General features: G+C 70.3%; 56 protein-coding genes and 2 tRNA genes (2 of these 58 cut by a window edge). 22 read left to right on the top strand and 36 right to left on the bottom strand.

What is annotated here, in order from left to right; translation table 11 throughout:
• Both ACZ6TB_RS38430 and ACZ6TB_RS38425 read left to right on the top strand, forming a co-directional pair.
• Positions 1 to 3266, top strand: the 3' portion of a protein-coding gene (locus tag ACZ6TB_RS38430) for a hypothetical protein (protein WP_465563332.1). It extends 370 nt beyond the left edge of the window; 3266 of the gene's 3636 nt are visible here — the last part of the coding sequence; its start codon lies off the left edge, out of view; its stop codon occupies positions 3264 to 3266.
• Between the two features lie 57 nt (positions 3267 to 3323).
• Positions 3324 to 5135 carry an NHL domain-containing thioredoxin family protein gene (locus ACZ6TB_RS38425; protein WP_465563329.1) on the top strand — a complete coding sequence of 604 codons (1812 nt, stop codon included), beginning with the start codon at positions 3324 to 3326 and terminating at the stop codon, positions 5133 to 5135.
• 95 nt (positions 5136 to 5230) lie between these two features.
• Here the strand turns inward: ACZ6TB_RS38425 and ACZ6TB_RS38420 are convergent, their stop codons facing one another.
• From ACZ6TB_RS38420 to ACZ6TB_RS38410, 3 genes are read right to left on the bottom strand one after another with little or no spacing between them, the layout of a single operon-like run.
• A complete protein-coding gene (locus ACZ6TB_RS38420) occupies positions 5231 to 6007 on the bottom strand; it encodes a LamB/YcsF family protein (RefSeq protein ID WP_465563397.1) in 777 nt (258 codons plus the stop codon).
• Positions 6003 to 6845, bottom strand: coding sequence for a 5-oxoprolinase subunit C family protein (locus tag ACZ6TB_RS38415; protein WP_465563326.1), 843 nt, complete (start codon positions 6843 to 6845; stop codon positions 6003 to 6005). The genes ACZ6TB_RS38420 and ACZ6TB_RS38415 overlap by 5 nt, the downstream gene beginning before the upstream one ends.
• Complete coding sequence (locus ACZ6TB_RS38410; RefSeq protein WP_465563394.1) at positions 6842 to 7447, bottom strand: 5-oxoprolinase subunit B family protein; 606 nt, start codon at positions 7445 to 7447, stop codon at positions 6842 to 6844. Before ACZ6TB_RS38410 ends, ACZ6TB_RS38415 begins: the two co-directional genes overlap by 4 nt.
• A gap of 79 nt (positions 7448 to 7526) precedes the next feature.
• Between ACZ6TB_RS38410 and trhA the strand changes: the two genes are divergently transcribed.
• The gene (trhA, locus tag ACZ6TB_RS38405) at positions 7527 to 8204 is read left to right on the top strand and encodes a PAQR family membrane homeostasis protein TrhA (protein ID WP_465563324.1); all 678 of its coding nucleotides are present in this window, start codon (positions 7527 to 7529) and stop codon (positions 8202 to 8204) included.
• Here trhA and ACZ6TB_RS38400 read toward each other — a convergent pair.
• Positions 8195 to 8566 (bottom strand): winged helix-turn-helix transcriptional regulator, encoded by a 372-nt coding sequence (locus tag ACZ6TB_RS38400; RefSeq protein WP_465563321.1) that lies wholly within the window; start codon positions 8564 to 8566, stop codon positions 8195 to 8197. The two genes, trhA and ACZ6TB_RS38400, sit on opposite strands and share 10 nt — an antisense overlap.
• A gap of 110 nt (positions 8567 to 8676) precedes the next feature.
• On the opposite strand from ACZ6TB_RS38400, the gene ACZ6TB_RS38395 reads away from it, so the two are divergent.
• Complete coding sequence (locus ACZ6TB_RS38395; protein ID WP_465563319.1) at positions 8677 to 9513, top strand: SDR family oxidoreductase; 837 nt, start codon at positions 8677 to 8679, stop codon at positions 9511 to 9513.
• A 75-nt stretch (positions 9514 to 9588) separates the two neighbouring features.
• Here the strand turns inward: ACZ6TB_RS38395 and ACZ6TB_RS38390 are convergent, their stop codons facing one another.
• Positions 9589 to 9873, bottom strand: a complete 285-nt coding sequence (locus ACZ6TB_RS38390) for a DUF6458 family protein (RefSeq protein WP_465563316.1) — start codon at positions 9871 to 9873, stop codon at positions 9589 to 9591.
• A gap of 89 nt (positions 9874 to 9962) precedes the next feature.
• Between ACZ6TB_RS38390 and ACZ6TB_RS38385 the strand changes: the two genes are divergently transcribed.
• On the top strand, positions 9963 to 10481 hold the full coding sequence (locus ACZ6TB_RS38385; protein ID WP_465563313.1) for a SixA phosphatase family protein: 519 nt from the start codon (positions 9963 to 9965) through the stop codon (positions 10479 to 10481).
• Between the two features lie 69 nt (positions 10482 to 10550).
• Here ACZ6TB_RS38385 and ACZ6TB_RS38380 read toward each other — a convergent pair whose 3' ends face one another.
• A complete protein-coding gene (locus ACZ6TB_RS38380; RefSeq protein WP_465563311.1) occupies positions 10551 to 12407 on the bottom strand; it encodes an acyl-CoA dehydrogenase in 1857 nt (618 codons plus the stop codon).
• Positions 12408 to 12672: 265 nt separating this feature from the next.
• Here ACZ6TB_RS38380 and ACZ6TB_RS38375 point away from each other — a divergent pair, with 265 nt between their 5' ends.
• Positions 12673 to 12885 (top strand): hypothetical protein, encoded by a 213-nt coding sequence (locus ACZ6TB_RS38375; protein WP_465563309.1) that lies wholly within the window; start codon positions 12673 to 12675, stop codon positions 12883 to 12885.
• On the opposite strand, the gene ACZ6TB_RS38370 is transcribed toward ACZ6TB_RS38375, so the two are convergent.
• A complete protein-coding gene (locus ACZ6TB_RS38370) occupies positions 12882 to 14009 on the bottom strand; it encodes a PP2C family protein-serine/threonine phosphatase (protein WP_465563307.1) in 1128 nt (375 codons plus the stop codon). The genes ACZ6TB_RS38375 and ACZ6TB_RS38370 overlap by 4 nt on opposite strands.
• A 112-nt stretch (positions 14010 to 14121) precedes the next feature.
• Here ACZ6TB_RS38370 and ACZ6TB_RS38365 point away from each other — a divergent pair, with 112 nt between their 5' ends.
• A complete protein-coding gene (locus ACZ6TB_RS38365) occupies positions 14122 to 14664 on the top strand; it encodes a phosphoribosyltransferase (RefSeq protein ID WP_465563304.1) in 543 nt (180 codons plus the stop codon).
• Here ACZ6TB_RS38365 and ACZ6TB_RS38360 read toward each other — a convergent pair.
• The gene (locus tag ACZ6TB_RS38360) at positions 14653 to 14928 is read right to left on the bottom strand and encodes a YciI family protein (protein WP_465563301.1); all 276 of its coding nucleotides are present in this window, start codon (positions 14926 to 14928) and stop codon (positions 14653 to 14655) included. The genes ACZ6TB_RS38365 and ACZ6TB_RS38360 overlap by 12 nt on opposite strands.
• A 71-nt stretch (positions 14929 to 14999) precedes the next feature.
• Between ACZ6TB_RS38360 and ACZ6TB_RS38355 the strand changes: the two genes are divergently transcribed.
• Both ACZ6TB_RS38355 and ACZ6TB_RS38350 read left to right on the top strand, forming a co-directional pair.
• Entirely contained in the window at positions 15000 to 15863 is an 864-nt protein-coding gene (locus ACZ6TB_RS38355; RefSeq protein ID WP_465563298.1) for a TIGR03620 family F420-dependent LLM class oxidoreductase, read from the top strand.
• Between the two features lie 225 nt (positions 15864 to 16088).
• Positions 16089 to 16568, top strand: a complete 480-nt coding sequence (locus ACZ6TB_RS38350) for a YcxB family protein (protein WP_465563296.1) — start codon at positions 16089 to 16091, stop codon at positions 16566 to 16568.
• 137 nt (positions 16569 to 16705) lie between these two features.
• Here ACZ6TB_RS38350 and ACZ6TB_RS38345 read toward each other — a convergent pair whose 3' ends face one another.
• Entirely contained in the window at positions 16706 to 17350 is a 645-nt protein-coding gene (locus ACZ6TB_RS38345) for a class I SAM-dependent DNA methyltransferase (protein WP_465563293.1), read from the bottom strand.
• Between the two features lie 66 nt (positions 17351 to 17416).
• Positions 17417 to 17995: a dCTP deaminase gene (gene dcd / locus ACZ6TB_RS38340; RefSeq protein WP_465563290.1), complete on the bottom strand. Its 579-nt coding sequence runs from the start codon at positions 17993 to 17995 to the stop codon at positions 17417 to 17419.
• A 75-nt stretch (positions 17996 to 18070) separates the two neighbouring features.
• On the opposite strand from dcd, the gene ACZ6TB_RS38335 reads away from it, so the two are divergent.
• Together ACZ6TB_RS38335 and ACZ6TB_RS38330 are read left to right on the top strand one after the other, a co-directional pair.
• Positions 18071 to 18571 carry a pyridoxamine 5'-phosphate oxidase family protein gene (locus ACZ6TB_RS38335; protein WP_465563287.1) on the top strand — a complete coding sequence of 167 codons (501 nt, stop codon included), beginning with the start codon at positions 18071 to 18073 and terminating at the stop codon, positions 18569 to 18571.
• A 51-nt stretch (positions 18572 to 18622) separates the two neighbouring features.
• Positions 18623 to 18693: transfer RNA gene (locus ACZ6TB_RS38330), tRNA-Gly, on the top strand.
• 539 nt (positions 18694 to 19232) lie between these two features.
• On the opposite strand, the gene ACZ6TB_RS38325 is transcribed toward ACZ6TB_RS38330, so the two are convergent.
• The 11 genes from ACZ6TB_RS38325 to ACZ6TB_RS38275 form a co-directional block, all read right to left on the bottom strand.
• A complete protein-coding gene (locus ACZ6TB_RS38325; RefSeq protein WP_465563284.1) occupies positions 19233 to 20111 on the bottom strand; it encodes a class I SAM-dependent methyltransferase in 879 nt (292 codons plus the stop codon).
• A gap of 75 nt (positions 20112 to 20186) precedes the next feature.
• On the bottom strand, positions 20187 to 20984 hold the full coding sequence (locus ACZ6TB_RS38320) for an ABC transporter ATP-binding protein (protein WP_465563281.1): 798 nt from the start codon (positions 20982 to 20984) through the stop codon (positions 20187 to 20189).
• A gap of 9 nt (positions 20985 to 20993) precedes the next feature.
• The gene (locus ACZ6TB_RS38315; protein WP_465563278.1) at positions 20994 to 21773 is read right to left on the bottom strand and encodes an ABC transporter permease; all 780 of its coding nucleotides are present in this window, start codon (positions 21771 to 21773) and stop codon (positions 20994 to 20996) included.
• The gene (locus tag ACZ6TB_RS38310; protein ID WP_465563275.1) at positions 21770 to 22576 is read right to left on the bottom strand and encodes an ABC transporter permease; all 807 of its coding nucleotides are present in this window, start codon (positions 22574 to 22576) and stop codon (positions 21770 to 21772) included. Before ACZ6TB_RS38310 ends, ACZ6TB_RS38315 begins: the two co-directional genes overlap by 4 nt.
• Positions 22573 to 23541, bottom strand: coding sequence for an ABC transporter substrate-binding protein (locus ACZ6TB_RS38305; protein WP_465563272.1), 969 nt, complete (start codon positions 23539 to 23541; stop codon positions 22573 to 22575). Before ACZ6TB_RS38305 ends, ACZ6TB_RS38310 begins: the two co-directional genes overlap by 4 nt.
• 301 nt (positions 23542 to 23842) lie before the next feature.
• Complete coding sequence (locus ACZ6TB_RS38300; protein ID WP_465563270.1) at positions 23843 to 24625, bottom strand: NAD(P)-dependent oxidoreductase; 783 nt, start codon at positions 24623 to 24625, stop codon at positions 23843 to 23845.
• Entirely contained in the window at positions 24622 to 25272 is a 651-nt protein-coding gene (locus ACZ6TB_RS38295; protein WP_465563267.1) for a GntR family transcriptional regulator, read from the bottom strand. The genes ACZ6TB_RS38300 and ACZ6TB_RS38295 overlap by 4 nt, the downstream gene beginning before the upstream one ends.
• Entirely contained in the window at positions 25259 to 26260 is a 1002-nt protein-coding gene (locus tag ACZ6TB_RS38290; RefSeq protein ID WP_465563264.1) for an amidohydrolase family protein, read from the bottom strand. The genes ACZ6TB_RS38295 and ACZ6TB_RS38290 overlap by 14 nt, the downstream gene beginning before the upstream one ends.
• On the bottom strand, positions 26257 to 27219 hold the full coding sequence (locus ACZ6TB_RS38285) for a VOC family protein (protein WP_465563262.1): 963 nt from the start codon (positions 27217 to 27219) through the stop codon (positions 26257 to 26259). Before ACZ6TB_RS38285 ends, ACZ6TB_RS38290 begins: the two co-directional genes overlap by 4 nt.
• Before the next feature lie 9 nt (positions 27220 to 27228).
• Complete coding sequence (locus ACZ6TB_RS38280) at positions 27229 to 28296, bottom strand: 4-oxalomesaconate tautomerase (protein WP_465563260.1); 1068 nt, start codon at positions 28294 to 28296, stop codon at positions 27229 to 27231.
• Positions 28289 to 28990, bottom strand: coding sequence for a 4-carboxy-4-hydroxy-2-oxoadipate aldolase/oxaloacetate decarboxylase (locus ACZ6TB_RS38275; protein WP_465563258.1), 702 nt, complete (start codon positions 28988 to 28990; stop codon positions 28289 to 28291). The genes ACZ6TB_RS38280 and ACZ6TB_RS38275 overlap by 8 nt, the downstream gene beginning before the upstream one ends.
• A 210-nt stretch (positions 28991 to 29200) precedes the next feature.
• On the opposite strand from ACZ6TB_RS38275, the gene ACZ6TB_RS38270 reads away from it, so the two are divergent.
• Positions 29201 to 30037, top strand: coding sequence for a LamG domain-containing protein (locus ACZ6TB_RS38270; RefSeq protein ID WP_465563255.1), 837 nt, complete (start codon positions 29201 to 29203; stop codon positions 30035 to 30037).
• A gap of 159 nt (positions 30038 to 30196) precedes the next feature.
• On the opposite strand, the gene ACZ6TB_RS38265 is transcribed toward ACZ6TB_RS38270, so the two are convergent.
• On the bottom strand, positions 30197 to 31066 hold the full coding sequence (locus ACZ6TB_RS38265; protein ID WP_465563253.1) for a hypothetical protein: 870 nt from the start codon (positions 31064 to 31066) through the stop codon (positions 30197 to 30199).
• 131 nt (positions 31067 to 31197) lie between these two features.
• On the opposite strand from ACZ6TB_RS38265, the gene ACZ6TB_RS38260 reads away from it, so the two are divergent.
• Positions 31198 to 31323, top strand: coding sequence for a hypothetical protein (locus ACZ6TB_RS38260; protein WP_465563251.1), 126 nt, complete (start codon positions 31198 to 31200; stop codon positions 31321 to 31323).
• A gap of 4 nt (positions 31324 to 31327) precedes the next feature.
• Here the strand turns inward: ACZ6TB_RS38260 and ACZ6TB_RS38255 are convergent, their stop codons facing one another.
• Complete coding sequence (locus ACZ6TB_RS38255) at positions 31328 to 32365, bottom strand: hemolysin family protein (protein WP_465563248.1); 1038 nt, start codon at positions 32363 to 32365, stop codon at positions 31328 to 31330.
• Positions 32358 to 33695 carry a hemolysin family protein gene (locus ACZ6TB_RS38250; RefSeq protein ID WP_465563388.1) on the bottom strand — a complete coding sequence of 446 codons (1338 nt, stop codon included), beginning with the start codon at positions 33693 to 33695 and terminating at the stop codon, positions 32358 to 32360. The genes ACZ6TB_RS38255 and ACZ6TB_RS38250 overlap by 8 nt, the downstream gene beginning before the upstream one ends.
• Before the next feature lie 107 nt (positions 33696 to 33802).
• On the opposite strand from ACZ6TB_RS38250, the gene ACZ6TB_RS38245 reads away from it, so the two are divergent.
• Positions 33803 to 34468: a GOLPH3/VPS74 family protein gene (locus ACZ6TB_RS38245; RefSeq protein WP_465563247.1), complete on the top strand. Its 666-nt coding sequence runs from the start codon at positions 33803 to 33805 to the stop codon at positions 34466 to 34468.
• Here ACZ6TB_RS38245 and ACZ6TB_RS38240 read toward each other — a convergent pair.
• On the bottom strand, positions 34465 to 36594 hold the full coding sequence (locus ACZ6TB_RS38240; protein ID WP_465563244.1) for a (Fe-S)-binding protein: 2130 nt from the start codon (positions 36592 to 36594) through the stop codon (positions 34465 to 34467). The two genes, ACZ6TB_RS38245 and ACZ6TB_RS38240, sit on opposite strands and share 4 nt — an antisense overlap.
• Positions 36595 to 36765: 171 nt before the next feature.
• Entirely contained in the window at positions 36766 to 37029 is a 264-nt protein-coding gene (locus ACZ6TB_RS38235) for a cell division protein CrgA (protein ID WP_465563241.1), read from the bottom strand.
• A gap of 220 nt (positions 37030 to 37249) precedes the next feature.
• Between ACZ6TB_RS38235 and ACZ6TB_RS38230 the strand changes: the two genes are divergently transcribed.
• The 4 genes from ACZ6TB_RS38230 (at position 37250) to ACZ6TB_RS38215 (ending at position 41773) form a co-directional block, all read left to right on the top strand.
• On the top strand, positions 37250 to 38059 hold the full coding sequence (locus tag ACZ6TB_RS38230) for a DUF881 domain-containing protein (RefSeq protein WP_465563238.1): 810 nt from the start codon (positions 37250 to 37252) through the stop codon (positions 38057 to 38059).
• 671 nt (positions 38060 to 38730) lie between these two features.
• Positions 38731 to 40773 (top strand): class E sortase, encoded by a 2043-nt coding sequence (locus tag ACZ6TB_RS38225; RefSeq protein ID WP_465563235.1) that lies wholly within the window; start codon positions 38731 to 38733, stop codon positions 40771 to 40773.
• Between the two features lie 3 nt (positions 40774 to 40776).
• A complete protein-coding gene (locus ACZ6TB_RS38220; RefSeq protein ID WP_465563232.1) occupies positions 40777 to 41121 on the top strand; it encodes a hypothetical protein in 345 nt (114 codons plus the stop codon).
• A gap of 1 nt (position 41122) precedes the next feature.
• Positions 41123 to 41773, top strand: a complete 651-nt coding sequence (locus tag ACZ6TB_RS38215; RefSeq protein WP_465563385.1) for an aminodeoxychorismate/anthranilate synthase component II — start codon at positions 41123 to 41125, stop codon at positions 41771 to 41773.
• Positions 41774 to 41777: 4 nt separating this feature from the next.
• Here the strand turns inward: ACZ6TB_RS38215 and pknB are convergent, their stop codons facing one another.
• The 7 genes from pknB to ACZ6TB_RS38180 form a co-directional block, all read right to left on the bottom strand.
• Complete coding sequence (gene pknB / locus ACZ6TB_RS38210) at positions 41778 to 43604, bottom strand: Stk1 family PASTA domain-containing Ser/Thr kinase (RefSeq protein ID WP_465563229.1); 1827 nt, start codon at positions 43602 to 43604, stop codon at positions 41778 to 41780.
• A complete protein-coding gene (locus ACZ6TB_RS38205) occupies positions 43601 to 44971 on the bottom strand; it encodes a serine/threonine-protein kinase (protein WP_465563226.1) in 1371 nt (456 codons plus the stop codon). The genes pknB and ACZ6TB_RS38205 overlap by 4 nt, the downstream gene beginning before the upstream one ends.
• Positions 44972 to 46465 carry a peptidoglycan D,D-transpeptidase FtsI family protein gene (locus ACZ6TB_RS38200; protein WP_465563224.1) on the bottom strand — a complete coding sequence of 498 codons (1494 nt, stop codon included), beginning with the start codon at positions 46463 to 46465 and terminating at the stop codon, positions 44972 to 44974.
• The gene (locus ACZ6TB_RS38195) at positions 46462 to 47922 is read right to left on the bottom strand and encodes an FtsW/RodA/SpoVE family cell cycle protein (protein ID WP_465563222.1); all 1461 of its coding nucleotides are present in this window, start codon (positions 47920 to 47922) and stop codon (positions 46462 to 46464) included. The genes ACZ6TB_RS38200 and ACZ6TB_RS38195 overlap by 4 nt, the downstream gene beginning before the upstream one ends.
• A 76-nt stretch (positions 47923 to 47998) precedes the next feature.
• Positions 47999 to 49378, bottom strand: a complete 1380-nt coding sequence (locus ACZ6TB_RS38190) for a PP2C family protein-serine/threonine phosphatase (RefSeq protein WP_465563219.1) — start codon at positions 49376 to 49378, stop codon at positions 47999 to 48001.
• Positions 49375 to 49857: an FHA domain-containing protein FhaB/FipA gene (locus tag ACZ6TB_RS38185; protein ID WP_465563216.1), complete on the bottom strand. Its 483-nt coding sequence runs from the start codon at positions 49855 to 49857 to the stop codon at positions 49375 to 49377. The genes ACZ6TB_RS38190 and ACZ6TB_RS38185 overlap by 4 nt, the downstream gene beginning before the upstream one ends.
• Positions 49858 to 49862: 5 nt before the next feature.
• The gene (locus ACZ6TB_RS38180; RefSeq protein ID WP_465563382.1) at positions 49863 to 50657 is read right to left on the bottom strand and encodes an FhaA domain-containing protein; all 795 of its coding nucleotides are present in this window, start codon (positions 50655 to 50657) and stop codon (positions 49863 to 49865) included.
• A gap of 191 nt (positions 50658 to 50848) precedes the next feature.
• Here ACZ6TB_RS38180 and ACZ6TB_RS38175 point away from each other — a divergent pair.
• The 3 genes from ACZ6TB_RS38175 (at position 50849) to ACZ6TB_RS38165 (ending at position 52832) form a co-directional block, all read left to right on the top strand.
• Positions 50849 to 50931, top strand: a tRNA-Leu gene (locus ACZ6TB_RS38175).
• Between the two features lie 386 nt (positions 50932 to 51317).
• Positions 51318 to 52142 (top strand): WecB/TagA/CpsF family glycosyltransferase, encoded by an 825-nt coding sequence (locus ACZ6TB_RS38170; RefSeq protein ID WP_465563214.1) that lies wholly within the window; start codon positions 51318 to 51320, stop codon positions 52140 to 52142.
• Positions 52143 to 52235: 93 nt separating this feature from the next.
• Complete coding sequence (locus tag ACZ6TB_RS38165) at positions 52236 to 52832, top strand: hypothetical protein (RefSeq protein ID WP_465563212.1); 597 nt, start codon at positions 52236 to 52238, stop codon at positions 52830 to 52832.
• Positions 52833 to 52841: 9 nt separating this feature from the next.
• Here ACZ6TB_RS38165 and ACZ6TB_RS38160 read toward each other — a convergent pair whose 3' ends face one another.
• The 3 genes from ACZ6TB_RS38160 to ACZ6TB_RS38150 all read right to left on the bottom strand — a co-directional run bounded on the left by ACZ6TB_RS38160 (position 52842) and on the right by ACZ6TB_RS38150 (position 54511).
• Positions 52842 to 53291, bottom strand: a complete 450-nt coding sequence (locus ACZ6TB_RS38160) for a hypothetical protein (RefSeq protein ID WP_465563210.1) — start codon at positions 53289 to 53291, stop codon at positions 52842 to 52844.
• A gap of 150 nt (positions 53292 to 53441) precedes the next feature.
• A complete protein-coding gene (locus ACZ6TB_RS38155; protein WP_465563208.1) occupies positions 53442 to 53666 on the bottom strand; it encodes a DUF397 domain-containing protein in 225 nt (74 codons plus the stop codon).
• Complete coding sequence (locus ACZ6TB_RS38150) at positions 53630 to 54511, bottom strand: helix-turn-helix domain-containing protein (RefSeq protein ID WP_465563205.1); 882 nt, start codon at positions 54509 to 54511, stop codon at positions 53630 to 53632. The genes ACZ6TB_RS38155 and ACZ6TB_RS38150 overlap by 37 nt, the downstream gene beginning before the upstream one ends.
• Before the next feature lie 387 nt (positions 54512 to 54898).
• Here ACZ6TB_RS38150 and ACZ6TB_RS38145 point away from each other — a divergent pair, with 387 nt between their 5' ends.
• Positions 54899 to 55126: the 5' portion of a hypothetical protein gene (locus tag ACZ6TB_RS38145; RefSeq protein ID WP_465563203.1), read on the top strand. 69 nt of this gene lie beyond the right edge of the window; 228 of the gene's 297 nt are visible here — the first part of the coding sequence; its start codon is at positions 54899 to 54901; its stop codon lies beyond the right edge, outside the window.

Genomic DNA, 55126 nt, shown 5'->3' with positions numbered 1-55126 from the left:
ATGGGTCGGTCACCCCCGGCACGGCCGCTTCGCCGTACGGCTCGGTCTCGCCGACGCCGGCGTCGTCGTTCCCGCCACCCCCCGCGTCCTCGTTCCCGCCGCCGCCCGCCGCGGGCTCGGCGCCGTTCGTGCCGGCCTCCGGCAACGCCCCCGAGCCGCCGCGCTCGGCGTGGGCGCCGCAGCAGGCCTCCGCACCCACCGACAGCCCACTGCCGCAGCGCACCCCGGCCTCGGTCGACCCCGGCACGATCGGCGAGTTCGACGGTTTCGCGGCCGGCACTCCCGGCCGAGGCACCGTCGCCGAGCAGCCCGAGGTCGACCCGGCCACCGGCCGCCCGCCCGGCGTCTCCGTCTTCGGCGCCCAGCGCGTCCGCGTCCCCGGCGCCACCCTCACCGACCTGCCCGACGGCCCGCCGCCGACCCGTTCCGGCGACAGCGGCGGCTTCCCGCCGCTCCCGCCCGCCGCCGCGGATGAGGCCAACCGCTCCGAAGCCGGCCGCTCCGAGGCCAGTCGCTCCGAAGCCGGCCGCTCCGAGGGCAGCGGCTTCCCGCTGCGCGGCGGCGGCAACACCGCCTTCCCGACCCGCCGGGGCGAGAGCGGCGGCTTCCCGCTGCGCGGCGCCTCGACCATCCCGCCGGCGCCGCACCTCGGCGAGCCGACGTCGGACCAGCCGGCCGCCCAGCCGCCGGCCCCCGTCACCGACCTGCCGATCCGCAGCCAGCAGGCGCCCTTCGGCACGCCGCCCGGCGCCTCGTTCAACGCTTTCGGCTCGGGCCCAGCCGGCGGCGAGCAGTCCGACCCGTTCGGCCGCCGCCCCGCCGCCGCCGATGAGGCCGGTGGCCAGCCCGACTCCTTCGGCCGCCGCCCCGCCGCCGATGCGGCCGGTGGTCAGCCCGACTCCTTCGGCCGCCGCCCCGCCGGGGAACCGGCCGATGGTCAGGCCGACCCCTTCGGCCGCCGACCCGCCCCGGAATCGGCCGAACCCTTCGGCCGCCGACCCAGCGCGGAAGCGGGCGACTCGTTCGGCCGCCGCTCCGCCGAGCCGACCGGCGGCGAGCAGTCCGACCCGTTCGGCCGGCGCCCCGCCGCCGAGCCGGCCGGTGGTCTGCCCGACCCCTTCGGCCGTCCTTCGGGCGATCAGCCGGTCTTCGGGTCGGCCCGCCCGGGTTCGCCGGCCGTGGGCGGTTCCGCGTCCGTGTCCGGCTCCGGCCCCGCGCCGTCGTCCTTCGAGTCGGCGCGGCCGGTCTCGTCGGGCACCTACGGCTCGGCCAAGCCTTCGTCTCCCGCCGCGTCCCATGGCGAGAGCGAGCCTTCTCCGTTCGGCGACCGCCCCTTCGGTGAGCGTCCCGACGGGGCTTCCCCGTTCGGCGAGCGCCCGGAGTCGGCGCCCCCGTTCGGCGAGCGCCCCGAGTCGCCGTCGCGCTTCGGCGAGCCGGCCTCCGCGCCGCTCGGCGAGCGGCCCGGTGCGGCTTCCGCGCCGTTCGGTGAGCGGCCCGGTGCGGCTTCCGCGCCGTTCGGTGAGCGGCCAGGTGCGGCTTCCGCGCCGTTCGGTGAGCGATCCGACTCTTCGCCGTTCGGTGAGCGACCCGGCTCTACGCCGTTCGGCCAGCGGCCCGGTTCGGCGGCCGCGGCCTTCGGTGACCGGTCCGCGTCGCCCTTCGGTGGCGGCGACTCCGACCGGCCGGATGACCACGCGCCCTACCGGCGTCCCGAGCCGCCCTCCCCCGACACCGACCGCGGCGGCTACCCCCAGCGGGTGCCCGGCGCTGCCCTCGGTGCGGTCGGCGGTACTCCTTCCGTCTCCGGCGGCGCTCCTTCGGTTTCCGGCGGTGCTCCGTCCGTGTCCGGCGGCGCTCCCGCCCTGCCGGAGAGCCGCTCGGTCCCGGCACCGCGCGACTCGGCCGAAAGCTCGCCCGCCGTCGGCTCGGCCCGCCCGGTGACCGCGAGCGCCTCGGTGCCCACGGCCAGCCGCGCCGGCGTCGACCCGGCCGAGATCCCGCCCCCGGTCGCCGCGCCGCAGGCCAAGGTCTACGGCCGTCCCGCCGCCCCGGTCGACCCCGAGGCCGACGAGCCCGCCGCCGACCCCACTCCGGAGGCGAACGACGACTTCGGGTCCCCGGCCTTCACCCTGCGCCCCGGCGCCGGCGACGAGTTCGGCGCATCCGAGGTAGCCCCGCAGTCCCCGGCCCGCGCCACCGCCCGCGCCTCGGCGAGCGCCCGCGTGGCCCCGCCCACCCCGCCGGCCCCCGACCAGCCTCGCAGCGGCGCGCCCTTCGGCAGCGGCCCCGACCAGGCATCGCCCTTCGGCGCCCCGCCCGAGCAGAAGTCTCCGTTCGGCCCGCCGCCCGGCCAGCCGTCGTCGTTCGGCCCGCCGCCCGGCCAGCCGTCGTCGTTCGGCCCGCCGCCCGGCCAGGCTCCGTCGTTCGGGCCGCCGCCCGGCCAGCCGTCGCCGTTCGGGCCGCCGCCCGGTGAGGCTCCGTCCTTCGGTGAGGCTCCGCCGTTCGGTGAGCCTCCGTCCTTCGGCCCGCCGCCCGGCCAGCCTTCGCCGTTCGGCGCCCCGCCCGAGCCGGCCGGCCCGTTCGGCCCCCGCCCCGAGCAGCAGTCGGGCCCGTTCGGCCCGCGCCCGGAGGGGTTCGGCGGCGACCAGCCCCGCAACCTGCCGTCGTTCGCCGACCTGACCACCCCGTCGCCCAACGGCAACGGTCCGGGCACCGGCTACGCGCCCGAGCAGTACAGCGAGCACACCACCGACATCGCCGGGCGGGACAACAGCAACCCGTACGCCCCGCAGTTCCCGCCGCCGCCGAACGGCCCCATGCCGGAGTTCGGCAACGTGGCGAACCGGGCCACGGTGACCCCGCCCAGCCCGGAAGACACCACGAACTGGCCGAGCCCCGGCGGTGAGGGCCGCTTCGACCAGTTCAAGCCCGACGGCACGCCGGCCAAACCGGAGACGCCGCACGTGCGGATGCTTCCGATCCTGGTCGCCGTCGTCATCGGCGCGGTGCTGCTGCTCGGCGTCGTGTTCGGCATCGTCTATCTGGTGGCGGGCGGCAAGAACGAGGGCTTCAGCGCGACCACCGGCGAGTGCGTGAAGCGCGACGGTACGGCCGCGGTGCAGGCCAAGTGCTCGGACGCGCAGTCGTTCCAGATCACGTCGATCGTGGACGACAAGTCGAAATGCACCGACCCCCAGCAGCCGTACGTGATCAACCCGACCGGCGACGGCAAGAACCAGGTCCTCTGCCTCAAGCCCAACAGCTGATGTCATCCTGACCACCTTCGTGCCGGACCGGCCCGCCCGGTGCGGCACGATGGTGCGATGACTGCGCGCGTGCGGGCGCCCGAGCTTCGGGGCCGAGGCTGGCTGAACACCGGTGGCAAGGATCTGACCCTCGCCGACGTCCGCGGCAAGATCGTGCTGCTGGACTTCTGGACGTTCTGCTGCATCAACTGCCTGCACGTCATCGACGAGCTGCGCCCGCTCGAGGAGAAGTACGGCGACGCCCTCGTGGTGATCGGCGTGCACTCGCCGAAGTTCGAGCACGAGCGCGACCCGGTGGCGCTGGCCGCCGCGGTCGAGCGCTACGGCGTGCACCACCCGGTGGTCGACGACCGCGACATGCACCTCTGGCAGCAGTACGCGGCCAAGGCGTGGCCGACGCTCGCGGTGATCGACCCGACCGGCTATCTGGTCGCCTCGATGGCCGGCGAGGGCCACGCCGAGGGCCTGTCCCGCCTGATCGACGAGCTGATCGTCAAGCACACCGCCGACGGCACGCTGCACCGCGGCGACGGCCCGTACGTGCCACCGGCCGAGCCCCACACGCTGCTCCGGTTCCCCGGCAAGGCGGTCGAGCTGCCGAACGGCAACCTGCTGGTCTCCGACTCCGCCCGGCACTCGATCGCCGAGCTGACCGCCGACGGCGAGACGCTGGTCCGCCGCTACGGCAGCGGCGAGCGGGGCGAGCCGTTCAACGAGCCGCAGGGCCTCCTACTCCTGCCCGGGGCGGTCGCCGAGCGGGTCGGCTACGAGGTGCTGGTCGCCGACACCGTCGATCACCAGCTGCGCGGCCTGAACCTGACAACCGGCGACGTCAGCCTGGTCGCGGGATCGGGCCGCCCGTGGCGTACGGCAATCGAAGGATCGAAGCCCGCCCTGACCGCCGACCTCTCCTCGCCGTGGGACCTGGCCTGGTTCGACGGCAAGGTCATCGTCGCGATGGCCGGCATCCACGAGCTGTGGTGGTTCGACCCGGCCGAGGGCACCGTCGGCGTCTACGCCGGCACCACGGTCGAGTCCCTGCGCGACGGCCCGATCCCCGACGTCTGGATGGCCCAGCCGTCCGGCCTGTCCGTCGGCGGCGACCGCCTGTGGATCGCCGACAGCGAGACGTCCGCCCTGCGCTACATCGAGGCCGGCGTCATGCACACCGCGGTCGGCCAGGGCCTGTTCGATTTCGGGCACGTCGACGGCCCGGCCAATCAGGCGCTGCTCCAGCACCCGCTCGGCGTGGCCGCCCTGCCCGACGGCTCGGTCCTGGTAGCCGACACCTACAACGGCGCCGTCCGCCGCTACGACCCGGTGGCGGACGAGATGTCCACAGTCGACGCGGGCCTGGCCGAGCCGAGCGACATCATCGTCACGAGCGCGGGCAACGTGATCGTGGTCGAGTCCGCCGCCCACCGCCTGACCCACCTGGCCCCCGGCGTGGTCAAGACCGTCGCGGGCGAGCGCCGCAAGACCGAGCGCCCGCCGTCCCCCGTCGCCGCCGGCCCCCTGACCCTGGACGTGATCTTCACGCCCGCCCCCGGCCAGAAGCTCGACACCCAGTTCGGCCCGTCCACCCGCCTCGAGGTCTCGGCCTCCCCGCCGGAGCTCCTGCTGGAGGGCGCCGGCGTCACGACGGACCTGTCCCGCCCGCTGGTGATCAACCCGGAGGTCCGCACGGGCATCCTGCAGGTCGTGGCCCAGGCGGCGACGTGTGATGTGGACGTCGAGTTCGCCGCCTGCCATTTGACTCGCCAGGACTGGGGCGTGCCGATCGTGGTGACCGAGGGCGGCCCGACCCGCCTGCCGCTGATCTTGCGTGGCATGGACGACGCTCAGCCGGCCGAGGCTCAGCCGGCCTGACGAGCGAGGACCGCGGTCGAAGGCCGCGGTCGAAAGCCGAGGTCGAAGGCCCGCCCCCACCCGATCAGTGGGTGGGGGTGGACTTTACGGCCCCCCTACGACAATTTCGGCGGACTATCCACAGGCCGGAACGGCGCGACCACCCGCCCCGCCCCCATCAACCCCTCCCGCACCCGGAAAGCCAACTCCACGGCCCCCGGCGTATCCCCGTGGACGCAGATCGACTCCACCCGGCAGGCCACATCCGCACCCTCCGACGTGGCGACGACCCCGGAGACGGCCATCCGGACGGCCCGCGCCACGACGTCCTCCGGCTCATGCACCAGCGCGCCCGGCGACGACCTCGGCACGAGCGTCCCGTCCACCCGATAGCCCCGGTCGGCGAACCCCTCACCCACGACCGTCAACCCCGCCGACGACGCCAACCGGGCCAGCATCGACCCCGGCTGGCACAACACCGGCAGCCCCGGGTCATAGGCGACCACCGCGTCCACCACCGCCGACGCCTGGCCTTCGTCCACGGCCGCCGTGTTGTAGAGCGCCCCGTGCGGCTTCACATACGACACCCGGCCGCCGGCAACTCGGCAGAACGCCTCCAACGCTCCCATTTGGTACAACACATCGTCACGGAGCTCATAACGCTCATACTCGATGCGGCGCCTACCAAATCCGGCTAAATCGCGATAGGCGACTTGTGCGCCCACGGCCACACCGCGTGCGATCGCGGACGCGCAGATGCGGTGCATGGTGGCGGGGTCACCGGCGTGGAAGCCGCAGGCCACGTTCGCCGAAGTCACGATCTCGAGCAGGGCCTCGTCATCACCGAGGGTCCAGCGGCCGAACCCCTCGCCGAGGTCCGCGTTCAGGTCAATCGACGGCACGGAACCGCACCGTACTCCCCGGCCGCGCCTGCGCGAGCGGCGTCACGTCCTCGACCACGCCGATCACCGGGTAACCGCCGGTCGTCGGGTGGTCGGCCAGGAAGATCAGCGGCTGCCCGTCCGCCGGCACCTGCACGGCGCCGAGCACCACCCCTTCCGGGGGCAGTTCGCCCGGCTGGGTGCGGGTCAGGGCGCTGCCGGCCAGCCGGCATCCGACGCGATTGCTCAAGGGCGAGATGGCGTACGCGTGGGAGAACAGCCCTTCTGCCTCAAACCACTCGTCCCGGGGACCCAGCCGCACTCCCAGCACCAACTCGCCCGCCGGCTCGATGCGCGTATCGGTAAGCAGAGCAAAGGGCTCGGCGGCGATGTCCCGGGGACCGAGCGACAGCGTCATCCCGTCGACCAGCTTCGGCGGCCCCAGCCCGGAGAGCGTGTCCGTCGAGCGACTCCCCAGCACCGGCTCGACGTCGATTCCGCCGGCCACCGCGACGTACGACCGCACCCCGCGCCGGGCCCGCCCGACGTCCAGCACCGCACCGGCGGGCACCGGCACGACCGACGACGAGGCGACCGGCGAACGGTCGACCCGCACCTCGGCCTCGGCCCCGGTCACCGCCACCAGCGCCGCCGTCTCGAACCGCAGCGCGCAGCCCATCAGCGTCGTCTCCAGGCCGGCCGCGGACGGATCGTTGCCGACCAGCGCGTTGGCCCGGCCCAGCGCCGCGCTGTCCAGCGCCCCCGACCGGGGCACCCCGAGGTGGGCGTAGCCGGGGCGGCCGAGGTCCTGGACGGTCGTCAACGGCCCGGCGCGCAGCACCGTGATCACGACGCCACCAGCCGGACCCGGGCGCCCGGTGTCAACAACGCCGGCGGCTCACGGCGTACGTCGAAAAGCTCTTGATCGGTATGACCCACCAGGCGCCACCCGCCGGGCGAGGCCGACGGATAAATTCCGACATACGGGCCGGCCAGGCCGATCGCGCCGGCCGGCACTCGCGGGCGAGGGGACGGAAGCCGGGGTACGGCCCACTCCGCCGGCAGACCGCGCAGATAGGAGAAACCCGGAGCGAAGCCGCAGAAGGCGACGGCAAGATCCAGCGACAGGAGCCGCGTGATCGCCTCGGGAACTGGGACATTCCACTGCGAAGCGACATCCGAAAGGTCCGGCCCGTCGAATGTGGCTGGAATCTCGATGAGCGGCCCGGGGTCGCCGAAGTCGGCCACCGGTTCCGGAAGGCGGGACAGATAGGACCCGATCGAGGGATCCACGCCATCGAGCAGCACCGTTCGAGCGCCGGGCACGATGTCGGCCACGCGCAGCTCACCGGCCTCGCGCCGCCGCCAGAGGTCGGCACGCCAGGCTTCCACCTGTTCGGCATCGCGACATTCGATGAGCAGCGCGCTGCTACCGGCAGGCCTTAACCTCATGAACATCATCTTGCCGGACGCATCCGGGTGAGCGGCTTCACTACTGGCCAGTAACCTACGGTGCCGTAACCTGGGAGGCGTGACGACCACCGCACCGTTCCGGATGAAACCGGCCGATCTCGGCAAACCACGCCTGCGCGGCCGCCTACACCAGTACGCCTTCTTCGTCGCCCTCGTCGGCGGCGTCGTGCTCTGCTCGATCGCGCTCAGCCGTCCGGGGATCGCCCCGTTCCTGAGCTGCCTGATCTACAGCACGACCGTCTGCGGCCTGTTCGGGATCAGCGCCCTCTACCACCGCCGGGTGTGGAGCGAGCGCGGCTACCAGATCATGCGCCGCATGGATCACTCGATGATCTTCATCTTCATCGCCGGCACCTACACGCCGTTCTGCGTGGAGCTGCTCTCGCCCGGCAAGGCGACGCTGATGCTGAGCCTGATCTGGGGCGGTGCGCTCGGCGGCGTGGCGCTCAAGGTGATCTGGCCGCATCTGCCGCGCTGGGCCGGCGCGCCGCTCTACGTGGCGCTGGGCTGGGCCGCCATCGCGATCCTGCCCGACGTGCTGCACGTCGGCGGCGTGGCCTGCCTGGTGCTGCTGGTCGTCGGCGGCGTGATCTACACGGTGGGCGCGGTCTTCTACGCGCTGCGCCGGCCGAACCCGTGGCCGAACATCTTCGGGCACCACGAGTTCTTCCACGCTTGCACGCTGGTGGCGGCGATCTGCCACCACATAGCCGTGTATTTCGCCCTTTACGCCTGAGCCTGCGCCTGCACCGCGTCGTACGTCGAGCGGGCGGCCTGCACGTCCTCGATGTGCGTCTCCGCCCACTTCTCCAGGCCCTCGACCAGCCCGTAGAGGCTGCGCCCGAGGTCCGTCAACGCATAGTCGACGCGGGGCGGGACGACCGGATACACCGTACGGCTGATGAGCCCGTCCCGCTCGAGCCCGCGCAACGTCTGCGTGAGCATCTTCGGGCTGACCCCCTGGATGCGCTTGGCGAGCTCGGTGTACCGATGCGGCCCGTCGACGAGCATCACCACGATCAGGACACTCCACGTGTCGCCGATCCGGTCGAGGATCTGCCGGCTCGGGCAGTCCTTGGCGTAGGCACTGACTTCCACCTGCTAACTATCTCTCAGGTGAGTACTGCACTTCAAGGTGCCCACTATCGATTGGGAAGTGATCTCTGACCTGCGAAGTTACGCTGTCTACAACCGTGAAGGAGACAGCTATGACCATCGTCGTCACCGGCGCCACCGGGCACCTCGGCCGCCTCGCCATCGAGTCCCTGCTGGCCAAGGGCATCCCGGCGAGCGAGATCGTGGGCATCGGCCGCCAGCTCGACAAGATCGCCGACCTCGGGATCACCACGAAGAAGGTCGACTACGACGACGTCGACGCGCTCACCGACGCGTTCGCCGGCGCCGACAAGGTCCTGTTCATCTCGGGCAGCGAGGTCGGCAAGCGCATCCCGCAGCACACCAACATCGTCGCCGCGGCCAAGAAGGCGGGCGTCGGCCAGATCATCTACACCAGCGCGCCCAAGGCCGACACCAGCGACATGCAGCTGGCCGGCGAGCACCTGGCCACCGAGCGGATGATCGCCGAGTCCGGCCTGCCGCACGTGATCCTGCGCAACGGCTGGTACATCGAGAACTACAACGTCGAGCAGGCGCTCGCGCACGGGCTGTTCGGCGCCGCGGGTGACGGCAAGATCGCCGGCGCCACCCGGGCCGACCTTGCCGAGGCCGCGGCGTCCGCGGTGGCCGGCGACGGTCACGCCGGCAAGGTGTACGAGCTGGGCGGCGAGCCGTTCACGATGGCCGAGCTGGCCGCCGAGATCTCCCGGCAGTCCGGCCAGCCGGTCACCTACACCGACCTCACCCCGGAGAAGTACGCCGAGCTGCTGGTCGGCGTCGGGCTGCCGGCCGCGTTCGCCGAGGTGCTGGCCGATTCGGACCGGGCCGCGTCCGAGGGTGCGCTCTACGTGCCGCGCACCGACCTCGAGGCGCTGCTCGGCCGCCCGGTGACTCCGTTGGCGACCGCGATCGAGTCCGCCCTCAAATGAGAAAGCGCGACGCCGACCCGTCCGCCTAGGGGGGTGGCGGCAGGTCGGCGTCGCGAGCTTGGAGCGACTGCGAAATCAGTAGCCGGGCGGCGGGGGCGGCGGCGAGTCCTCGCGCCGCGTCTCCCGGTACTCGGCCGCGTAGCCGGCGCCCGGGCCGGCCACCGGGGTCTGGGTCTGCCGGGTCACCACGGTGCGGCGCCGGCTGTTCCAGTACCAGAGCGTGATGATGAGGCCGACCAGGCCGGCGGCCATCAGAATCCAGCCGATGACGTTGATGTCGATTCCACTGATGCTCGCGTTGACGGCGAACGCCAGAATCGCCCCCACCGCCAGCAGGAAGATGCTTCCGCCGATGCCCATCGTCGGGCCTCCTTGATCTTCACCGGGGTCAATGCGTCGTTCCGGGGTTTACCCACGCGATCGAATCCTCAATCAGGCAAGCTGTTCCCATGACCGCACGGACGCTCGTACTCCTCCGGCACGCCAAGGCCGAGACCCCCGGCGCCGACCCCGATTTCGACCGCCGGCTGACCACGCGGGGCGAGACCGACGCGGATGCGGCCGGCGCCTGGCTGGCCGACGAGCGCATCCATCCCGACCTGGTGCTGTGCTCGCCCGCGGCGCGTACCCGGCAGACCTGGCAGGGCGTTTCGATCGCGCTCGCGCAGGCCCAGCCGGGCCTGGTGTCACCCGAGGTGCGTTACGAGAAGGGTTTGTACGCGGGCGGCCGCACCGAGGTGTTCGACCTGCTCCGCGCGGTGCCCGACACGGTGCGAACGATCCTCGTGGTCGGCCACAACCCCACCATGTCCGAAGTGTCCATCCTGCTCATCCCGAACGACCAGTGGGACGGGCAGGAGGTCGAGCTGCGCACCTCCGGGCTGGCCGTCCACCGTGCCGAGAGCTCGTGGTCGCAGACCGAGCCCGGCTCGATGCGCCTCGTCGAGAGGCACACGAGCCGGGGCTGACGCTGGTCATGGAAATGCCGAAGGCCGGCGGACGCCATTGTCCGGCCGGCCTTCGTCGTCTCGGGACTTCTAGAAAACGTCCTCGGACAGGTCCATCAGGTCGAGGGTCGTGTTCTCGATGATGCGGCGGTCGGACCCCACCCGCGGGAGCACCTCGCGGGCGAAGAACCGGGCGGCCGCGATCTTGCCCTCGTAGAAGTTCTTGTCGGTCTCGGAGACCTCGCCGCCGAGCGCCTTGAGCGCGACCTCGGCCTGCCGCAGCAGCAGCCAGGAGAGCACGACGTCGCCGATGGCGAGCAGGATGCGGCGGGAGCTGAGGCCCACCTTGTAGAGCTCGCGGGTGTCGCCACCCTGCACCGCGGCCAGCCAGCCCATCGCCGTGCCGAGGATCTGCTGGAGCTCGCCGAGCGCCTTGCCCAGCGCCAGCCGCTCCTCCTTGAGCCGCCCGTTGCCGGCCTCGCTCTCGACGAAGCCCTGCATCTCGGTGGCCAGCGTGGCGAGCGCGCGGCCCTGGTCCTTGACGATCTTGCGGAAGATCAGGTCGAGGCTCTGGATCGCGGTCGTGCCCTCGTACAGGGTGTCGATCTTCGCGTCCCGCACGTACTGCTCGAGCGGGTAGTCCTGGAGGAATCCGGAGCCGCCGAACGTCTGCAAGGACTCATGACCCAGCAGCTCGTACGCGCGTTCCGAGCCCACGCCCTTGACCAGCGGCAGGAGCAGGTCGTTGACCTTGCTCGCCGCCTTGGCCGCCTTCTCGTCGCCGGCCGCCGTCGCGATCGCGACCTTGTCCTGCCAGGTGGCGGTGTAGATGACCAGGGCGCGCAGGGCCTCGGCGTACGACTTCTGGAGCATCAGCGAACGGCGTACGTCCGGGTGGTGCGTGATCGTGACGCGCGGCGCGGCCTTGTCGTTGTTCTGCACCAGGTCGGCGCCCTGGACGCGGTTCTTGGCGTACTCGAGGGCGTTGAGGTAACCCGTCGACAGGGTCGCGATCGCCTTCGTGCCGACCATCATGCGCGCGTACTCAATGATCATGAACATCTGCCGGATGCCCTCGTGCACCTCGCCCAGCAGCCAGCCCTGGGCCGGGGTGCCGTGCTCGCCGAAGGTCATCTCGCAGGTGTTGGAGGCTTTGATGCCCATCTTGTGCTCGACGTTGGTGGCGTAGACGCCGTTGCGCTCGCCGAGCTCGCCGGTCTCGGCGTCGAAGTGGAACTTCGGCACGATGAACAGCGACAGGCCCTTGGTGCCGGGCCCACCCACGCCCTCGACGCCGGCCGGGCGGGCCAGCACGTAGTGGATGATGTTGTCGGACAGGTCGTGCTCGCCCGAGGTGATGAACCGCTTTACGCCCTCGATGTGCCACGAGCCGTCGGGCTGCGGGATCGCTCGGGTGCGGCCGGCGCCGACGTCCGAACCCGCGTCGGGCTCGGTGAGCACCATGGTCGAGCCCCACTGCTTCTCGACGAACAGCTTGGCCCACTTCTGCTGCTCGGGCGTGCCCTCCCGCTGCACCACGGAGGCGAACGACGGTCCGGACGAATACATCCAGACCGGGGCGTTGGCGCCGAGCACGTTCTCGGCGAGGGCCCACCAGAGGGCCCGCGGCGCCAGCGTGCCGCCCAGCTCGCTCGGTAGATCGAGACGCCAGAACTCGGAGGCCATCCAGGTCTCGAACGACTTCTTGAACGACTCCGGCAGCGGCGCCGTGTAGGTGGCCGGGTCGAAGACCGGCGGGTTGCGGTCGGCGTCGGTGTAGCTGGCCGCCAGATCCTCGGTGGCGAGGCGATTGATCTCGGAGAGGACATCGCGCGCGGTTTCCGCGTCGATCTCGTCGTACGGCGCCTGGCCGAACGCACTGTCAGCCCCGAAGACCTCGAACAGATTGAACTGGAGGTCCCGAAGGTTGCTCTTGTAGTGAGTCATGAGGTGCTGGCCCCGCTTCCGAACGACGCGAGTGAAACGCGAGTTACCCGTCAGTAACTCCCACTGTATTACCCATCGGTAGGAGCCGACAAGCGGCAAGGGGTTCTGTGACCAACCGGCGGTTCGAACATCAAGGACCGCCGATCAGGTGGACGGCGGGACAGCCGTTCGGCCAATAAGTGATGACGGCCGTCGTAGCGACGTATCGAGGTGTCTCGCGGCTCGTTGCTCCGAATAGAGACTCGCCTAAACGCAAGGAGTCGCCATGTTCGCCACGATCAAGAGCCTGATTCCTGAGCCTCGCCAGGCGGACCAGCCACGTCACTACGTCGGGCGGCACCGCCGCGCCGATCCGGTGCCGGCCGTGCCGGTCTCCCCGGCCGCGCCGGTATCCGCTCCCGCTCCCGCGCCCGTTCCCGCCCCGGCTCCCGTTCCCACCCCGGCCCCGGCGCCGACGGCGGAGACCGCGGCCGCCTAACTGCCGGCGGCCCCGACTTCCCAGCTCGGCATCGGGACGGTCGGGCCGTCACCCGGTCCCGCGTACTCCAGCAGGACCAGCGCGATGTCGTCCTCGAGCCGGCCGTGCACCCAATCGACCAGTGCCGTCTCCAGCGACGCCAGTCCGTCGCCCACCGTGCCGTGGCCGAGTAGCCGCCACGCCCGGTCCGCGGTCGGGAAGAACTCCCCGTCCCGGCGCGCCTCGCCCAGCCCGTCGGTGAACAGCAGCAGCCGGTCGCCCGGCTCGAGCCGCTCGACCCGCGCCTTGACCTCGGGCATGAAGCCCAGCGGCGGCGCCGGCGCCTGCGGCTCCAGCGGAATCACCTGGCCGCGCCGCAGCAGCAGCGGCGCCGGATGTCCACAGTTGACGATCGTCAGGGTGCCGCCGCGCTCCTCGACCAGGGCCGCGGTCACGAAATCCTCATCGCCGACGCTGCGGGCCACGGCCCGGTCCAGGTCGGCCGCCACCGCCTTGAGGTCGGCCCGCTCGTACGCCACATGCCGGTAGGAGCCGAGCACGATGCTGGCCAGCCGGACGGCGTCGAGGCCCTTGCCCCGCACGTCACCGATGATGATCCGGACCCCGTACGGCGTATCCAGAGCTTCGTAGAGGTCTCCGCCGATGTCCGCCGCCGCGGTCGCCGAGATGTACCGGCCGGCCACCGCCAGCGCGCCGACCTGCGGGCCGATCGGCCGCAGCACCGCCTGCTGAGCCACCGCCGCCAGCCGCTGGAGCTGGACGATCCGGTCGGCCTGCCGCTGCCGGATGGTGGCCACGGTCGCTGCGATGCCGGTGGCCAGGATGATGCCGACGATGTTGATGAGGCCGGACATGCCCTGCGTGGTGTCGACGCCCACGAAGACCGAGCCGACGATCGTGGCGAGCACGCCGACCACCAGCACGGTCTGCCAGACGGCGAAGACGGCGGCGAGGAACGGGACGGCCGCGAGCAGGCCCACGAACCGGGCGTGCGGCCCGTCCGCGAGCTCCACCGCGGACACGACCGCGAGCAGCACGAGGGCCGCGCCGAGGCCGGCGCGGGATCCTGGGCTCAGCGGGCGACGGCCCGGCGGCAGAGTAGGCATGGTTACGCCGAACAGCATGCCCGATCAGGGCGAGTCACTGCATCAACTTGACCTGTAGTTCGACTCGGTTCTAACCACCTGTTTCACCGGCCTCGGTCGGTCGGCCCGGTAATGGTGACAGGATGTCCGCGTGTCAGTCGATCTTCGTGATCTCCTCCGCGCCCGATTCCGGTGGACCGATCCCGGCGATGACACCGGCTACGTGGTCAGCAACCGCTCCGGCTGGTGGCGTGATCCGCTGATCGTTTCCGGTCTCGGAGACGCGCTCGCCGATCTGTTTCGCTCGTCGTCCCCCACCGTCGTCGTCTCCCCCGAGGTGACCGGCTTCCTGGTCGGGCCCCTGGTGGCGCGCTCGCTGGGCGCCGGCTTCGTGGAGGCCTACCGGGCCGGGGTGCGCCGCCCGATCGCCGAGCCGATGAGCTGGGTGACCGTGCCTACCGATCATCGAGGCGAAGAGCAGCATCTGGGCGTACGGGATGGCCTGATCGCCCCCGACGACCGGGTGCTCGTGGTCGACGACTGGGCCGCGACCGGCGCCCAGGCCGGCGCGTTGCGCACGCTCGTCGGCGACGCCTACGTGGGCACCGCCGTGATCGTGAACGAGTGCCCGCCCCCGGTCAGCGCGGCGCTGAACATTCGCGGACTGCTGACCGGGGACGATTTAGCTCTTTGAATAGCTCTTGAGCACGCCCACGGTCGGCGACCAGCCGATCGCCGTGTATTCGGCGACACCGTTCAGCACGTACGGGTCGCGGGCCAGCACCTCGAACGCGCGCTCCTCGTCCGGCACGTCGAGCAGAACAAGCCCGCCGACCGCCGGGTTCTGCCGGCCGGCCGCCACCACGACGCCCTGCCCGACAAGACCCTCCAAAAAGGCCAGATGCTCGTCGCGAACCTTGGCGACCTCATCGAGCGACACCAGATACTTCGAGATCATCACGTACACGGTGACGTTCCTCTCCCAGCGCCTCGCGGCGGTGACTCGGCCACGATCGTACGATCCAAGACGTGGACGATTTCGGGCGCTACGGAATCTGGATCTCCAGCCGGCACTGGCCGGCCGAGCGAAACTCGGTGGCCGCGGCCGCCGCGGAGCTGGAATCGCTGGGCTTCGGCTCGATCTGGCTGGGTGGCAGCCCACCGGACGATCTCCTGCTCCCCGAGGCCCTGCTGGCGGCCACGTCGCGCCTGGTGGTCGGCACCAGCATCGTCGACATCTGGCGCAGCGACGGCCCTCGCCTGGCGGCCAGTGCCGCCCGCATCCGGGGCCAGTTCCCCGGCCGCTTCTACCTGGGCGTCGGCTCGGGTCACGCCCCCACCGCCGAGGCCCTGGGCCAGCTGTACGTCAAGCCCCTGAGCCGCCTGCGAGAGTTCCTCACCGAGAAGCTCCACGACGTGCCGCAGGACGAGCGCATGATCGCCGCCCTGGGCCCGAAGACCCTGGCCGCCGCCCGCGACCTGACCGCCGGCGCCCTGCCCTACCTGATGCCGCCGCAGCACACGGCCTCGGCCCGCGAGATCCTGGGCTCCGACCGCCTCCTGATCCCCGAGCAGAAGGTCTTCCTGGGCACCGACCCCGACGAGGCCCACCGGGTCGCTCGCCGCATGGCCAAGACCTACCTGGCCCTCCCCAACTACACGAACGCGCTGCGCGGTTTCGGCTTCACGGACGACGACCTGTCCGGCGAGGGCAGCACCCGTTTCCTGGACGAGGCCGTAATTTGGGGCGACGACGAGGCCATCGCCAACGGCATCAACGCCCACCTGACCGCCGGCGCCGACCACGTGGCCGTCCAGGTCCTCCCCGCCGACCCGTCAGACCACCTACCTCTCCCCGAGTGGCGCCGCCTAGCCAAGATCCTCCTCACCTGACCGCGCCCCACTCAGCACCGCGCCACTCACCTGACCGCGCCCCACCCACCTGACCGCGCCCACTCAGCACCGCGCCCCACTCACCTGACCGCGCCCACTCAGCCGACCGCGCCCCACTCAGCCGACCGCACCCCGACCGGAGGCCTCCTTCCCGCCGTCACGCCAGCCCGCCCTCCGCCAACCGGCCCATACCCGGGCAAGGCCGAGAAAAGTTACATTTTGGTAGTGCTTCTTCAGTTCACCGCCCCCGTCGACGGCCGGCTTGTAGCGTCAGCCGTCCGCCGCGGCCTCCGCCCCCTCCTGCTGACCGCGCGCGGCCTCGGCTGGGCCGCGATCGCACTGGCTCTCGTGCTGGAGACCGTCACCGACGGCGGCCCCTACCTGACGCTGCTCCTCACGGGCGCGCTAATCGCCGTAGGCATCCCGATGTTCCTGATGAACACCGGCACCCGCGAGGCCCTGCCCGACGCCGGCCTGGCAACCTACGAGATCACCGACGGCGGCGTGGCCAGCTCGGGAGCAGCAACCCGCCACGCCTACGCCTGGAACGCCTTCCGCTCGGTCGAGGAGGCCCCCGGCCAGCTGATCTTCAGCCGCAGCCGAACCCGCTTCTTCCCAGTGCCGACCGCCGGCCTGAGCCGAGCCCAGATCGACCAGGTCCTGGGCACCGCCGCCGGCCACGGCCTCCGCATCCGCCGCGCTTAAGCCCACCGGTCCGCGCCCGCCAGCCCGCCCGCGCCCACCGACCCCGCCAGCCCGCCAGCCCGCCCGCGCCCACCGACCCCGCCAGCCCGCCAGCCCGCCCGCGCCCACCGACCCCGCCAGCCCGCCAGCCCGCGCCTTCACCCCAGCGCGGCCCCAGGTTTCACTCCCAGGACGTAGGCCTGCGCCTGTTTCTCGTAGTCCTCCGGCGCCCGCACCAGCCGCATCCGCTCGGCAAAACCCGCCTCCCGAAGCAAATCGACCACGGACTCGACCGGATGCTCGTACACATCAAGGTCGATCTCGTGGCCATACCCGCTGGTCAGCACTCTCTTCCGATCGCCGGCCTTGAACGCCAGCAGCACATGGCCGCCCGGCCGCAACACCCGGAAGAACTCGGCGAACACCACCGGCAACAGCGGCCGCGGCGTGTGAACCAGCGAATACCAGCTGACGAGGCCACCGAGACCGCCGTCGGCCAGGTCGAGCTCGAGCATCGAACCCACGCTGAACGCGAGGCCGGGACACTCCCGCCGGGCGACCTCGACCATCGCCGGCGACAGGTCGATGCCGCTGACCTGCAATCCGAGCTCGGCGAGGTGACCGGTGAGGCGCCCCGGCCCGCATCCGACGTCGGCCACCGGCCCCGCTACGACCTCGGCGAAGGCACTCAGCACCGCCCTGTCCCAGGTCGACTCGGCAAGAGCATCCCGGAGCAGGTCGGCATAATCGGCCGCCACCGTGTCGTACGCAATGCGCGTTTTGTCGATATAGGTCCCCGTCATGGGGAGAGCTTTCCAGGGGTGCCTACGGTCGCGCCACCCGCAATTTCCAACCTGTGGATAACTCGGTCAGGCGGTCGGCCACGTGCGGAAATTCTGCGCCGAACGGCTCGGCGTCGGGCCGCGTTGTCCCTGGTAACGAGAGCCGTAGACGGCCGAACCGTACGGGTGCTCGGCCGGCGACGAGAGCCGGAAGATGCAGAGCTGCCCGATCTTCATGCCGGGCCAGAGCTTGATCGGCAGGTTGGCCACGTTGGACAGTTCCAGCGTCACGTGCCCGGAGAACCCCGGGTCGATGAAGCCGGCCGTCGAGTGCGTCAGCAACCCCAGGCGCCCGAGGCTGCTCTTACCCTCGAGCCGCCCCGCGAGCTGCTCGCCCAGCGTGATCACCTCGAGCGTCGAGGCCAGCACGAACTCGCCCGGGTGCAGCACGAACGCCTCGCCGTCGACCACCTCGACCAGCGCCGTCAGGTCGTCCTGCTGCTCGGAGGGATCGATGTGGGTATACAGGTGGTTGTTGAAGACCCGGAAGAACCGGTCCAGCCGCACATCGATGCTGGACGGTTGCATGAGCGCCGGCTCGAACGGCTCCAGGGCGAGATCGCCCGACTTGATCTCGCTGACGAGGTCGCGGTCGGAGAGCAGCATCGCAACACCATACCTAGCTGCACTTTTCGCGTGTCGAGCTGGTCGAGTCGAACATTTGTTCGATAGAATCACCGCATGGCTTCCTGGTCCGATTTCGCCGCCGCCGACCCGTCGCTGGCAGCAGCAGTCCGCGCCCTCCTCGAGCAGTACGGTCCCGGCATGGCCTACCTGGCCACGGTTCGCCCCGACGGCGGCCCCCGGGTCCACCCGGTCTCCCCGGTGATCACCGACGAGGGCCTCTACTGCTTCGTCGTGGCGTCCCCCAAACGGCGAGACCTGGCCCGCGACGGCCGCTACGCGCTGCACTCCTATCCCCCGGAAGAGAGCGACGACGAGGCCTACCTGACCGGCCGAGCCACCCGAGTCCACGACCCGCTCGTGATCGCCACCCTGTCCGAGGCGCTGCGTGCCTCACCCGACGTCGACTGGCACCTCTACGAGCTCGGCATCGACACGGCAACCCTCCGCCGCCACGGCCCCAGCGGCGCGATCCCCCTGGCCGCGACCCCGATGGTGACCCCCATGTCCCGCACCTGGCGAGCCGAGTTATCGCGCCCGCTCGCCATCGCGAGTTGAGCCGCCCGGTCCCGCCATCACCATCCGCAATCAGGTACAGTGATGCCCGCTGCGGGTGTAGTTCAATGGCAGAACATCAGCTTCCCAAGCTGACAGTGCGGGTTCGATTCCCGTCACCCGCTCAGAGGCAGGGGCCTGTGTCCACGGAAAGCGTGGACCGGGCCTCTTCGCATGTCTGCCTGGGGGGCGACCCCCCAGACCCCCACGGTGACTGATGGTTGCGGTAAGTGGGGGGTGGGCTTACTAATTGCGGTTTCTGTACGTCGGGACTTAGCCGTCGCATTGAGCGGTCTTCGGCGACGGGGGCCCGCGATCCTGCCTAGGTTGTTGGCGGTGTGCTGCTGGTCGTGGAAATGCGGGGCGGCCTCGGACGGGTGAGGCCGCTCGCGACGGAGGATTACCGCTGCCCGGTAACGGCGGCCGGCAGCGGTGAGCTGCCTGGTAACGGCCGCCGACAGAGGTGAACTGCCCGGTAACGGCCGCCGACAGAGGTGAACTGCCTGGTAACGGCGGCCGGCAACGGTGAGCTGCCTGGTAACGGCGGCCGACAGCGGTGAGCTGCCCGGTAACGGCGGCCGGCAGCGGTGAGCTGGCCGGAAAGGGCGGCCGGCGGAGGTGAGCTGGGCGGTGAGGGCTGTCACCTCGGCCGGCGGGGGAACGGTCAGCGGCGGCGGGCGGCGGCTATGCGGGCGTGCACGACGGGGGGCAGCCAGTCTTTGGCGATCTTGCGTAGGCCCGTGCGCGGCTTCGGCTTGGGGGCGGCTGCGGCCGGCGGCTTGGGGGCGGGGGGCTGGGCGGCGGGCGGGGGGACCAGGCGGACCTTGACGCGCAGCATTGCGTGGCCGGCGATTTGCTGCGTTTCGACGTAGCCCAACGGGTCTTCGGACAGCCAGGCCTCTAGGTCGGCGCGCACGCTGTCGGCGTCGCCCCAGGTGCCGTACAGCTTTGACTCGGTTACGCAGATCGGCTGCAGCCCCTTGTTGAGCACGGCCTCCCAGACGGCGCAGGCGACGCCGGGGGTGTGCTCCGAGCGGTAGTCGTCGAACACCACGATGCCGTCCGGGCGGAGCAGCTTGCGGGCGGAGTCGACGTCGCCTGCGACATGTTCGTACAAGTGCGAGGCGTCGATGTGAATGAAGCGGCACGAGGCCGGCGCGACGTGTTCGACGATCGCCGACGACGGCGCCTTGACCACGACGGGGAGCTCGGGGTGGAACTGGAGGTAATTGCGCTCGAACGCCGCCTGGGTCAGGGTCGAGTACGACCTCTGCGTCTCACCCGAGTTCGCGTCGTCGGGCGCGTCGGACTCGAACAGGTCGAGGACTGTGAACGTATCGCCGGGCCGGACGTAGTCCCCGATCAGTACCGTGCTCTTACCGAGGTAGCAGCCGAGCTCGACGAAGTCGCCGACCTCGCTGAGGCGGGCCTGACGCTCCAGTATCCAGGCGAACAGGCGCCGGTCACTGGGGTTGAACCAGCCTTTGATCGTGTCCAGATCATGGGCGACTGTCGCGGATAACAGGGTGCTGGAGTCGGGCATGCGGGCAGGGTAGCGAGTTCGTTCACATCTGGCATGCCCTTCGCGACAAACACTGTCCATACGGTCAGGTCGGTGCTACGGGGCGGCGGCTACGGGGGATTGGCCGCCGGCGCCCTTGGCCTCCTGGATTCGGGCGTACACGTGGGAACGCAGCTCTACGAAGCGAGGGTCCGAGCGGGTCTTCAGCTGGTCACGGTCGGCCGGCAGGTCGATGTCGAGGCTTTCGAGCACGTGCGTCGGTGACGACGAGAGGACCACCACGCGCTCGCCCAGGTAGACGGCCTCGTCGATGTCGTGGGTTACGAACAGCATGGTCATGCCGAAGCGCTTCCAGACCGTCCGTACCAGGTCTTCCAGGTCGGCTCGGGTCTGGGCGTCGACGGCGGCGAACGGCTCGTCCATGAGCATGACCTTGGGCTGGAACGCGATGGCCCGGGCGATCGCGACCCGCTGCTGCATGCCGCCGGAGAGCTGCCACGGGTACGCCTTGGCGGCGTCGGACAGGCCCACCGCGGCCAGCGACTCGGCGACGAGCTGGTGGCGTGAGGCCTTGGCGATGCCCTTGGACTTCAGCGGCAGCTCGATGTTCTCGCCGACCCGCAGCCACGGGAACAGGCTCCGCCCGTACTCCTGGAAGACGATCGCCAGGCCGTCGGGCGGGCCGGTCACCACCTGTCCGGCCACCTTCACCTCGCCGGCGGTGGGCGCGAGCAGGCCGCCGAGGCAGCGCAGCAGCGTGGTCTTGCCGCAGCCGGACGGGCCGACGACGCAGACGAACTGGCCGTCGTCCACGGTCAGCGTGATGTCGCCGAGGGCCTCGACCGTGCGGCCATGACCGCCGTACGTCTTGCGCAGCGACTGGATTTCCAGCACAGCTTCCTCCTAATGTCCGCTGCGCTCGGCGGCGCGCGCTCCGTGGTACCAGGTCAAGACTCGCCGTTCGACCAGCGTGAACGCCAGCGACAGCAGGACACCGAGCAGGCCGAGCACAAACACGCCGCTCCACATCTCGGGGATCTGGAAGCCGCGCTGGAACTCGACGACCGTGTAGCCGAGGCCGTTGGTCGCGCCGAGCAGCTCGCCGATGACCATCATGATGATGCAGATGGACAGCGCCTGGCGGGCGCCGACGACGATCTGCGGGCTCGCCGCGCGCAGGATGAACGTGCGCATGCGCAGCCAGCCGGTGATCCGGTAGCTGCGGCAGGTGTCGGAGAGGACCTCGTCGACGCCGCGCACACCCTCCACCGTGTTCAGCAGCACCGGCCAGATGCCGCCGACCACGATGACCAGCACCTTGGTCGGGTTGCCGATGCCGGCGATGAGAATCAGGATCGGCACCAGCACCGGCGGCGGGATCGCCCGGAGGAACTCGAGGATCGGCTCGACCAGCGAGCGCAGCCGGCGGTTGGCGCCGATCAGCACGCCGAGCGCGATGCCGAGCACCAGCGCCAGGCCGTAGCCGATGAACAGCCGGACGAGGCTGGGCACGACGTCGCTCTTGAAGCGGGCGGCCGTCCACGTGTCGGGGAAGACCTTGATGATCGTTTCCAGCGGCGGCTGGTAGAAGCTCTTGCTGCCGGCACTCGCGAACCACCAGGTCACCAGCAGGATCACCGGCAGCCCGATGACAAGAAGGACGCGCCGAAGAAAGAACGTCACAGCGGGAGCTCCCTTCGCACCGAGGGGTGCCATGCCAGCACCACGCGCTCGGCTCGGCGAGTGGCCAGGTTGGCGACCAGGCCGATGAGACCGGAGACGACGATCAGGGCGTACATCGACGGCACCGCGATGCTGCTCTGCGCGACGGCGATCTCCTCGCCGATGCCCTTGGTGCCGCCGATCAGCAGCTCGCCGGTGATGGTGAGAACCAGGGCCACCGACGCGGCAAGGCGAATACCGGTCATCGCGTACGGGAGGGTGGTCGGCCAGACCAGATAGCGCGCCTGGCGCCAGCGGCTGAGCCGGTAGGAAGCCGCCGTCTCCCGCGCGACCGGGTCGACGTCGGTGACGCCGTGCAGCACCTGGATCAGCACCTGCCAGAAGGACGCGTAGACGACCAGCAGCAGGATCGACCGGATCGGGGCGCTGAACAGCACGATCGCCAGCGGCAGCAGGGCCACCGAGGGGATCGGGCGCAGGAACTCGATGGTCGACGCGGTGGCGAGCCGCAGCGCCGGGACCGAGCCGATGACGATGCCCAGCACGATGCCCGCCACCACGGCGATCGCGAGACCGATCAGCCAGGTCGTCATCGTGCCGGCGACCGCGCGCCAGAAGCCGGAGCGGCCGAGCTCGTCGACGAGCGCGCTCACGATCTTGCTGGTCGGCGGGAAGTACTCGGCGGGGAGCACGCCCACCCGCGGGAGGATCTCGAGGAGCGCCCCGAAGGCCAGAAGGCCGACGAGCCCGAGCAGGGCCGGATTGTCTCCGGCCCTGCGCAGGGTGACGGGGGAAGTCGTCACTGCTGGATCAGTTTCGTGGTGTCGACCGGGGCCGTGAGCAGGCCCTCCTGAACCATGAGGTTGTTCATGTTGTCGAGCGAGGTCTTGTCGATCTCGGCCGAGTACTTGGGCAGGGTCATGGCCGCCGCCGTCTCCGCCTTGATCGTCGTGTAGGTGGTGACGATCTGCCGCACCTCGTCGGGGTGGGCGTCGGCGTAGGTCAGCGACTCCTTCATCGCCGCGGTGAAGCGCTTGGCCAGGTCGGCCTTCTCACCCAGCAGCTGAGCCGAGGTGAAGTACGCCGAGATCATCTGGTTCGGGTTGACCGCGGCGAACGAACCGATCTGCTTCCAGCCCTTCGCCTTGGCCGAGGCCACGAACGGCTCGACCACGAACATCGCCTGCACCCGGCCGGCGTCGAGGGCGGCGGCCATGTCGGGGAAGCCGATCTCGACGAACTTGACCTTCGCCGGGTCGCCGCCGTCCTTGCGGACCAGGGCCTTCACCGAAGTGTCCACGATGTTCTTGAGGGTGTTGGTGGCGACCGTCTTGCCCTCGAGGTCCTTCGGCCGCGTGATCGCCGGGTCCTTCACGATGAGCGCGCTGAAGTCCTTCTCCGGGTCGGCGGTGGCGTTGTTGCCGTTGGCGACCGCCTTGATCGGCACGTTCTTGGACTCGCCCAGCATCAGCGACACCACGTTGCTGAAGCCGAACTGGTATTGACCGCTGACGACGGCCGGCACGATCGCCGCGCCGCCCTGGGCCTGCTCGAGCGTGAGGTCGATGTTCTGCTTCGAGAAGAAGCCCTTGGCCTTGCCCAGATAGATGGGCGCCACGTCGACGATCGGGATGACCCCGACCTTGACCTTGTCGGGCGAGTTCGCCGCCCCGTTGCCCGACGAGTCGTCGTCCGAGCCACCGCAGGCGGCCGTGGTGGCCGCGAGCGCGGTGACGGTGAGCAATGCGATGAGCCGTTTTCTCAGCATGATTTCTCAGCAACCTCTACGTCATCGAAGCCGGACCGGATATTTCCACTGGTCGGAATTGACTGGTACTGAGCACGAGGACGAAGGATCTACCATTCGTAGACCAATGTCCCGAGCAGTCGTGTTCGTGATGCGTGGGGCACGAGTGTGTCCCGTGCCACTGGCAGAACGCTAGAGCCTCGGTTACAGGATTGTCAACGATTTTGCCCGGCGTTAGCAGAGCTGAGACATAACGCCAGGCGACAGGCTCGCGGAGCACCGCCATGATTGTTAACAATCATGCTGACGGTCGACTATTCGGTTACGGTTCGACCCCGTCGGCGAGGTCGGCCAGCCAGTCGCGGCTCGCCCGGGTCACGCGGGCGGGCACGCCGAGATCGTCGAGCAGCCGGGAAGCCGCCTCCATCTCGTGGATCCGGCGGACGGCGTGCGTCTTCGAGCCGGTCAGCAGGCGTTCCAGCGTGGCCGCGTCCGCCCTGATCAGCTCCTCGGTGATGTTGCCACGCAGCCAGTCGGACAGGCCGGCGGCCCGGGCCGCGGCGGTCGCCTCGAGTACGGCGGCCGCGAGTCCCTTGTAGAACACACTGCGCAGAAGCTTGTGGGTGGCGGCCGACCCGACCGGGCCGTCGATCACCTCGACCTCGGCGCCGAGCGGCCGCATGATCTCGGCATAGCCGGCGGCGGCCGGCCCGCTCACGGTCATCGGCGTGAAGAGGCCGTGGCCGGGCACCGGCGACATCAGGGCGACGTCCACCACCCGTACGCGATCGCCTGCTGTTTGCGAAAGAGAGACCTTTTCGCCGGGCGAGGAGGTGTTGCACTCGGCCCAGATCGTCCCGGGAGCGCAGCCGGGCATGCCCTCGGCCAGGGCGTCCGGCGCATCGGCGGCGCTGTTGAGGCTCAGCACCACACCGGCGCCGGTGCAGGCCTCGGCGCCGCTCGCGCAGTTGATCACGCCGGGCGGCGCGTCGACCCGCGGGTCATACCCCCGGACCTCGGCGCCCGCCTCGACCAGACCAGCCGAGATCAGCCCGCCGGCCTCGCCGAGGCCGAGAACGGCGATCACCGCGACCAGACGACTCATCGCAACTCCGTGGCGTCGATGTCGCGCAGCGCCTCGATCACGCTCGCGATGTGCTCGCGCATCGCCGACTCCGCGGCCTTCGGATCCCGCTCCCGGATCGCCTCGATGATCCGCTCGTGCTGCGGCAGCGAGATCGCCGGACGTCCCGGGTGGAGCGAGACCATGAACTGGTGACGGACGAGCTGGCCGCGCAGCGTCTCGATGATGCCGTCGGCGGTGTGGTGGCCGGCGATGCCGCGGATCAGCCCGTGCAGGCGCTGGTTGAGATCGCCGTAGCGCCGGAACTCGCCGGCGCTGACCGCCCGCCGCATCAGCAGCCCGATCTCGTCGAGCTCGCTGGCCTGGGCATCGGTCACCCGGGTCGCGGCCCGCGCCGCGACCAGGCCCTCCAGCACCATGCGCACCTCGGTGATCTCGACGGCCTCGTCGAGCGTCACCTTCCGTACGTGCGCGCCCTTGTTCCGCTCGACCTTGACCAGGCCGTCGGCGGCCAGGTCCTGCAGGGCGGCCCGGACGTTGAAGCGGCTCACCCCGAGCCGCTCGCACAGCTGGGACTCGACGAGCCGCTCGCCGGGCAGGTACTCGCCGCTCAGGATCGCGTCGCGCAACGCGTCCCGGGCGGCTCGGGATTTCTCATCGGAGGGCAAGGTGGGATTCCAGTCGGGGGTAGACGCGGCGGGCGTTGTGCTCGAAGACCTTGGCGCGGTCGCCGGGCACCAGGTCCAACGCCTCCACGTAGCGACGGGTGTCGTCGAAGTAGTGACCGGTCTGCGGGTCGATGCCGCGCACCGCGCCGACCATCTCCGAGCCGAACAGCAGATTGTCGATCTCGATGACCTCGAACAGCAGGTTGATGCCCGGCTGGTGGTAGACGCAGGTGTCGAAGAAGACGTTGCCCATGACGCTCTCGGCCAGCGGCGGCCGGTCGAGCATGTCGGCCAAACCGCGAAAGCGACCCCAGTGGTACGGGACCGCGCCGCCGCCGTGCGGGATGATCACGCGCAGGTCGGGGAAGTCCTTGAACAGGTCGGACTGCATGAACTGCATGAACGCGGTGGTGTCCGCGTTCAGGTAGGCCGAGCCGGTGGCGTGGAAGTTCGGATTGGTGACCGCCGAGACGTGCACCATCGCCGGCACATCGAGCTCGACCATCGCCTCGTAGAACGGGTACCAGCTGCGATCGGTCAGCGGCGCCGACGTCCAGTGGCCGCCGCTCGGGTCGGGGTTGAGGTTGCAGCCCACGAAGCCCAGCTCCTCGACGCAGCGGCGCAGCTCGGCCACCGAGTTGGCGATCGGCACCCCCGGCGACTGCGGCAGCTGGCAGACGCCCGCGAAGCTCCCGGGGTAGAGCCGGGTGACCCGGTAGATCAGGTCGTTGCAGGCCTCGGCCCACTGGCGGCTGATCGTTTCGTCGCCCTCGTGATGGGCCATCGCCGAGGCGCGAGGCGAGAAGATCGTGAGGTCGACGCCGCGCTCCCGCATGAGTCGTAGTTGGCTGCCCTCGATCGACTCCCGGATCGAATCATCTGAGATGTCCGGATATTTCGGGACGGAATCCCCGGCAAGCTGCGCCGCTCGCCACGCGGTGTGCGCCGCAGGCACGGTTGTGTAGTGCCCGTGGCAGTCGATGATCACTTGGCGTCCTCTCCGACAGAGACCGAGACCGGCGGCGTGCCGTGCGTGTGGAACGAATCGATGGTCTTCAAGCCCCAGGCCTGGCCCTTGGCGCGCTCGGCCTCGGTCCAGTTCACCGGCTGCCAGTCGGGCGCGAAGACGAGCCGGGCGCCGGCGTTGCAGAGCTCGATGCGGTTGCCGCCGGGCTCGTACACGTACAGGAAGAAGGTCTGTTGAATGGCATGTTTGTGCGGGCCGGTCTCGATGAAGACGCCCTGCTCGAGCGCGATGTCGGCGGCCTTGAGGATGTCCTCGCGGGTGTCCGTGGCGAACGCGATGTGATGCAGCCGCCCGCTCGTGCCGGTGCGGTCGCGGGTGTATACGGCGTCGTAGCCCTTGTTCGTGAAGGTGGTCCAGCTGCCGGCGATGCTCCCGTCGTCGAGCTGGATCTGCTCGGTGACCAGGGCGCCGAGGGTGTCCCGCAGGAAGTCCCGGTTGGCCTCGACGTCGACGCCCAGGTAGTTGATGTGGTCGAGCCGCCGCACGCTGACCCCGCGCGCCGGATAGGCCTGGGCCTGGTTCTTGAGCGCCGGCCGCAGCTGCTCCGGGGGCCGGAACCAGGAGCTCTCGTAGTAGAGGCCGATCTCGTGACCGTCGGGGTCGGTGAAGTAGTAGGTGGGCCCGTAGCCCGGATCGCCGTCGCCCCAGCCGATGCCCCGCCCGGTCGCCTCGATCTCCGTCACCAGCTCCCGCAACGCGGACGGGCTCGCCGCCCGCAGGAACGTCCGCCCGACACCCGAGGTGGCGTGGCCGGTGAGCTTGACCGTGACGTTCTCGTAGTCGTCCCACGCCCGGAGGAAGACCGAGTCGCCGGACTCACCGTTCACGGTCAACCCCAGGTAGTTCGTGAAGAACGCGAGGCTCTCCTCGAGTACCGGGGTGCGGAGCTCGATGTGGGCCAGGTGCGCGATCTGGTGCACGGTTTCTCCTTACGCGCGCGGGAACGCGATGCCGTCGAAGAGCTTGCGGGCGGTGCGGACGACGCCCGAGCGGACGATCCGGGGCGGGTCGTACTCGTTGTCGACCACCACGTCGACCAGCAGGTGGCCGGTGGGGTGCTCGACGTCGACCTGGGACCGGTCGGCCGGCCAGTCGGCGGTGAGCTCGTGGCCGACCGCGCCCGGCAGCAGCATGCCGGTGACCACGCTGATCGCGGCCAGCACGCCGATCGACGTGTGCGGCTGGACCGGGATGAACGACCTCGTGCTGATCCGGCCGCCGTCGCGGGGCGGGGCCAGCAGCACCGTCTTCGGCACCGACCCGGGATCGTCGCCGAGGCCCATCCGCCGGGCGGCCTCGCGGCGGAACGCGTCGATCCGGTCGAGCAGCGGCTGGTCGGCGGCGAGGAGGGTGTGCGACTCGTACCCGGTGAGGCCGAAGGACGATGCCATGGCCAGCACGACCGGCATGCCGTTGTCGACGCAGGTCGCCTCGATGCCGTCGATCGTGTCGCGGACCCGGCCGGTCGGGAGCAACGGTCCGGTGGTGTCGCTGAAGCTCAGCACGACCGGGGACGCGCTCTGCGGAACGCCGGAGATCACCACGTCGCCGCGGTATTCGACGCGACCGCCGGGGGTGGCGAAGATGGCGACCGCGACGCTGTCCGAGTTGACCATCCGGATGCGGACGCTGGTCTCCTTCTCGTCGGCCGAGACCAGGCCCCGCTCGACCGCGAACGGCCCGACGCCGGCCAGGATGTTGCCGCAGTTCTGCGCGTCGCTGACCGTCGGCTCGTCGACGCCGAGCTGGAGAAACAGGTAGTCGATGTCGGCGTCCGAGTCCTCGGAGCGGCCGATCACGGCGACCTTGCTGGTCAGCGACGTGGCGCCGCCCAGGCCGTCGATCTGCCGGGGGTCGGGCGTGCCCATCAGGCGCAGCAGCAGGTCGTCGCGCGCGGCCGGATCGGACGGCAGGTCGGCGGCCTCGAAGTAGAGACCGCGCGAGGTGCCGCCTCGCAGCATCATGCATCGGACGCCGGTGCTGTCGTAGTCAGTCACCTCGGACGTACTCCTCGTAGGAGACGTACTCGATGCCCAGCTCGGGGAGCTTCTGGCGCAGGCCGTAACGGTCGAGGCCGAGCTCGCCCTCGGCGAACGCGGCCCGGGTCGCCGCCTCCTTCTCGAGGCGGGCCTTCCCGGCGGTCAGCGCGCGGGACACGTCGTTTCGCCCGACGACCGTGACCCCGTCGTCGTCGCCGAGGATCACGTCGCCGGGGTGGATCGTCTGGCCGCCGAGCACGATCGGCACGTTCACGGCGCCGGCGGTCGCCTTCACCGAACCCTGGGCGCTGATCGCGCGGGACCACACCGGGAACCGCATTTCACGAAGATCGGCCACATCCCGTACGCCGCTGGCCAGCACCGCGCCGCGGACGCCACGCCGCTGCAGGGAGCCCGCGAACAGCTCGCCGAAGAGGCCGTCGGTGGACGGGGAGTTGGTCGCCACCACCAGGACGTCGCCGGGACGGCACTGCTCGACCGCGACGTGGATCATCAGGTTGTCGCCGGGCCAGCACAGGACCGTGACCGCGGTGCCGCCCATCCGCGCGCCGGCCCAGGCCGGGCGGAACTCGGGGCCGAGGTAGCCGACCCGGCCGAGCGCCTCGTGCACGGTGGCCACGCCGTACCCGCCGAGGGTCTCGGCGTCGTCGATGTCCGCGCGAGGCGGATCGGTCACCACTACGGTCCTCATGCCGCCAGCGTAGGTGGCCCTCGCGGATTGTCAACAATCGCGACGACAGGATTCCAGCGCTGGTATAGGGTTTACTTAGCCCTCGGGACGATTGTTGACTATGTTGGCCACGATCGCGCCCCTAGGTGGTCGCCTGACCTCTTTCGAGTGCTTCTCGCCGTTTCGGCAGGCTGGATTCGCATCTGGCTGGGCAATACGGACAATTAGCGCATGTCTCGCAACAGGTGGTGTCTCGCCCTGACGGGAGCCCTCCTCCTCGTCGCCGGGCTGGTGCTGGCGCACCGCGGCCCGGTCACTCGCCCGGTCGCCGTCCAGATCACGCCCCCGGCCGCCGGCTTGCTGTCCAGTCTCCCTTCTGCGCCGGCCGGCGTCGCGCCCCTGGACCGGGTCGGGGAGGCGTCGGCCCCGGTCAGCCTCCAATACACGTTCGACGGCGGGGTGCATCGGCCGATCACGGATCAGGCCGGCGGTCATGAGCTGCGTCCGCTCGGTGAGAACGGGGGCGCGCTCCGACTCGTACCACAGGGGCTCGGTCTTGCCGTTGCTTATCCGAACCGATGCACGCTGGCCGAGGAGAGCGAGTGCCCGCGGGCGATCCTCGAGGGTTACCGCGACGACGCGCTCAATCCGGGCCGGCGGTCGCTGGCGTACGGCGCGTCGGTGCTGATGACCCACGGCGACCTGTCGGACGGCGCGAACGTGCTGCAGAAGGGCTATTCGGTCGGCGGCGTCAGCCAGTTCAAGCTGCAGGTGGACCACCTGCTGGGCCACCCGAGCTGCGTGATCACCGGCCGTACGGGCCGCATCTACCGCGCCGAGCCGTGGATCGACGTGGCCGACGGCCGCTGGCACACCCTGGTCTGCTCGCGCGCCGGCAACCGCCTGACCCTCACGGTCGACGGCGTGCCCGAGGCGTGGGTACGCGTGCCGCCGCAGTTGTCGATCGCCAACGCCGAGCCGCTGCGCATCGGTGGCAAGGGCCCGGCCCAGGGAAACGACCAATACGCCGGCGAGATCGACAACGTCTTCCTGACTATCGGGTCGTGAGCGGCGCCCGCAGTGCTTCGGCGTCCTCTCGCCAGGGGGCTCGGCCAGGTCGACGTTCTCGGTGGCCGGGAGCGGGATGCCCGGGGCGGGGTCGTCGAGGTAGCGGGCGCTCACGTGGGTGTGCAGGTGCGGGAGGATGTTGCCGGCCCGCCATCGTCATCAGCCCTCGGTGGCGTACCGGTCCGCCCACCGCCGGCCGCTGTCGTCCGCGTTAGACGGGTTGAGCGTTCCGGCGGTCAGCATCGCGAAGAGCTCCTCGTGCCGCCGATCCGGCTCGTTGATCTGCACCTTGTGCGCGGTGTAGGCCCCCAGCACCTCGGTGACCCGCGCGGTGAGCGCGGCGACGTCCGCATCCGCCCGGTAAAGCGACGCCCACAACTCCTGCTCGAGCGCGAGGGCCGCCTGCTCCCACGGCTCCGGCGGCTCCTCGTCGAAGATCGCCCGGCTCCGGGCCCGCGTCGCCAACCCGAAATATCCGGTGATCAGCGAGAAGGGCCGGCTGGAAATGGCAAAAGTCCATGGTTCCGTACGCCCGATCTGCCGCACACCGAGCGCCTTGACCAGCCGAAACACCAGCTCGTCCGCCACCTCGTCGTCGGTCAGGCCGTGCCGCAACGCCTCGACATCGGGTCGCAGCCCGGCTCGCCCCGACCAGGCAGTGAACTCCGCGACCACGTCGTCCACCGCCCGCGGCAACGGCTCGGCCACCCCATCCGGCGCGTGCCCGTACACCCCGCACCGGGCGTCGACGTCCCGCAGGTGCGTGAGCGCCCCGCCGTCCACACACATCCCGGCGCAGTCGCTGTCACAGACATAGGCCCCGAACGACGGTCGCCCCGTCTCCGCCGACAGCGCCCCGGTGGCCCCGACCAGATCTGGCGGGTCATCGGCGCCGCCGGTCTCCACCAGCTGCCACCCGTCGCCGAGTTTGCGCAGCCAGTGGTGCTTGTACCCGAACCGCCGCAACGAATCCGCCTGGACCAGCGGCCGCTCCGACCAACCGACCACGATCGTTCCCCAATACCCCACGGCCGCAGGCTAGCCGATCGTCCAAATAGGTCAGCACGAACTCCGCTCCCGAGTTACCGTCGGCTATGCGCCCGGACGACTCCATTGCCTGGCTGGCGAGTCAGGTACACGCCGACCACGGCGGCTTCGCCATGACCTCCGTCCTGAACGACGCCCGGTCGCGGGACGCCATCGCCCGCCAGGCTGCCGCCGAGGCCGAGCTCCTCCGCGCCGACGACAAGCCGCGTCCCCGGCGCCGCCGCTTCCGGCGGTCTTAAGGTCTCAAGAAGCCCGGGCCGGGGTCAGGCCGTGCGACGGCTCGCCGACCACGGCGTGGATCACGTCGTCCAGCGTGATCACGCCCAGGGGGCGGCGGCCGTCGCTGACCAGGACGATGTGCAGGCGGTCGCGGCGCATGGCCAGCAGCAGCTCGGCCAGCGTGCGGTCGGGAGAGACCACGGCCAGCGGGCGGATCACGTCGGAGGGGATCGGCAGTCGGCGCTGCGCCGCCGCGTACCCCAGGATGTCCTTGACGTGCACGAAGCCCAGCACCCGGCGGGTCTCGCGCTGGACGACGGGGAAACGAGAGCGGCCGGTACGGGTGGCGACCGCCTCGATGGCCGCCGGTGACGTGTCGTCGGCCACCGTCGTCACCCCCGACCAGGGCCGGAGCGTGTCGGCGGCGGTGCGGTCGTTGAGTCCGAGCGCCGCGTGGATGCGGGCGTACTGCTCCGAGCCGAGCAGGCCCTCGCTGCGCGCCTGGGTGACCATGCCGGCCAGCTCGTCGGCCGTGAAGACGGTCTTGACCGCGTCGGTGGCCTCGATCTTCCACAGCTTCAGCACCGTGCGCGACGCCCAGCGCATGGCGTTGAGCAGCGGCTTCGTGGCGGTGCAGAAGCCGAGCATGAACGGGCCGAGGATCAGCGCCGCCCGCTCGGGGCCGGCCAGCGTGATGTTCTTGGGCACCATCTCGCCGATGACCGTGTGCAGGAAGACCACCACGACCAGGGCCAACACGAAGGCGACCGGGTGCAGCATGTCCTCGGGGAGGCCGAGCTTGCCGAACGGGCCCTCTAGCAGGTGGGCCAGGGCCGGCTCGGCGATCGCGCCGAGACCGAGCGAGCAGATGGTGATGCCGAGCTGGGCACCGGCGATCATCAGCGGGATCTGGCTCATCGCCGAGAGCGCCCACCGGGCCGGCTTCGAGGTGGCGGCGAGCGGTTCCAGCGCCGTACGCCGGGAGGCGATCAGTGCGAACTCGCCACCGACGAAGACGCCGTTGCCGAGCAGCAGCACGATCGTGATCAGAACCTTAGTCATCGGCGGGCTCCGGCGTCGGCGCGACGACGCGGACCTGCTCGATCCGGTGCCGGTCCACCTCCATGACGGTGAACTCCCAGCCGCGCTCCTCGAGCGACTCGCCGACGACCGGGATGTGGCCCAGCCGCGCGAGCAGGAAACCGGCCAAGGTCTCGTACGGGCCCTCGGGCAGCGTGAACCCGGTCTGTTCCATCAGCTCGTCCTCGCGGAGCAGGCCGTCCACCACGAACGTCTTGTCGCCGCCCGGCGCCGTCAGCTCCTGGGCGCCGGCCTCGTCCACGTCGGTGTCGTACTCGTCGGAGATCTCGCCGACCAGTTCCTCGATCAGGTCCTCGACCGTGACGACGCCGTCGGTGCCGCCGTACTCGTCGACCACGATGGCAAGGTCGGCGTCGGCCTCGCGCAGGGCGGCGAGCACCTTGTCGAGGCCGAGGCTCTCCGGGACGTACACGGGCTCCTTGGCGATCGTCGCGACTTTGGTCGCGGCACGCCGCTCGGGTGGCACCCCGAGCGCGTCCGGCACCCCGACCACCCCCGTGACCACGTCGATGGTGTTCTCGTAGACGGGGAAGCGGGTGTGCCCGGTCTCGCGTGCGACGGCGATGAGGTCGGCGAGGCTGGCGCTGGTCTTGAGGCCGACCACGTCGACACGCGGGGTCATCGCCTTGGCCGCGCGCTTCTCGCCGAAGCGGATCGTGCGGCGCAGCAGGGTCGCGGTCTCGGTCGGCAGCGCGCCGGCCCGGGCGCTGATCGCGGCGAGCAGGCCGAGCTCCTCGGGCGATCGGGCGCTGGCCAGCTCCTCCTGCGGCTCGATGCCGATCCGCCGGACGAGCCAGTTCGCCGAGCCGTTGAGCGCCGCGATCAACCATTTGAAAAACCGGGAGAAAGTACGCAACGGGCCGGCCGTCATCAGCGCCACCCGCATGGGCCGGGCCAGCGCGGCGTTCTTGGGCACGAGCTCGCCGAAGAGCATCGACAGCAGGGTGGCCACGATCAGCGCCAGCGCGTGGGTGATGCCCTCGGTGGCGTCGCCCGCGATCGGCTTGACCAGCGGGTCGAACAGCTTGGAGAGGGCGGGCTCGGCGAGGTAACCGGTGAGGATCGTGGCCAGCGTGATGCCGAGCTGGGTGGCGGAGAGCTGGAACGACAGGTTGTGCAGCACCCGCTGCACGGTCACGGCCTGCCGGTTGCCCTCGGCCGCGCGCGCGTCGATCTCCGATCGGTCGACCGTGACGAGGCCGAACTCGGCCGCCACGAAAAACGCGTTGATGCCCGTGAGCAGCGCGAATGCCACTAACGGGAGCGCCGCGGTCACGAGCAGGCCGTCCATGATCGGTTTCACCTCGGTCCTTATTGTGCCGGACCGGCCATCCACGCGGGTGAGCACGGGGCGCATATCACCGCGGAACGGATCACGGCACCGGCTACCGTCAAGGCATGAGCATTGCCGAGGAGTTCCTGCTTCTGGCGTACGACGAGGACGGCACGCCGCTCACCGACGGCACTCGACTGGACAACGGCCTGGGCGGGGCGATCCTGCTCGAGCTCGCGCTCGCCCGGCGGGTCGACGTCGAGGACAAGCGCGTGGTCGTCGTCGACCGGGGGCCGATCGGGGATGCGCTCACCGACGAGGCTCTCGACCGGATCGCGGAGGAGAAGCCCCGCAAAGCCGGTCACTGGGTGACGAAACTGTCAAAGCAGGCGCGGCCTCGGATCCTCGAGAAGCTGGTGGCCGAGGGCGTGCTGACGGTCGAGAAGGACCGGGTGCTCTGGGTCTTCCCGCGGACCAAGTACCCGTCGGCGAGCGGCGACGTGCCGGCGGTCGAGGCCGACGCCCGCGAGCGGATCCGGGCGGCCGTGCTCGGGACCGGGGCGGTCGAGCCGCGTACGGCCGCTCTCTGCGCTCTGGTCGCCGCCACCGAGCTGGACCGGAAGATCCTCGCCGGAGTGGATCAGAAGCGGGTGAAGACCCGCCTCAAGGAGATCGGCGAGGGCGCGTGGGCCGCCGACGCCGTGCGCAAGACGATCGAGGAGATCCAGGCCGCCGTGATGGTCGCGATCATCGCGTCGACCACGGCGGCCACGGCCGGCTCGTCGGCCTAGACCTCCTGCTTGAGGGACCGCAGCAGGACCGTCGCGACGTCGACGACCTCCACGTTCTCCTGCTCGGCCTTGGCCGTGACGCCGTCGCCGATCATCGTGTAGCAGAACGGGCAGCCGACCGCGATGGTCTTGGCGCCGGTGGCGAGGGCTTCCTCGGTGCGCTCGATGTTGATGCGCTTGCCGATCTTCTCTTCCATCCACATGCGGGCGCCGCCGGCGCCGCAGCAGAACGAGCGTTCCTGGTTGCGCGGCATCTCGATGATGTTGGCCGCTTCGCCGAGGACCTCGCGGGGCGCGTCGAAGACCCGGTTGTGCCGGCCCAGGTAGCAGGGGTCGTGGTAGGTGACGTCGCCGTCGACCTTCTGCACCGGGGTGAGCTTGCCGGTGGCGACCAGGTGGGCCAGCAGCTGGGTGTGGTGCACGACCTCGACCCTCAGACCGAGCTGCTCGTACTCGTTGCCGAGCGTGTTGAAGCAGTGCGGGCAGGTCGCGACGATCTTCTTGACGTTCGCCTCTTGCAGGGTCTCGACGTTCTGCTGGGCGAGCATCTGGAAGACGAACTCGTTGCCGATCCGGCGGGCCGGGTCACCCGTACACGTCTCGCCCTCGCCCAGAATGGCGTAGTCGACGCCGGCCTCGTGCAGCAGCTTGGCCACCGCTCGGGTGGTCTTCTTCGCCCGGTCCTCGAACGCGCCGGCGCAACCGACCCAGAACAGATATTCGAAGTCGTCCTTCTCGCCGACCCGCGGCACCTCGAAGTCCAGACCCTTGGTCCAGTCCTCGCGGGTGTTCGGCGGGGCGCCCCACGGGTTGCCCTTGTTCTCCAGGTTGCGCAGCATCACGCCGGCCTCGGCCGGGAAGCTCGACTCGATCAGCACCTGGTAGCGGCGCATGTCGACGATGTGGTCGACGTGCTCGATGTCGACCGGGCACTGCTCGACGCAGGCGCCGCAGGTCGTGCAGGACCAGAGCACGTCCGGGTCGATGACGCCGTTCTCTTCCTCGGTGCCGATCAGCGGCCGGTTGCCCTCCGCGAGCGCGAGGACGTCCATGTGCGCCAGCTGCGCCTCGGTCGCCTTCTCCTCGCCGGTCAGATCTTTACCACCACCGGCCAGCAGGTACGGGGCCTTGGCGTACGCGTGGTCGCGCAGGCTGAGCACCAGCAGCTTGGGCGACAGCGGCTTGGCGGTGTTCCAGGCCGGGCACTGCGACTGGCAGCGGCCGCACTCGGTGCAGGTGGAGAAGTCGAGCAGGCCCTTCCAGGTGAACTGCTCGACCTGGGCGACGCCGAACTGGTCCTTCTCCGGGTCGGCCTCCTCGAAGTCGAGGGGCTTGCCCGCGCTCATCATCGGCCGCAGCGCGCCCAGGCCGGAGCCGGCCGGCTTCTCGGGGCTGCGCTTGAAGAAGATGTTGAAGAACGCCAGGAAGCGGTGCCAGGCCACGCCCATGGTCGGGTTGAGCCCGATGGTGATCAGCCAGCCCATCGAGATGAGCAGCTTGACCAGCGCGACCCAGGTCGGCCCGTCTTCGGCTCTTGGCAAGATCGAGCCCACCGCGTGCGACAGCGGGGTGGCCCAGGTCGGGAACTCGAACGTGTCGTTGGCGACCTTGAAGCCCCGGATGAGGAAGCCGCAGATCAGCACGCCGAGGATGACGGCCTCGACGAAGTACGCCTGCCACATCGTCGAGCCCAGGAACCGGGACCGTTTCGCCCGGATCTGCTGCTGCCGCACAAAGATCAGGTAGAGGATGCCGGCCAGGCCGAGAATGCCGATCCACTCGGTGACGAAGCCGTACGGCAGCCAGTCGCCGATGATCGGCAGCCCGCCTTCCGGGTCGACGACCTCGAAGTACGCCTCGACGACCAGCAGGAACAGGATCATGAAGGAGACCATCACGAACCAGTGCGCCGCACCGATCGTCGACCACTTGAGCATCCGGGTGTGACCGAGCGTCTCCCGTAGCATCGTCGTGGTCCGTTTTTTGGGATCGACGAAGCGCTCCGGCGCCGGTTGACCCTTGCGGATCACCGACGTGATCGTCAGGACCGCCCGCACCGCCAGCACGACGGCCGCGATCGTGACGGCGCCCGCCAGGACGGTGGCGATGATCTGCGCGATCCCCACGATGCCTCCTCGATCGGCTGTCGAGCCCATGTTACCCACGAGTAATAGACGGCCGCGCGCGGTAGGTCAAGCGACGCCTGCTGTCAGGCGAAGAGCGCATCCCGCTGGCAGCGCGGGATGCGCTCAATTCGGACGAAGATCACACTACCCGCGGTAAGCGGGCATCGCGGGTCAACGCCAGCGCGACAGGATGCCCAGCGAGGCGACCATGCAACCGAAGCCGACCGCGAGGTTCCAGTACGACCAGGACTCGACCGGCCACTTCTGCGAGGACAGGTAGTAGACGACCAGCCAGGCGATGCCGACGACGATCAGCGTCACCGCGGTGATCGGCAGCCACGTGGGGCTCGGCTTCTTGGATGCGGCCGCGACCGACGGACGGACGTCCGTCGGCGGGGTGTAGACCTTCTTCTTGCGAACCTGAGACTTCGGCACGGTGCTCTCCTGAAGGGCAACAAGTGGTGAACAACCCACCGCTGAGCGGCTCGGGATGCCCCGACTGCTGCCCGTGGCGAATACTGTTCGACAGCTAGCGTAGTCAAGGCGACGCGCAGACAGGCACCCGCCAGGCGAGGAAAATGCCCGGCGGGTCAATTCGGGAGGCTTTTGTCCGCCCTGAGCGGCCTTACCGAGCGGCCTTCGGAGGGATGAGAACGTGGAGTACACGACCGGTGCGCCCTCGTGGCGGCTCGTGCTGCGACGCGCGCTCGGCGGCCTGCGGCCTCGCCGAGGCGCACAGCGAACTCGCGGCTGGTCGGTCGTCGTTCCCCTCATCGCGCTGGCGGCCGGCTTGCTCTTCACGACATCGGCCCGTACGGCGGATGGCACCCAGCTGCGCGACGACCGGCGGCCGCAGCTCGCCCAGCTGATCGCCGACAAGCGGGTGCGGCTGGACGCCCGCGAGAAGACGGCCGCCAAGCTGCGCGCCGAGGTCGATCAGGACACGGCCCGCCTCGCCGAGGTCGACTCGCCGGTCAAGCAGGCGCGCGAGCGGGCCGATGCGCTGCGGGCCACGGCCGGCTTCACGGCACTGCGCGGTCCGGGCATAACGGTCACCCTCAACGACTCGTCGCGGCGCGGCGCGGACCTCGGCCCGAACGCCCCCGGCAACGACGATCTCGTCGTCCACCAGGGTGATGTTCAGGCGGTCGTGAACGCTCTCTGGGCCGGTGGGGCCGAGGCAATGTCGATCATGGATGTCCGCGTCATCTCGACCAGCGCGGTACGCTGTGTCGGCAACACGCTGCTACTTCACGGCCAGGTCTTCTCACCACCGTTCAAGATCACGGCGATTGGCGAACCCACAGCGATGCATCGCGCGTTGGAATCCGCGGAGGGAGTCCAACAGTTCCGCGATGCCGTCGCCGACTTCGGCCTCGGCTATACGGAAACCGTCGAAGGGAACGTGACTGTGCGGGCGTACGACGGGTCGAGTGACCTCCGATCCGCTCGGGTTGCCGAGTAATGGCGTCGGAGAACCAGCCGGAGGCAAACAACTCGGGTCGTCACCGCGCACCAGACGGTGACGCCCAGACGGCGTACATCCCGCGCATCACCGACGCTTCCCCCGACGGCGTCCCCGGCGGCCCACTGGCGCCATCGGTCGGCCTCGGCGGCTCCCCCGTGACCCCACGGCCCGCGACGCCTCCTCCGCCGCCGGCCGCCCCGGAAGCCGCACCGCTTCCCATGCCGCCCGCCGGTCCGGCCGCGCCCGCCGCTCGGGCCGCCACGCCGGTGCCGCCACCCACCGCCGGCCCGGCCGCCCGTGCTGCCACGCCGGTGCCGCCACCCGCCGCCGGCCCGGCCGCCCGTGCCGCGACGCCCGTGCCGCCACCCGCCGCTGCTGCCGCGACGCCCGTGCCGCCACCCGCCGCTCCCGTCGCCCGGGCCACCGCGCCCATGGCGCCGCCGCCCGCGCCCGCCGCTCGGGCCGCCACGCCGGTGCCGCCGCCTGCCGCCCCGGAGGCCCCTGTCGCGCGGGCTGCCACCCCGGTGCCGCCGCCTGCTTCCCCGACCGCTCCCGTCGCGCGGGCCGCCATCCCGGTGCCGCCGCCTGCCGCCCCGACCGCCCCCGTCGCGCGGGCCGCCACGCCCGCGCCGACCGCGCCCTCGGGTCCGTCTTCCCCGGCGGGCCAGGTGACCTGGACCTCCGCGCCCACATCGCCGCCCGTTCCCGCTGCGCCGCCCGCCGTGCAGTCGTCGGCCTCGGAGACCGCGATCCTCGGCACGGACGCGGCCGCCGAGCAGCGGATGGCCGCCATGCGCCAGAAGCTCGGCCGCCCGACCGCGACCGCCGTTTCGCCCGATTCCGCTCATCCCGCAACGCCGGCCCCGGCCGACGAGGTCCACGCGGCGGCCGTAGCGGCTCGCATGCGAACTCCCGAGCCGGTAGCCCCCGCCCCGACCGCAGCGCAGGCGTTCGACTTCTTCGCGGCGGCCCAGGCCGCCGCGGCCCAAAACGCGTCGGCTCAGAACGGGTCGGCCCAGAATGCGGCCGCCGCGCAAACCGCCCCGCAGCGCCCGGCGGCGTTCCCGCCCGAAATGTCGCGCCGAGAGAGCACCGCTACGCCCGTGAACGGTGGCGCGCCCTCGAACGGATACACCAACGGCCTCCGGACGCCGCAGGAGGCGAATGGGCGGCCCCAGATCAACGGTTATCCGGCCGACTACCGATCACCCGCGCAGAACGGCTCGGCATCGGCAGCTTCCGTCTTCCCGGCGGACGCCAGCGCCACGACCGTGTTCCCCCCGATCACGCCGACCAACGGCCAGCCGAGCGCGGCCGCGCAGAACGGCTACTCGACCGGCACTGCGCCGCAGAACGGCTACTCGGCGAGCGCAACGGTCCGCAGCGCTGCATCCGCGGCCCCGCCCGCCAGCGCCGCGTTCCCACCCGCTGCCACCGCGACCCCGCCCACCGGCACCGCGACCCCGCCCATAGGCAACGCGGCCCAGCCCGCCGGCACCGCGGCCCCGCCCACCGGCACCGCGTTCCCGACCAGCCCGGCGGCCCGCGACCCGTTCCCGACCAGCCCGGCGGCGGGACGCGACCCGTTCCCGGCCACTGCCCCCTACAGCGCGCAGCAGAGCGGCCCGGCCGGTGGCCTGGGCTTCAACGCCAAGCAGCAGGATCCGAACGAGACCGCTGTCATCCGTACGCCCGACGCTCCGACCGGAATTCTCCCCACCGTGAAGCCTCGCACCGCCGCGCCGCAGTCGCTCAAAGAGCACACCGCGCTCATGTCCGCCGTGCCCGGCAAGGCCGCCCAGGCCGCCAAGGCCAAGGCCGGCGCCGACCCCGACGTCGCGCTCGGCGCGGCCGCCGCGCCCCCGGTCCGGCCGGGCGGCCCCGATCATGTTCCCGAGCCGGTCGACACCGGCGAGGGCGACGACGACGGCGCGAAGCGTGGCGAGCGCGTGGTCAAGCTGCGGCCCGAGCAGACCGACGAGGGCTACAAGAGCGTCTACTCCGAGCTCACCCGCCCGACGCTGGGCTCGCGGATCCGCTCCGGCGTCCGGGTCTCCGGCGAGCTGATGATCACGTTCGGCCTGATCATTCTGCTGTTCGCCGGATACGAGGTCTTCGGCAACTCGGCCAAGGTGCAGGACGAGCAGAACGCGCTGACCGACGAGCTCGACCAGGAGTGGAACGACCCGACCGTCGGGCCGTCCACGGCGCCCGTCCCGCAGGGTCCGGCGGCGCCGGGCAGCAGCCTCGTCGGCCGGCTCTACATCCCGAAGCTGGACAAGGAGTGGGTCGTCGTCAACGGCGTCCGCCCGCAGGACATCAAGTACGCGCCCGGGCACTACCCGGACACGGCGGCGCCCGGCGCGATCGGCAACTTCTCGGTGGCCGGCCACCGGATCCGGAAGATCTTCTGGCGGATCGACGAGCTGCAGACCGGCGACGTGATCGGCGTGGAGACCAAGGATTTCTGGTACGTCTACAAGGTCTACGGCCACGAGGTGGTCAAGCCGAGCGCCGTCGAGGTGGTCGCCGCGGTGCCCGACAAGCCCGGCGTCAAGCCGACGAAGGCGCTGCTCACGCTGACGACCTGCAACCCCAAGTTCAACAACTACGAGCGGCTCATCGTGCACGCCGAACTGGCCTCGAAGACGCCGCGCAACCAGTCCCTGCCCGACGCCGGCATGCCGGCCGAGATGAAGACGAAGGCGTAGGCGATGTACGCCTGGATCTGGCGCAAGCTCCCGTTCGGCATCTGGGGCAAGCTGACCGGCTCGGTCGGCCTCGCCGCCGCGACCGTCGCGCTGCTCTGGTACGTGGTCTTCCCATGGGCCACCCCGCTGCTCCCGTTCGACGACGTCCAGGTCGGCTCGGGCACCCAGCAGGGTCCGGCCCAGGAGGACCCCAACGTGATCTCATCGGACAGCGCCGACGGCAGCGACAACGCTCCGGACGAGGTCCCGTACAGCACCGAGTCCAACGCCCCTCACCCGTCGGCAACCTTCAAGCTGCCCAAGGCGACGAAGACGACCTCCGGCGGCAACGTCCTGCCAGGTGACTGACGTGCGCATCCTCGTGATCGACAACTACGACTCGTTCGTCTTCAACCTGGTGCAGTACCTCGGCCAGCTGGGCGCGGAGTGCGAGGTGCGGCGCAACGACGAGATCAGCGTGGCCGACGTCGGCACCTTCGGCGCCTCCGGGATTCTGCTTTCACCGGGGCCGGGCACACCGGAACGCGCCGGCATCATGCTGGACGTCATTCGCGCGTACGCCGGAAAAGTCCCGATGTTCGGGGTCTGTCTCGGGCATCAGGCCTTCGGCGCGGCGTTCGGCGCGACGGTGACGCGAGCGCCCGAGCTGTTGCACGGCAAGACGTCCGAGGTGCGGCACAACGGCCAGGGCGTGTTGGCGGGTCTGCCCGATCCGTTCACGGCCACCCGGTACCACTCGCTGGCCGTCGTGCCCGAGACCCTGCCCGACGAGATCGAGGTGACCGGCCGCACCGAGTCGGGCGTCGTGATGGCCATGCGCCACCGCACGCTGCCGATCGAGGGCGTGCAGTTCCACCCCGAGTCGGTGCTCACCGAGGGCGGCCACACCATGCTGGCGAACTGGCTCGCCTCGTGCGGCCTGCCCTCCGCGCTGGAGAAGGCGCCGCCGCTGGCCGCCGAGGTCGAGGCCCGGCGGCGAGCGGCGTTCGCCACCGCTTAGCCGGTCAGTCGCGCCGGATGATCGCGGCGGCCTGGTCGATGACCGCGCCGCCACCGCCGCCACCGTTGCCCGGCGTCCCGGTGTCGGTCGGCGTCGGGTCGCCGCTGGGCTGACCCCCGTCGTCCACCACCGTGATCGTGACCTTGTCACCCTTCTCGACGATGGTGCCTTCCTTGGGGTTCTGGTCGATGACCGTCCCCGGCTGCTTGGTCGGGTCGGTGACGCGGTTCGTGCTCACGTTGAACGAGCCGGCCTGGTCGAGCAGCGCCAGCGCGACGTCCTCGGTCTTGTTGACCACCCCGGGCATCTTGACCCGGTTCTCCTTGGAGATGCTCACCGTGATCGTCGTGCCGGGCTGGACCTTGTCGCCGGCGTTCTGCACGTCGGTGACCGTGTCCAGCGGCTTGTCGCTCGACACCGACTTGAACTTCACGTTCAGACCGGCGTTCTTGAGCTGCTGCTCGGCGTTGTCCTTGGTGCCGCCGACCAGGTTCGTCGGCACCAGCACCTTGTCGGGCGCGTTGCAGAGCTGGTACGAGACCTGCTGATCCACGGGGATCGTCGAGTTCGGCGCCGGGTTCTGCTTGACGACCTTGCCGTCGCAGTCCTCGCCGGTGCGCGGCGCGTCGGGCTGCACGTTCGTGAGCTTCTGCTGGTCGAGCAGCTGCCGGGCCTGATCGTCGGTCTTGCCGACGAGGTTGGGCATGACCGCCGAGGCGGTGGTCGGCTGGGTGCCCTTGTCGGTGCCCTTGTCGCCGCCGCGCGACATCGCCAGCGCAACGCCGAGCACGACCACGACCAGCACGCCGAGGCCGGCGAGCACCGCCATCACCCACGACGAGCGCTTCTCCGGTGGCCGCGGCGGCATGCCCTGGACCGAGCGCTGCATGGTGGTGGCGGCCTGCGGCTGCCACTGCCGGGTCGCCTGCTGGCCCTGCAGCGCCATGGTCTCGGCCTGGCTCATCACCGGGGTGGCCATGACCGGGCGGCCGGAGACGGCGCGCAGCGCGTCGGCCCGCATCTCCTGGGCGCTCTGGTAGCGGTTCACCGGGTTCTTGGCGAGCGCCTTGAGCACGATCGCGTCGACGTCCCGCGGCACCTCGGGGTTGATGTCGCTGGGCGCCCGCGGATCCTCCCGGACGTGCTGGTACGCCACGCTCACCGGGCTGTCCCCGACGAACGGCGGGTGGCCGACCAGCAGCTCGAACAGGACGCAGCCGGCCGCGTACACATCGGATCGCGCGTCGACGGCCTCGCCCCGCGCCTGCTCGGGTGAGAGGTACTGCGCGGTGCCGATCACGGCACTGGTCTGCGTCATCGTGGTGGCGCCGCTGGCCAGGGCCCGGGCGATGCCGAAGTCCATCACCTTGACCTGGCCGTTCGGCGTGATCATCACGTTGCCGGGCTTGATGTCCCGGTGGATGATCCCGTGCCGGTGGCTGAACTCCAGCGCGGCGCAGATGTCGGCGATGATCTCGAGAGCCCGGCGCGGCTGGATACGCTGCTCCTGGGCCAGGACCTCCTTGAGGGTCTGTCCCTTGACGAACTCCATGACGATGAACGGCAACTTCTCGCCGGTCGACGAGATCTCTTCGCCGGTGTCGTAGACCGCGACGATCGCCGGGTGGTTGAGCGCCGCGGAGTTTTGCGCCTCGCGCCGGAACCGCTCCTGGAAGGTAGCGTCGCGGGCCAGGTCGGTGCGCAGCATCTTGATGGCCACGTCGCGGCCGAGCCGGAGGTCGCGCCCCCGGTGCACCTCGGCCATGCCGCCGTAGCCCAATAGCTCGCCGACCTGATACCTGCCACCGAGCAGGCGGGCCTGGGCCGTCATAGCGTCTGTCGTCCTTCGTTAGCTCGGTTCCAGCCGGGGCCGACGCCCGCCTGTCTGGTTAGACGGTACGACGCCGCCAACGGTTCACCGTCGGCGGTGCCCGTGTGGATGACCGCCGCGGAGGCGGGCCGGCCGAGTGCGCCGTTGCCGCCGTTGTTCTGCTTGCCCTGCTTGTAGAGGAACGAGATGACGCCGGCACAGAGCAGGACCAGCAGGGCCAGCACCACGGCCAGCACGATCAGCACCTGCCGCCCGGCCGAGCTCTCCGGCTTGGCCGCCGGCGCCGGCTGGACCGGCGCGTACGGCGGCCGGTACGGCTGCTGGGACTGAACCGGCGGTCCCGACGGCACCGAGGCCGGGGGCACCGACGCGGCCCCGCGTGCGCCCGAGACGGGTCGCGGCACCGGAGGGTACGGCGGGCGGGCGGTGCCCGTGATGGGCGAGCCGGCCGCGCCGGGCATCGGGGCGCCGGACGGCGGGCGCGGCGCCGGGCTGACCGGTCCGCCGGAGGCGCGTACGGGCTGGCCGGCGGGCTGCTGTGCGGTGGCGGCGAGGGCCTGCGCGGCCTGGCGGGCGACCGCGGCCATCGACGAGGCCGACGGCCAGCGGGCGGCCGGGTCCTTGGCCAGGGCACGTTCCACGATGACGCGCACCGAGGGCGGGATGTCCGCGGGCAGCGGGCGCGGCGTCTCGCGTACGTGCTTCATCGCGATCTCGATCGGCGTGGCGCCGTCGAACGGGCGGTGGCCCGAGAGGCACTGGTACGCGACGACGCCGAGCGCGTACACATCGGAGGCCGGCGTGGCCACGTCGCCGGAGGCCTGCTCGGGCGAGATGTACGACGCCGTGCCGAGCACCGACCCGGCCACCGTGAGCTGGCCGACCAGGGCCGAGCGCGCGATGCCGAAGTCGGTCAGCACCAGCGTGCCGTTCGGCCGTACGAGAAGATTGCCGGGTTTGACGTCCCGGTGGATGATCCCGTTCGCGTGTGCCGCCTGTAGCGCGTCCGCCGCCTGGGCGATCAGCGCCATCGTGCGCGCCGGGGTCAGCCGGCCGACCCGGCTCAGCGTGCGGGAGAGCGCGTCGCCCTCCACGTACTCCATGACCAGGAACGCGAGCTGCTCGTCGCTGCTGTAGTCGTAGACGTCGACGACCCCGGGGTGGTTGATCGTGGCCATGGTGCGCGCCTCGCCGCGGAACCGCTCGGCGAAGCCGGGCTCGTCGAGCAGCGCCGGCAGCAGGATCTTGACGGCGACCGTCCGGCCCAGCACCTCGTCGGTGCCGCGCCACACGTCGCCCATCCCGCCGCCCGCGATCCGCTCGTCGAGGCGATAGCGGCCGCCGAGGGTCACCCCAGGGCTGATCATTCAGTCCCCTTTTCCGGCCGCGGCCTTCATGATGAGCCCGGCGATCCGGGCGGCCTCGCCGCTTGCGTGACTGCCGGGCACGTTCTCCAGCATGACGCAGACCGCCGAGACGGGCTCACCCTTGTCGTTGAAGGCGAAGCCGATGAACCACCCGTGCGGGTCGGCGCCGACCGCGTTCTGCGCCGTGCCGGTCTTGCCGCCGACCTCGAACCCGCTGATCTTGGCCTTCTTGCCGGTGCCGTTCTCGACGACGCTGACCATCATTTCCTTGAGGTCGCCGGCGACGCTCGAGGTGATCGGGGTGCGCAGCGTCTTCGGGTCGGCGCTGTAGATCGTCCGGCGGTCGGGGCTGAGCAGCTTCTGCACCAGGTAGGGGCGCATCTGCTTGCCGCCGTTGGCGACCGTGGCCGCGATCAGCGCGCCCTGCATCGGGGTCATCCGCACGTCGCGCTGGCCGATCGAGGACTGGGCCAGGGCGCCCTTGTCGACGCTGCCGTCCGGGTTGGCGATCTCGCCGGTGCGGCTCGCCGCCACCGGGAGGCCGTCGCCCTCGAGGTTGCCGACGGTCAGCTTCTCGTCCTCGAAGCCGAACGCCTTCGCCATGTTGACGACCTTGTCGCGGCCGAGCTTGACGCCGAGCTTGGCGTACCCGGTGTTGCAGCTCTCGGTCAGCGCCTCCTTGAGCGTGACCTGGCTGCCCGGGCAGACCTCGTCCTCGTCGTTGCGGATGACCGCGCCGCTCTCCTTGTAGATCGTGCCGGCCGGGATCTCGGTCTCGGGCGTCATGCCGTCGGTCAGGGCCGCCGCCGAGATGATCGTCTTCATCGTCGAGCCGGGCGGCAGCGTCTCCTGCGTGGCCCGGTTCAGCAGCGGGTTGTCCTTGTCCTTCAGGAGCTTCTGGTACGCCGCCGCGGCCGCCTTCACGTCATGGCTGGCGAGCGGGTTCGGGTCGTAGCTCGGCATCGAGACCATGGCCTGCACGGCGCCCGTGCGCGGGTCGATCGCGACCGCCGCGCCCTTGGTCGCGCCGCGCTCGTTGTTCGTCAGCTCCTTGAACGCCGTCTCCTGGGCCGACGTGCTGAGCGACAGGATGACGTTGCCGCCGCCGGTGTTGTTGCCGGTGAACATGTCCTTCACCCGGTCGGCGAAGAGCTTGTCGCTCTCCCCGGAGAGGAACTCGTCCTCGCTGTTCTCGATCCCGGTGGCGCCGAGGTTGACCGGCCGGTACCCGATGACCGGCGCATAGGCCTGCTTCTTGGGGTACGTCCGCAGGTAGGTCAGCTCGTCGTCGGTGGCCTCGCTCTTGGCCAGAGCCTTGCCGTCCGCCTCGATCACGCCGCGGGCGCGCTTGTACTCGGCGACGACCACGCGACCGTTGTAGTCGCTGGTGCGGTAGTCGTCGGCCTTGTAGGCCTGGACCCAGTTCAAGTTCGCGAAGAGCAGGCCGAACAGGACGAGGATGACCACGCCGGCCCGTCGCAGGGGTGCGTTCACGGCTTGATCACCTCCGTCATGGCGCCGTGCAGTTGGGTGGGTGCCTTCTTCGGCCCGGGGCCGGAGCGGTCCGTGCCGCCACCGCTGTTCGCCGGGCCGCGCGCCGCGTTGGAGATCCGCAGCAGCATCGCGATCAGCAGCCAGTTCGCCATCAACGAGGAACCACCCGCCGAGAGGAACGGTGTGGTCTGGCCCGTGAGCGGAATCAGTCCGGTGATGCCACCCAGGATGACGAAGACCTGCAAGCCCAGGGTGAACGCGAGGCCGCCGGCGACGAGCTTGCCGAACGAGTCGCGCACGCCGAGGGCCGCGCGCAGGCCACGCTCGACGATCAGCAGGTAGCAGACGAGCAGGGCGGCGAGGCCGAAGAGCCCGATCTCCTCACCCATGCCGGCGAAGATGAAGTCGGTACGCACCTCGGGCACCAGGCCCGGCGAGCCGGCGCCGGGACCGGAGCCGAACAGGCCGCCGGTGCCGAGCGCGAGGAGGCCCTGCACGAGCTGGTAGCTGCCGCCGACCCGGTCGTAGTTGGCCCGCGAGAACGGGTCGAGCCAGATCGACGCGCGGTCGTAGAAGTTGGCGAACGGGCCGCCGACCGCGTCACCCAGCAGGTACGCCGTGTAGACGCCGCCGAAGAACAGCAGCAGACCGATGATCAGCCAGCTGGCCCGCTCGGTCGCCACGTAGAGCGTCACCACGAACAGGCCGAAGTACAGCAGCGCCGTGCCCAGGTCCTTCTCGAAGACCAGGACCAGGAGGCTGAGCAGCCAGACCGTGACGACCGGGCCGAGGTCGCGGCCGCGCGGGAAGTCGATGCCGAGGAACCGCTTGCTCGCCAGCGACAGCACCTCGCGCTTGCGCACCAGGTAGTAGGCGAAGAACGAGACCAGCGCCAGCTTCGCGAACTCACCGGGCTGGATCGAGAACGCGCCCAGCTTGATCCACAGCTTCGCGCCGTTGACCTCGGAGAGGCTGGCCGGGAGCACGGCCGGCAACATCACGAGCACGATGCCGACCAGGCCCAGGGTGTACGCGTACCGCGAGACCACCTTGTGATCGCGCACCACCAGCAGCAGGATGGCGGCCAGGATCAGCGCGCCCAGGGTCCAGGCGAGCTGCCGGCCGCCGGTCCCCGCGAAGATCCCGGGGATCGCCTGCTTGTTGGAGATCGCGCGGGCGATGTCGAGCCGGCGCAGGAAGGCCACGCCCAGCCCGTTGATCAGCGCGACCGCCGGGATGAGCACCGGGTCGGCGTAGGGCGCCGTGAACCGCACCACGAAGTGCAGGCCCAGGAACAGCGCGCCGAGCAGCGCCGCCGGGATCCAGAACGTGGTGTGGATCGTGCCGAACTGGTTCGCCTCGACGGTCGCGGCGTAGATCGCCACCAGCGACATCGCGAAGGCGAGCAGGCCCAGCTCGGCGTTGCGGTGGGTCTTCATTCCCGGGATACGCGACATCTCACCCGTGGAAGCGGGCGAAGGGGCCGGTACGGCGGGCGCGGTCAAGACATCCCCAGACGTTGTCGAGCGACGGTCAGTTGACGGTCCGGCACGCCGCCGGATCGTCAACCGGCGGCGCGCTCTCGGAGCCCTGCGCGGGCGGCGTGCTGGCAAGCGTGGCGGGCGTGGACGCGCCGGCCGCCGGCACCGTGGCCGTCGGTGACGCCGAGGCGTTCGCGGACGGCGCCGAGCAGAGCGGCTTGAGGTTCGGGTTGGACGGGTCGTCGGCGGTCAGCTGCGCGAGGGTCTGCGCGGCGTCGGTCCGGTTCTCCGCGTGGATGCCCTGTTTGACCCGCTCCTGCGCGACGGCCGTCAGGTCGTCGAGCCGGGCCGGGCTGGTCTCGTTGACGCTCGACAGGTCGAGCCCCGCGATCTGCCCCGGCACGCCGCGGAATATCGCTATCTGACCGGCGTCGGTCGCACCCACGTAGTACTGGTCCTGGGTGTAGTTGTAGCCCAGCCAGAGGCCGCCGCCGAGCACCGCGAGCAGCGCCAGCACGAGGAGCGTGGTGCGCACCGGGTGGCCCTTGGGCGCCGGCTCCCGGTCGTAGTCGGCCTCCTGCTGCATGGGCTGCGCCGGCCGCGGAGCCTGCAGCGCCGCGGCCCGGGCCGCCGACGTCGAAGCATCCGCCACCGTGGTGTTGCCCCGGTCGAGAGCGGCCGCGCCACCCACGATCGGCGTCTGCTCCATGATGTCGGTGTCGATCGCGTCGGCGATCACGACGGTGATGTTGTCGGGGCCGCCGCCGCGCAGCGCGAGCTGCACCAGCCGCTCGACGCAGGCCTGCGGGTCGGTGATCTCCCGCATCGTCTGCCCGATCGTCTCCGAGCTGACCACGCCGGAGAGGCCGTCGCTGCAGATCAGATAGCGGTCGCCGGCCAGCACCTGGCGGACCGAGTACTCGGGGTCGATGTCGCGCCCGTCGAGCGCGCGGGTCAGCAGCGACCGTTGCGGGTGGCTGCTGGCCTCCTCGGGGCTGACCCGACCCTCGTCCACGAGCATCTGGACGTACGTGTCGTCCTTGGTGATCTGGGCGAACTCGCCCTTGCGAAGGAGGTAGGCCCGGCTGTCGCCGATGTGCACCATGCCGAACTTGCTGCCCGAGAAGAGCACCGCGGTAAGCGTGGTGCCCATGCCCTCGAGCTGCGGGTTGGCGTCGACGGTGTCCCGCAGGTGCTGGTTGGCCTGGCCGACGGCATGACGCAGCGCGTCGACCAGGGCGTCACCGGGGACGTCCTCGTCGAGCGGCGCCATCGCGGCGATGACGATGTTGGAGGCGACGTCTCCGGCGGCCATCCCGCCCATCCCGTCCGCGACAGCAAGCAGTCGCGGCCCGGCGTAGAGGGAGTCCTGGTTGAGGTCTCGGATCAGACCGCGGTCGCTCTGAGCGGCATAGCGCAGGGTCAGGGTCATGGCCGTAACTCGAGAGATGTGCGACCGATCCGGATCGGTACGCCAAGGGGGACGGGAGTAGGTCCGGAGACCTTACCGCGGTCGAGATAGGTCCCGTTCGTCGAGCCGAGATCCTCGACGAACCACTGGCCGTCCCGCGGCATGAGCCGGGCATGCCGGGCCGAGGCGAAGTCATCCGTGATGATCAGCGTGGAATCCTCCGCCCGACCGATAGTGATCGGAATGTCACCCAGCGTAATGCGCGTGCCGGCCAACTGGCCGGCCGTCACCACGAGCTGCCGTGCGGCCTTACCGCGCTTCGCCTTGGCCGGCCGGCCCTGGATCACCGCGCCACCCACCCCCCGAGGGCTGGCGACGATGCTCTTGGACCGGACCCCCGCGAAAAGATCCCGCCGGATCACCCCGACCACCGTGAACACGAAGATCCACAGAAGGATGAGGAAGCCGAACCGGGCGACGGTGAGGACGAATTCGGGCAAGGTGCCTAGCCGTCCACTCGGAACGTCAGCGTGGTGGTGCCCAGCTGGATCATGTCGCCCGGGTTGAGCGCCACGGCGGAGACCCGCTGGCCGTTCACCATCGTGCCGTTCGTCGATCCCAGGTCGGTCAGGACCACCTGGTTGCCGTCGTAGTCCAGCCGGGCGTGGCGCCGCGAGATGCCGACGTCGGGCAGGCGAAGGTTCGCCTGGTCGCCGCGGCCGATCACGGTCGAGCCCATCTGGAGCGGGTAGGTCCGGCCGTCGCCGGAGACCAGGCCCACACCACGGCCGTTCTGGCCGCCGCCACCGTGCGGCTGGTAGCCGCCCTGGTGCTGCTGCTCGTACGGCGGGTACTGCGGGCCGGCGTCGTATGCGGGCTGCTGAACCGGCGCCACCTCGCCGCCCGTGTAGACCTCGGCCGTGACCCGGAACATGCCCGTGTCCAGGCCCTCGCCCCGCTCGATCTCGACGATCACATCGCCGTAGACCGTCCACGCCTGCTCGCCGATGAACTCGGCTTGCGACTGCGCGAGCTCCTGGGCCAGCGCGGCGGCGTAGGGCGCCAGCCGGCTGTGGTCATAGGGCGAGAGGTCGATCACGTAGCGATTCGGCACCAGCGTGCGGCCACCGGCGAGGATGGCCTTGTGTGCTTCGGCCTCCCGCTGCATGGCATTCAGAATCTCCACAGGGTGAACTACACCCTTGAACACCTTCGCGAAGGCCCCTTCAACCAGGCCTTCCAATCGCTTCTCAAAGCGCTGCAGCACGCTCACCGGCTCCTCCTCGGCTTCCGAGGACATGATGGTATCCGGCCGCCGCTTGCGCATCTCTAGCTCAGGACGACCGGCACTTCTGACCCTCGTATGACCCCCGTCAACGCCGTGCTAATCTTCCCTGGCGTTGCGGGCGTTAACAACTCGCTTGGTGACGTGCGACAGCGTAGTCTGTCGCAGCCAGTAACAAGAAGTTGGCCTAGCAGCCAACTTGCCACGGGGATGTGGCGGAATGGCAGACGCGCACGGTTCAGGTCCGTGTGTCCGAAAGGACGTGGGGGTTCAACTCCCCCCATCCCCACCGAGTGCCGGGGGCCCTTGTCCGCAGAATGCGCGGACCGGGGCCCTCGGTCATGTCTGCTCCGGGGGCCTAGCCCCCGGACTCCCCCAAGGTCGGGCTGGCGCTGCGCGCGACGCGGGGTGGTCACGCTTGTCTAACGAGTCGGAGTCGCCGTGTGGTTCTGCACACACGAACCATCACATAACCGGTGCGGTGGCGCACTTCGAGACGTGGCTCACTCGAAAGGGATGTGTGGGGGTTGCGGTGGGGCGGGGTATGCGTGAGGCTTGCGCGACCCTGTAACGCTTGGCGACTGGACGACGGGGCGTCGTCGAACGGGTGAAATGGACACCGCGGGCTATGCTCGTCGGTGGTTTTTGGTCGTCGGAGCCTGGAGTGTCGTTGTTGTGACCGTCGCACGTGCCGGGGTTGGCCAGGGGAAACGTAGCGTTCTTGGGGTTCTTGTCGACGTCACCGACTACTCCGACGCGACCGAGCGGATCATGCAGGCCGCCCGCGATCGGCGGGGGTACGCGGTCACCGCGCTCGCGGTGCACGGCGTGATGACCGGGGTGCAGGACAAGGCGCACAACGCGCGGCTCAACTCGTTCGATCTCGTCACGCCCGATGGGCAGCCGGTGCGGTGGGCGCTCAACCTGCTGCACAAGGCCGGGCTCACCGATCGCGTCTACGGGCCGACGCTGACCCTCAAGGTGGTCGAGCGGGCCGCGGCCGAGGGGCTTCCCATATATCTGTACGGGTCGACCGAGCCGACGCTGGAACGGCTGGTGCCCGCGCTCGAGGAGATGTTCCCGGCGCTGAAGATCGCCGGCGTGGAGGCGTCCAAGTTCCGGGCCTCGCAGGACGGCGAGCCGGTGGAGATCGCCGAGCGGATCAAGGCGTCCGGCGCGCGCATCGTGCTGGTCGGCCTGGGTTGCCCGCGACAGGAGGTCTTCACGTACGCGATGCGGCCCCTGCTCGACATGCCGCTGCTCGCCGTCGGCGCCGCCTTCGACTACCACGCCGGCCTGTTGAAGAACCCGCCCGCCTGGATGCAGAAGTACGCGCTCGAGTGGCTCTGGCGTCTCGGCCTCGAGCCCAAGCGGCTCTGGAAGCGGTACGTGCTGCTGAACCCGGCCTACCTGACCCGGCTCGCGGCGCAGAAGCTCGGCGTGTGGAAGGCCACACCGCCGGCGCCCGCCACCGAGCCGGTCGAGCGATTCGCCGTATAGGTCCGCACATAAGGGGTCCACAAAGGCCCCTAGGGGTTTGGGTCCGGTGATAACCCGGTTTCCCTATTCGGAGCGCGGGAGAAGGCTGGCGCTGTGGACATCGCAGCGAACCTCATCCTCGCCGGCGCGCTCGCCGTGGCCTGGCTCGCCGCCGGCCTCGTCGCCGACGCCCTCCCGAGCGTGAGCACGGCCCGTGAGCTGCGCCGCCGCGCCGGCATCCTCACCATGCTGATCGCCGCCGGGGCCGCCGTGTTCGTCGCGGTGCCGCTGGTCACCTGGCTCATCCCGGGCGACTCCTCGGCCGCGCCGGCCGCCCTGCTCCCGGCCGTTCCCGCGCTGCTCGCCCTGACCGTCGGCGTCCGCCGGCTCGGTCAGGTCCGGCGCGGAGCGGGCGCCTTCGCGACCGCGCCGCACACTCCCGTCCCGCCGGCCCTGCGCGCGGCCGCCGCGCACCCGCTGGTGCTGGTGCCGTTGCAGGTCACCGGCCTCGCCGCGATCGCCGGCCTGCCGATCGCGGCCGGTCTCGTGCACGTGCCCGGCAGCGACGTCGCGGGCATCGCGGCCACCGTGATGGGCGCCGCCGTCGTGGCGATCGGCATCCGGGCCGCGGTCCGGCACAGCCGGCTCAGCCTGCAGGCCCTGGCGCCGATCGGCCGCGGCCGTCCGCGGGTGCCGGTCAGCACCCGCTGATCGGCCGGGTCAGTTCTTCTTGGCTTCCTGCACGTAGAGGAGCTCGAGGATCGATCGAGCCGCCTCGAACCACCGGTCCAGCCAGTCCGACGGCGGCAGGGTCCCGCGCGCCGGCAGCTCCAGCAGCAGCCCGCGCAGCAACGGGTGGTCGGCCATCGACTGCGAGCTCGAGTCCGGCCAGCCCGACGACGGGAAGACCGGTTCGGTCAGTGCCGGCAGGTCCAAGGACGGGAGCTGCGGCGCCCGGTCCAGCGCGCCGGTCGGCTCGATGCTGTGCGACCGTCCCGGCGACCGGGTCGGCAGGCCGTTGCTCCCGGCCCGCGACATCAGCTCGGTCTCGCCGCTCTCGCCGGAAAGCGAGACGTCGCGCCGGTTCTGCCGGTACGCGCTCACCCCGCCGCTGAACCGGTCCTGCGCCGTCGCGGAGCCGTTGCTGAGGTTGTCGGATCCAATAGTCATGTGTCTGCCTTGCCTCGCTCGGAGATGTCCCGGCCGTCGGCGCGGACCGGTCCGCGCTTGTGCCGTTCAACGAGGCGAGCCCGAAAATGACTACGGCCGACCCGCCCGCGGACCGCGGGCAAGCCGGCCGTCACCGGACATATCGCGAGGTCAAAGGTCGAACTCGCCGTCCTTGGCACCGCCCACGAACGCATCCCACTCGGCGGCCGTGAAGATCAGGGCCGGGCCGCTCGGGTTCTTGGAATCCCGGACCGCGATGGCCGCGTCGACGAACGCCACCTCGACGCAGTTGTCCGAGTTGGGACCGCTGCGCGTGCTCTTGAACCACTGTGCCCGGGTCAGATCGATCCGGAAACCCTTCGCTTCGACTTCCACAATGGCTCCTCTACCAACATTTCAATCATCTCGATGGACTCCTCCGGCGGGAGGGCCGTCGCCCGGACAGCGTCGAAGATGGAGATGTACTTGCGGAGCTCATCGGCCTTCTCGAGAAACAGGCCCCCGGTCGCGTTGTCGATGAACACCACATCCGCGTCTCCTTCCTCCTCGAACTCGAGGATCACGAACGTTCCATCCATGCCGGCATGCGCACCGGCCGCGAACGGCAAGATCTGTAACGTGACGTTCGGCAAGCGGGCGGCCTCGATCAATTTGGCCAATTGATCACGCATGACCGCGTCGCCACCGACCGGCCGACTCAGCACCGCCTCATCGAGCACCACCCGAAGATCGATCGGATCGTCCAAAATCAATAACGCCTGTCTTTGCATCCGGACACGGACACGTTGCTCTATTTCCCGCTCCGAGTCATCCAGCCGCGCGCCCCGAATTAGGGCAATTGCATACTCTTCCGTCTGGAGGAGGCCGGGGACGAGCTGTTGCTCGTACACGCGAATGGATCTTGCGGCCGTCTCGAGGCCGACATATGCGCCGGTCAGGACCGTGGAATAGGGATGCCACCAGCCTTTTTGCCGAGCCTCGCGAGCTATTTGGACGAGTTCTGCCTTGATCGAGTCTTCGACGCCGTAAATGTCCAATATGTTCTGAACATCGCTGGGTGAAGCACTGGTATGTCCCGTCTCAATTCTGGACACTTTGGACGTCGAGCAGCCCAGCCGCTCGGCCACGACGTCGATCGTCACCCCCGCGGCTTCCCGGTGCCGTCGCAACTCGACGCCGAGCCGCCGCCGGCGAATGGTGGGACTCCGGTGCTGATTCACTTGTCCAGTCTCTCTGTCGATCATTTAATCGTTCAAGACGGCACGGGCCGAAGACCAACAATCACGGAAGGCTGACATGCAACTTGCATCGACACGACTCGTGGTGCAATCTTTCGGTATGGCCCGCGTCACTGCGCACCATCGGGTGATGGGGGCCAGTTCCGGCTCGGAGCACCAAAACAGAGCCGTTTACGGGGTGTCGGACAACCGGCCGTCCATGGTGGACTGATCCACTAAATGACGCTCGGTGAGATCGGCAACGGTGACGTTCCGCAACGCTTTTGGTGATTGGCATTGCCATGAGCTTGCAATGGTGTTTTGAGCGGGCACACTATGTGCTTCCGTGTCAAGGTTCACCCCGAGACAAGTTCCAGGGCAGGAGATGACGTGCTTCCTCGGTCCGGTGATGTCATACACGTGACGAAGGCAGCGAGCGTCCAATTCGCGGCGTCGATGCTCTTCCGGGTCATCCGGGTCCACGACTGGCCGACGTACGAAGGTTGGATCTGGCTCGACGGCTACGAGCTCAACTCGGCGGGGGACGCGGTAGAGCGACGTTCGATCTTCGTTCAGGTCAGCGGCCTGCGCGCGGTGGGCAAGGCGCCCGACCCGCGG

This window comes from Actinoplanes sp. NPDC051537, assembly GCF_055586105.1.
The sequence above is the reverse complement of the archived record's forward strand: the minus strand, read 5'-3'. Positions and strand labels throughout refer to the sequence as shown.

Coding starts and splice junctions, on each gene's coding strand:
- ACZ6TB_RS38160 (WP_465563210.1), bottom strand. CDS start 53,291: ATGACTATTGGATCCGACAACCTCAGCAACGGCTCCGCGACGGCGCAG.
- ACZ6TB_RS38190 (WP_465563219.1), bottom strand. CDS start 49,378: ATGACCCTGACCCTGCGCTATGCCGCTCAGAGCGACCGCGGTCTGATC.
- ACZ6TB_RS38255 (WP_465563248.1), bottom strand. CDS start 32,365: ATGACTAAGGTTCTGATCACGATCGTGCTGCTGCTCGGCAACGGCGTC.
- ACZ6TB_RS38410 (WP_465563394.1), bottom strand. CDS start 7,447: ATGAGGTTAAGGCCTGCCGGTAGCAGCGCGCTGCTCATCGAATGTCGC.
- ACZ6TB_RS38245 (WP_465563247.1), top strand. CDS start 33,803: ATGAGCATTGCCGAGGAGTTCCTGCTTCTGGCGTACGACGAGGACGGC.
- ACZ6TB_RS38220 (WP_465563232.1), top strand. CDS start 40,777: ATGTACGCCTGGATCTGGCGCAAGCTCCCGTTCGGCATCTGGGGCAAG.
- ACZ6TB_RS38260 (WP_465563251.1), top strand. CDS start 31,198: ATGACCTCCGTCCTGAACGACGCCCGGTCGCGGGACGCCATCGCCCGC.
- ACZ6TB_RS38390 (WP_465563316.1), bottom strand. CDS start 9,873: ATGGGCATCGGCGGAAGCATCTTCCTGCTGGCGGTGGGGGCGATTCTG.
- ACZ6TB_RS38325 (WP_465563284.1), bottom strand. CDS start 20,111: ATGCCCGACTCCAGCACCCTGTTATCCGCGACAGTCGCCCATGATCTG.
- ACZ6TB_RS38270 (WP_465563255.1), top strand. CDS start 29,201: ATGTCTCGCAACAGGTGGTGTCTCGCCCTGACGGGAGCCCTCCTCCTC.
- dcd (WP_465563290.1), bottom strand. CDS start 17,995: ATGCTGCTCTCCGACCGCGACCTCGTCAGCGAGATCAAGTCGGGCGAT.
- ACZ6TB_RS38300 (WP_465563270.1), bottom strand. CDS start 24,625: ATGAGTCGTCTGGTCGCGGTGATCGCCGTTCTCGGCCTCGGCGAGGCC.
- ACZ6TB_RS38335 (WP_465563287.1), top strand. CDS start 18,071: ATGGCTTCCTGGTCCGATTTCGCCGCCGCCGACCCGTCGCTGGCAGCA.
- ACZ6TB_RS38345 (WP_465563293.1), bottom strand. CDS start 17,350: ATGACGGGGACCTATATCGACAAAACGCGCATTGCGTACGACACGGTG.
- ACZ6TB_RS38305 (WP_465563272.1), bottom strand. CDS start 23,541: ATGCTGAGAAAACGGCTCATCGCATTGCTCACCGTCACCGCGCTCGCG.
- ACZ6TB_RS38360 (WP_465563301.1), bottom strand. CDS start 14,928: ATGATCTCGAAGTATCTGGTGTCGCTCGATGAGGTCGCCAAGGTTCGC.
- ACZ6TB_RS38385 (WP_465563313.1), top strand. CDS start 9,963: ATGACCGCACGGACGCTCGTACTCCTCCGGCACGCCAAGGCCGAGACC.
- ACZ6TB_RS38375 (WP_465563309.1), top strand. CDS start 12,673: ATGTTCGCCACGATCAAGAGCCTGATTCCTGAGCCTCGCCAGGCGGAC.
- ACZ6TB_RS38180 (WP_465563382.1), bottom strand. CDS start 50,657: ATGTCCTCGGAAGCCGAGGAGGAGCCGGTGAGCGTGCTGCAGCGCTTT.
- ACZ6TB_RS38275 (WP_465563258.1), bottom strand. CDS start 28,990: ATGAGGACCGTAGTGGTGACCGATCCGCCTCGCGCGGACATCGACGAC.
- ACZ6TB_RS38370 (WP_465563307.1), bottom strand. CDS start 14,009: ATGCTGTTCGGCGTAACCATGCCTACTCTGCCGCCGGGCCGTCGCCCG.
- ACZ6TB_RS38425 (WP_465563329.1), top strand. CDS start 3,324: ATGACTGCGCGCGTGCGGGCGCCCGAGCTTCGGGGCCGAGGCTGGCTG.
- ACZ6TB_RS38205 (WP_465563226.1), bottom strand. CDS start 44,971: ATGATCAGCCCTGGGGTGACCCTCGGCGGCCGCTATCGCCTCGACGAG.
- ACZ6TB_RS38195 (WP_465563222.1), bottom strand. CDS start 47,922: ATGTCGCGTATCCCGGGAATGAAGACCCACCGCAACGCCGAGCTGGGC.
- pknB (WP_465563229.1), bottom strand. CDS start 43,604: ATGACGGCCCAGGCCCGCCTGCTCGGTGGCAGGTATCAGGTCGGCGAG.
- ACZ6TB_RS38250 (WP_465563388.1), bottom strand. CDS start 33,695: ATGGACGGCCTGCTCGTGACCGCGGCGCTCCCGTTAGTGGCATTCGCG.
- ACZ6TB_RS38395 (WP_465563319.1), top strand. CDS start 8,677: ATGACCATCGTCGTCACCGGCGCCACCGGGCACCTCGGCCGCCTCGCC.
- ACZ6TB_RS38380 (WP_465563311.1), bottom strand. CDS start 12,407: ATGACTCACTACAAGAGCAACCTTCGGGACCTCCAGTTCAATCTGTTC.